Genomic DNA, 57671 nt, shown 5'->3' on the forward strand with positions numbered 1-57671 from the left:
TCGGCGGGCACAACGTCGTGCTGGCCTTCACCCGGCCCGGCTGAGAACCAACCCCGACACGCGAGGCGAACGGCACCGCACACACCTCTGGTCCGGCAGGCACAACGTCGTGCCGGCCCTCACCCGGACCACCAGAAAACCAACCCCGACACGCGGGCCGAACCGCACCACACACACCTCCGGACCGGCAGGCACAACACCGCGCCGACCCTCACCCGGTACGGGCGAGCAGTCCCATGCGCTGGGCGAGCAACGCCGCGTGCATCCGGTTCGGTTGGCCCAGCTTCGCGAGGATGTGCGACACGTGGGACTTCACCGTGGCACAGGTGAGATAGAGCTCCCGCGCGATCTCGTCGTTGCTGCGGCCGCGCGCCATTCTCACCAGCACCTGGCGTTCCCGGTCGCTGAGCAGCCCCAGCCCGCGGTCCACCTCCTCGGACGGGGGCACGATCTCGAACCGGTCCAGCAGACGCCCCGTCATCTCGGCGCAGAGGTACGCGTGACCCCTCGCCACGGCTCGTACCGCGGCGAGGAGCTCCTCGTGACTGGTGCGCTTGAGCAGCAGGCCCCGCGCGCCGTCGCTCAGCACCTGGTGCAGCTGCTCGTCGGTGCCTTCCACGACGAGCGCGATGACGCCACCGGCCGCGCACGCCCGCAGCCGCGCCAGGTCGGCGACGTCCGCGGTGAGCACCACATGCGGCCGATGTCGTTGCGCCAGCAGCAAACCATCGGCCACGCGGGCGGTCTCCCCCACCACGACCACATCTGATGCTTCCTCCAAACCGCACCGAAACCCTTTGCGCACCAACACTTCGTCATCGATCAGCAGCACGGAGGTGAGCATCAGTGCCCCATTCCCAGGCCACCGTCGATCGGGATGACGGCCCCTGTCACGTACCGCGCCGAGTCGCTGGCCAGCCACACGACCGCGGCGGCCACCTCCGACGGTTCGGCGAAGCGGCGCAACGGAATCGAGTCCCGGTACTGCTTGCCGTACTGCTCGGGCAGCACCGCCGTCATGTCCGTGTTGACGTACCCCGGGGCGATCACGTTCGCGGTCACGCCGCGGCTGCCCAGCTCGCGGGCGAGCGAGCGGGCGAGCCCGATCAGGCCGGCCTTGCTCGCGGCGTAGTTCGCCATGCCCGCGCTGCCGTACATGCCGACCACCGAGGAGATGAAGATCATTCGGCCGTTTCGCGCACGGGTCATCGCCGTGGCGGCGCGCCGCGCACACCGCCACGCACCGGTCAGGTTCGTGTCCAGCACCGAGGTGAACCTGTCCTCGGTCATCCTGGTGATGAGCGTGCTGTCGGTGATCCCGGCGTTGGCCACGAGCACGTCCACGGGCCCCAGCTCCGCCTCGACCGCGGTGAACGCCGCGTCCACCTGCTCGCCGTCGGTCACGTCGCACTTCACGCCGAAAGCGCCCTCCGGGACCTCACCGCCCCGGTGGGTCACCGCCACCTTCGCACCGTCGGAGAGGAACGCCTCGGCGATCGAGCGGCCGATCCCCCGGTTGCCTCCGGTCACCAGCACTGTGCGGGTCATCGTGTGCTCCTTGCGGATCATCGGCGTCCGGGTGATACCGCGAGTCGGCAGCCCGGACGCCCCTATGGTTGGGACTGACTTCGGGCACCGGCGCCCTTCCTGGTTCGACGTTAGGGAGATCGACGGTGTCAGCTGGTGGCCACAGCGGCCGACGTGTTGACCTTTCCGGCCATCCGCCCTGGTTCCGCCGGGGTGCGGCAGGCGTGCGGGCGATGGTCGACGTCGGCGCCGAGCACGGCGTGCACGTGTGGACGTGCTTGCAGGGCACCGGAATCTCTCCCGAGATGCTGCGCGCGGGCGCGGTGGTGGGAGGGGCGCAGGAACTGGCCGTGGCAGCGAACCTCGTCGCCGCTGTGGGGCACGCGCCCGGCGTCGGCCTCGCGGTCGGTGAACGGCTTTCGTTGCGCGCCTACGGGGTCTGGGGCTTCGCGTTGCTGACCTGTCCGACGGTGCGCAGTGCCGTCGAGTTCGGCCTGCGCTACCTGCCGCTCACCTACGCGATGACCGGGCTCAGCCTGCGGGTGTGCGCAGACGAGGCCAACCTGATCGTGGAGGACGACCCCGACTCGCCGGCAGGACTGCGGCGGTTCCTCGTCGAACGGGAGATCGCGGTCACCGTGGGCATCCTGCGCACCATCCTCGACGAGTCACCTCCCTCGATGCGCGTGGAGCTCCGGCTCTCCCCCACCTCAGTCGACTACGAACGCGCACTCGGAGCGCCGGTGACGTTCGACGCACCGCACAGCGCGATCATCACCGACAGCGCGGTGCTGGATCTCCCTCTGCCACAAGCGGATTCACTCACAACAACGGTCTGCGAGCGCGCGTGCCGTTCGCTGCTGCTCGAACACTGCTCGCCGTGCGTCGCGCAGCACGTGCGGACGATCATCGCGGAAGGTGTGACCGACTCCGGCCTGATCGCCGCGCGGCTGCACCTGTCACCTCGCACGCTGCGCCGCCATCTCGCCGTGGAGGGGACCTCACTGCGTCACCTCGTCGACGAGACCCGGCGGCTCAAGGCGATCGAACTCATGACGCTGCACAAGCTGAGCGTCGAGCAGGTGGCGCTGCGGCTCGGCTACGGGGACGCGGCGGCATTCATCCGCGCGTTCCGCAGGTGGACGGGCACCACGCCCGCCGCCTACGCAGGTGGGCACCGGGCGGTCAGCGCAGAGGTGTGAACGGGCGCAGCTCCCCCGCACCTCCTGTCACGACCAGACAAGCGGACTCGGGCACCTCGCGCCACGCGCCGTGCAGATCGCCCAGCGGCTCCGACACGACCAGCCGGGTGTCGGCCGAGAGCGAGTGCAGCATCGGGTTGTCCGGGTACTGCTCCCGCAGCGTCGTGATGTCGTTGCTGTGGAACAGGCTGCGGGACCTGCCCCGGCTGGAGTAGCGGAACGCCCAGGTCGTCTCGCCGTCCGTCGTCGCGACGGTCATCTGGATCGGGTACACCAGGCCGTGGTCCCGGCCGGCCGCCTCGACGCAGCCGACGGCGCGGGCGACGGCAGCGAGCGGATCCGTCTCCAGGCCGAAGGTCAGCGCCAGGTGGAAGAGGATCTCGGAGTCCGTCGACCCCTCGATCTCGTGGTAGAGCGAGGGATCGACCGTCATCGCGAGGTCCCGGCGCACCAGGTTGAAGTCCGTGATGAGTCCGTTGTGCATCCACAACCAGCGCCCGTGCCGGAAGGGATGACAGTTGGTCTGCTGCACAGCGGTGCCGGTGGACGCGCGAACGTGCGCGAACACCCGGCCCGCCGAGACCTGGGCCGACAGCTCCCGCAGGTTGCGGTCGTTCCAGGCGGGTTCCGTGCTGAGGAAGAGGCCTGGGGTGGCCGCGTCCGCGTACCAGCCGACGCCGAACCCGTCGCCGTTGGTGGTCTCCGCGCCCAGCCGGGAGTGCCTGCTCTGGGTGACGAGCGAGTTCGCCGGTTTGTAGAGGAGTTCCTCCAGCAGGACCGGGGAACCCGAGTACGCGAGCCATCGGCACATCAGGTGAGCTCACCCCCCGTGGAGAAGGCCAGCCTGCGCAGCCGGGTCCAGTCCACCTCCGGCTGTGACACAGCCGCCGCCCGGCGCAGGCGCGGTACCCGAACCCGCAACACCCCCGGCCGGGTCGTGCACCGCACCGGAGTCGGCATCGAGACGGTCTCGCCGTCGACGCCGACCGGCAACAGCGGCGCGTCGGCGGTGATGACGACCTCCGTCGCGGTCCGCTCGAGCAACGCACTCGACGTCCGGCCGCGCATCAGGCCCGCAGCTCCGGCGGCGTCGTGGACCGTCACGGCGAGCACTCCCAACCGGCCGCCGTCGAGCCGGGGCCGACGACCCCAGCCGGCCAGGACGCCGGTCCCGTAAGGGTTGTTGCTGACCAGCACCGCCTGCGGTCCTTCGAGCTCGGCGTCTCCTGCCCGCAGCCGCAGCTCCGGTTGCTGCTCGGTCAGCAGGCCGGGCAGCAGGTCGAGCATCGTGCCCGCCTTGTCGTCGCGGTAGGCGGGGCTTCGCACCAGCTCGGCGTACGCGCCGAACGACGCGTTGTTGACGAAGGCGCGGTCCCCGATCATGCCGAGGTCGACGCGCAGCTCGACGCCGTCGACGAGTGCGTCGAGGCAGCCGACGGGGTCGTCGCGGTCCAGACCGAGGTCGAGGGCGAAGTGGTTGCGGGTGCCCGCCGGGATCACCAGGAAGGGCACCCCGTGCTCCGCCGCGACGTCCGCCACGAGTGCCTGGGTGCCATCGCCTCCGGCCACGCCCAGCAGGTCGGCGCCGTCGCGGACGGCCTGGCGGGCGAGCTCGGCGACGTCCTGCGTGCCGTCGAGCAGGTGGATCTGCGCGCCCAGCAGCCAGGCCCGTTCCACGAGGTTGAACCGCTCGACCTTCCCGCCACCCGACCGAACGTTCATGATCAGGTGTGGCCGCACCGGAGGCGGGGTCTCGTGTTCGTCCGGGCCACTCGGCACGCCGGCGAGCGCGCGTCGTCCGGAGACCAGCGCGATCGACCACAGCACCGCGCACACCACCGCGACCCACAGCAGCCCGGCGAGCGCGTACACGACCGCCACCGTCACCGGAGCGGCGAGCACGACGAACCCGGCCAGCCATCGCACGAAGCCCCGGCGGCTGACGAACCACCAGACGGCGGCGAGGCCCGCGGCCATCCCGGCCGCGCCGACCAGCACCAGGCCGATGCCGGCGCGGAACCCCGCGACGGCCAGAAGCAGCACCACCGCCACCGCTGCCGCGAGAAGTGCGAGCCGCGCAAGCCACCGTTGTCCTGAGTCGGCCATGCCTTCGTCCCTCCGCTGGAGTTCAGGAACCTCCGCAACCTTCGTGCGCCACCGCCTCGCTCGGCCTCCCCCACGACGGATGAGCACGGCGTGAAGCTCATCCGCCGGAGGTGAAGTGGGACAGGTCGGCCGCCGACACGATCGACGTCGTGAATTCCTTGTGCGTCAACGGCTTTCGGTATCGAAAACTCGCACTCGCAGCACTGCTGGCGTCGGCGACCACCGCCTGTTCCACACCTCCGGCCATGGATCTCGCCACCTACTCGCCGCCCACCACGAGCAGCAGCAGCTCGGAATCCACGTCGCGGCGCTTCCACGTGCGGGTGCTCGAGCGCGTTCGCACCGACCGGGCTGACGCGCAGGGCCTGGAACTGGTCGGCGAAGTCCTGGTGGAGGACACCGGCCGGACCATCCGCGCGGTGGCACCCACGACCGGTGCCGTCCGCGCCCAGCAGGAGGTGCCCGCGGTGCGCGGACGCAGCGGGATCGCGCTCGCCCCGGCCGGGCTGTGGCACATCACAACGGGTCTCACGATCCTGCGTGACCCGGTCACCCTGGCGGAACGACGCAGGACGCCTGAGGCGCACGAAAGCTGGGGCCTGTGCCACGACGGCACCCGGCTCGTGCAGTCCGACGGCTCAACGCGGCTGCTGCTGCGCGACCACGAGACCGCCGCGCCGATCGGTGAGGTCCAGGTCGCCACCCGTGAGTGGTCCACCGCACGGCTCGGCGAGCTGCACTGCGTGACCGTCAGGGGCTACCCGCAGGTCTGGGCGGTCGTCACCGGCACGGACTGGCTGATCCGCGTCGACCTCGTCACCGGGATCGTCACGGCTGTCGCCGACCTCACCGCGGTCACCGTCGCCGAACAGCCGACCGGCAGGGACGACGTGATCGGCGGGATCACGGCGGTCAGCGGCGCCGGGGACGAACTGTGGCTCACCGGGCGGCACTACGGCCACCACTACCGGATCCGGCTGCAACCGCAGGTGTGACGCCCGCGGGTGCTGTGCAGGGTCCCGAGAGGTGCAGGCCCCCGAACCTCGCGAAACGTGAGACAGTTGACGTCTACGCCGCCCTGGGCTCACCCCCGCAGGCGCGCCTTCACCCCGGAGCGGACGCCGCCTCATCCAGGCGCGTTTCACCGCCCCCGGTTCGCAGATCCAAGAACAACCCCACGAGGGAGATCTCCCATCACCGTTTCCGCGCTCACGCCGACCTCGGCCGCTCCCCGCACCCTCACCGACATCTACGGCCCTGACATCGCCGTCTGCGCACGCCCCGCCCAGGAACCCGCGGTGCCGTCGAGCAAGCACCGCAACACCCGGGACGTCCTGTCCGCGCGCCCTCTCGCCGTCGCCGCCGACACCCCCGTCATCACCAGCGCCGGCGGCACCGAACCCAACCTGATCGCCGCCCTCCGCGACGGCGGCCTGCCCGTCGGCACCGACCCACGCGAGTTCCGCACCGAAGCCGAGTTCGCCCTCCGCGTCACCGAAGCCCTCAGCGACGGCCTGCGCCTGTCCATGGAATACCCGCAGCCGACCAGCCTGTATCCCGACGAACGCTCCGTGAAGAGCGCCGAGCTCGTCGGCTACCTCAACAACAAAGCCAGCATCAGCACGTTCGTCGCTCCTCGCTTCCAAGCCCGCCGCGAGATCGTCACCACCGGCGAACTCGCCCGAGCCACACCCGCCGAGAAGTCCTGGGTTCTCAAAGCCGCCACCAACGCCGCCCACGGCGCCAGCCTCGACGTCTACCTGCACCGAGCCGGGGACCTGGTGACCCTGCCCGCGTTCACCGGCGTCCTCGACGACGTCGTGGTGGAGGAATACCTCGACATCCACCACAACTGGGGCGTCCAGCTCTACGTCGCCGCCGACGGCCACGCCCGCTTGCTCGCCGTGACCGACCAGCGCATCGACGCCGACGGCGTCTACACCGGCGGCCGCTTCGGGCTCGTCGTCCCCCTGCCCGCCGACCTGCTCACCGAATGCCTGGCGATCGCCCAGCGCGCCGCCGACGTCGGCTACCGCGGCATGTGCAGCCTCGACTGCGCCCAGACCCGCGACGGCCAACTCGTCATGCTCGACCTCAACTTCCGCATCACCAGCGGATCCATCCCGCTGCTGGCGCTGCACACCATCCGCCCCGACGCCCTCGACCGCCCGTCGGAGTCCACGAAACTCACCACCGCAGCACCCATCGCCGCATTGCTGGCCGCGCTACGGCCTTCGCTGGAGCGCGGAGGGCTCCTCGTCACCGGCGGCCACGACACCCGCCGCACCGACAACCCGATCAAGCAGACCACCGTGCACCTGCTCGTCTTCGGCGACGATCCTCTCGACGTCACCACCCGCCGCGCCGCGCTGGAAGCCATGTACAACCACTGACGCGGACCATCTGCACGACAGGCGGGGCGGCCGGCCACCCCGCCTGCTGCAGATCACCGGATCAGGCGCGCCACCAGTCGGCCCTGGTCGGCTCGCGCAACGCGTTGGTACCGCAGTGCACCTCGCCCGCTCCCTTGTGGAGGAAGTCCCAGTCCTCGACCCACTTCACCTTGACCGGCGTGCCGGCCAGCGCGCGTTCGGTCGTGCTCTTGAACAGGTCCACGCCGTCGATGCGCGGTCCGTGCGGGTCGGGGGCGCCGAACACTCCCCCGCCCAGCGAGATGCCGTTCGGGATACCGGCGCTGTGTGCGACGAAGACGGTGCGTGCCGCCTTGCCCTCGCGCATGCGGGTGCTCAGGTCGTCCACCATCGGGCGGGTGACCCTGCCGGTCGCGGCGAGCCGATCGCCCTCCGCTTCCAGCTGCTGCCAGTTGAACTGCTCGAACAGCACCGGGACGCGGACGAGGTCGCGCTCGGTGAGGCCGGTCTCCCTGAGCAGCACGGCGAGCTGGGTGTCGACGTGCTTGGCCGCGGTGTCGTTCTGCTCCAGGAACTTCGGGTTCGCCAGCGCCTCGTCGATCGTGGGCTTCACCTTTTCGCTGGTGCCCTCGAACAGGACCGACTTGCCATGTCCGTCCTTTGTGGCCTGACGCATCAGGTCGAGTGCCAGCCGCGGGTCGGCGACCATCAACGTCCAGCCGCGGGAGTTGCGGGCCGGGATCACGTGCACGGTCTCGTCGGAGTGACCGACGACGAGCCAGGAGGTGTCGATGATGACCGGGTCCGCGTACTGCGAGCCGAGCAGCGTCGTGAACGACGGGTCCGGCTGGCGTTCGGCGGTGCTGCCGTACAGCGGGCGGCCGAGCTCGTGGCCGCGGTAGGGCGGCAGGCTCTCGTAGTTGCCGGTCGAGTTCAGACTGTCGTCGACGGCCTCGCTGCGCTGGTCGGTGAACTGCTGCACCACGCCGACGCCTGGTCCGCGCAACGCGCTGAACGCGACACGGCCGGCTCCGCGGAGTGCGGGCGGGTAGTACTCGCCCTGCCACTCGCCGCCCGGGAAGTAGTTGGCACTGCGCAGGAGGACGTGCATCACCTGCGGCTTGCCGTTGGGGCCCGGCATGCTGGCCGTGGTCGGCTCGAAGATGTCCTGGAACCACCGGTCGTTGTTGGCGACCGCGGTCAGCGCCGAGTCCGGCAGGTTCGCCGCCGTCATCGCGTTGCGCAGCGTCGCGAGGAAGTCGGCGTACCCCGCGCTGTACTGGGGCTCCGGCTCCGAGGTCACGACCTGGCGCGGCGCCCTGAGGTCGTTCTGCATGATCAGCGGTGCCACCCGCAGTTGCACCGAGTCCTCGCCGCCGGCCTTGAGCGTCACGGTGATCGTGCCGCTCCACGCGGCCTTGTCCCGGATGACGTCCCGGCCTTCGAGGGCCAGCTTGGCACCCTTGCGCAGTTCGGCCGCGGTGAGCGTGCCGCCCGCACCCAACGAGGTCCAGGCGCCGTTGCGCTCGACCCACAGGCGGGCGTACCGGTCCTCGCCGGTACCCAGCGAGACCTTGCCGTCCTGGTTCACGTTGCGCGGCATGGTTCGCAGTGGTGCGAAGTCCGCCGCGTCCAGTGGTCCGTTGACGACCTCGTCCTGGGAGTCGTTGCAGGCCGCGAACTTCGCGTCGGCCGCGATCGTGCGGTCCTTCAGCTCCTCCTCGGTGGGCGTGCAGCGCTTGGCGTCGTCGTCGATGTTCGGCAGGAAGATCGCGCCGCGCTGTTGCGCCCATCGCTTCTTGCCGGCCAGGTCGGCCCAGTCGACCGTGCCGTTTCTGTTGGTGTCGGCCAAAAGCACCGCACCGCCGGGCGCCGCTGAGGCCGGCGCTCCCGTGAAGATCACACTCGCCAGCGCGACCACACCGGTGGTCGCGGCAACACGTTTTCGCACAAGATCCCCCTCGTGATCAAAGTGCTGCCACGCTAGGGAGCTGCGCCGTACGGCCGCATCATCCTTCAGGTGACTACGCGTCCTCCTCAGGTTGTGGGCCAACCGGGTGACGCAACAAGTGCAGCAACCCGCCGCTCTGATAGAGCTCGCGCTCGCGTGCTCCTCAGCCCTACCAAAGGAGCATTGCCGTCTCGATAGGAACGCGACACCAAGAACATTGACTTCAGTCAACACTGAAGCTATAGCGAGGGCGTAAGCAGAGCACCTCGGCGAGTTTGCAAACAGGCTGATGCGCTCGCTCCCTTGACGGCGACCTTGAAGGCGACGAGGGTCAACGGTGTCCGCCGCCGCTTCGTTCTCCGACGAAGGAGCGGTCGTGCCGTCCTCTCGCCTCACCCGCCGCACCCTGCTGATCTCCGCGGTGGCCGCCACCTTCGCCGGTCGCGGCACCGCCTCCGCCGCACCGGCGCTGGCGCTGCGGTCCGGCAGCAGCACGCTCAACGCGGACTTCGCGTGGGCCCGCAAACGCGCGCTGGACTGGGTGCAGACCGGCAAGCCCGGCACCATCCCGTCGTACTGGGCGGGTCTGACGAACCGGCCCGCTTTCTACTCGCGCGACGTGGCGCACCAGATGCTCGGCGCGCACCTGCTCGGTCTGGACGCCGAGAACATCAGCATGCTCAAGGTCTTCGCCGCGTCGGCGACCGAGCGGCGGCGCTGGTACCCGTTGTGGGCGTTCCAGTTCGACGGCGGCATCTACCGCACGGACTACAAGAGCGACGACAACTTCGTCCGCGAGGTCCCCGCGGTGTTCGAGCTGACCGAGAAGGGAGTGCGGCAGTACCTGTGGACCGCCGACCGCGCCTACGTCGACGACTCGGTGCTGTGGAAGTACTACGGGAACTCGGTCAACGCCTTCGTCACCGCGCACGACGACAACCGCAACGGCGTCGCGGACGAGGACGGCACCGGCAAGATCTTCCAGGGCGTCGCGAGCTACAACGAGGGCGGCGAAGGCCTTCTGGAAGCCGGCGACGCGATCGGCTCGCAGTACCAAGCACTTCTGGCGTACAGCATCGCGCAACGGGCACGCGGCGACGAAGCAGGTGCGCGCGCGACCGAGGCCCGCGCGACCGCACTGCGCGCGCACTTCGAGAAGAACTGGTGGTCGGCGAGCGCGAACAGGTACATCCGCGGCTTCACGAAAGCGGGTGCGCGCACGAACTTCGGCAAGGAGAACTCCTGGTTCCTGCCGATGAAGGGCATCACCTCCCCCGGCACGCGCACCAACGCCTACCTCGACTTCGTGCACAAGTCCGTGTCGGACCTGCCGCCGTTCAACATCGAGGCCTACACCTATCTGCCGGAGACGTTCTTCCGCTGGGGCCGCGTCGATCAGGCGTGGAAGTGGTTCCGCTACGTCGCGGACAGCCGCGCCGCCTACCCCGAGGTCTCCTACACCACCATCGGCAACATCGCCGAGGGCCTGCTGGGCATCGAGCCGAACGCTCCGGCGTCGGCGCTCTCCACGTTGCCGCAGCTGCCGTCCGCGGTGCCGTGGCTGGAGCTCGACCACATCCCGCTGGGCAAGCACGATCTCGCGGTCCGGCACGACGGCACCAAGAGCAGCGCGCTGACCCACCACTCCGGACCGCGGCCGCTCGTGTGGACCGCGCAGTTCTCCGGGCGGTTCGACACCGCGCTCGTGAACGGGCAACGACAGCCCACCAAGGTCAGCGTCGTGGAGGGCCGGACGCTGTCGTCGGTGACGATCACGGTCGCGCCAGGAGCGAAGGCCACCGCATCGGTCTGACCCGACAACTCATTTGACGGAGTGAGCGCTCACTCCGCATGATGGGAGCGTGACACCAGCATCCGAGACTCGGCGACGAGCGCCGAGCATGAGCGCCGAGGACCGGCGCGCCATGATCGTGCACGCCGTGCTCCCACTCCTCATGGAGCACGGCGCGAACGTGACGAGCAGCCAGATCGCCCGCGCCGCCGGCATCGGCGAGGGCACCATCTTCCGCGCGTTCAAGGACAAGGACGAGCTGTTCGACGCGTGCACGGCCGAGGCGCTGCGGCCCGACCACGTGCTCGACGCGATCGCCGAGATCCCCGTCGACCAGCCCCTGGAGGACCGGCTCGTCGAAGCCGCCGAGGCGCTCGGCGCGCACCTCGACCGGATGGGCGCGCTGATGGGTGCGCTGCACGCGTCCGGCCGGATCAAGCACCGCGACCCCGAACAGCGCAAGGGTGGCACCTGGAAGGGCGGGCGCCGCGAGTCGATGGCCGCCATCCGCGGGGCGATGGTCGAGCTGTTCACGCCGGAGAAGGATCGGCTGCGACTGCCGCCCGAACAGCTCGCCGCCCTGTTCCTGACCTTGTTGTTCGGCGGGCGGCGGCTGGCGGCGGACGTCGACGCGCCCACCACGCGCCAGGTGGTCGACTTCTTCCTCCACGGCGCCGTGGAGGCTCGATGATCCCGGGCGGTGGGGGCGGCCTGGAGTTCGTGCTGGGCCGGCGCGGGCGTCGGCGGCGCGCCACGACGGTGCCCGAGAGCGGGCTGACCGGACCGGTCGACATTCCCGAAGCGAAGCCGGAAGACGGGCCGAAGGACCTGCGCTCCCGGCTGAAGCGCGCGAAGACGTCCGTGGCGGGCACCGTCCGCGGGCTGCCGAAGGTCGCGAGGCTGACGTGGCAGGCCAGCCCGGTCCTGACCATCGTCCTGGCGCTGATCACGGTCTTGTCGGGACTCCTGCCGACCGCGACCGCGTACATCGCGAAGCTGCTGCTCGACTCCGTCGTCGCGGCGATCCAGCACACCGGCACCACGGGCGACATCGCGAAGATCGCGTTGCTGCAGTTCGGCGTGCTCGCCGGGTCCGCGCTCAGCAGCGCGCTGACGTCGATCGCGCAGTCGTTGCTGCAGGAACGCATGACGCTGACCATCCGCCACCGGGTGATGGCGCACGCCAGCGAACTGCACCTCGCGTACTTCGAGGGCTCGACGTCGTACGACATGCTGCGTCAGGCCGCGCAGGAAGCGCCGACGCGGCCGCTGTCGATGATGAACTCAGCGCTGGGGCTCCTGCGGACGTTGATCACGTTCGGCAGCATGATCGCGCTGCTCGTCTCGATCAGCCCGCTGCTGGCGCTGGTCGCGCTGGTGGCGCCGATCCCGGCGTTCATCTCGCAGTCGAGGTACGGCTCGCGCGCGTTCTGGCTGACCTTCATGATGTCGCCGATCAAGCGGCGGATGGACTACCTGTCCTCCTTGGTCACGACGGACACCTACGCCAAGGAGACGAAGCTGTTCGGGCTCGGCCCGTACTTCGTCGACCGGTTCCGCCGGCTCGGCACCGTCTCCTACGAGCGGCAGCGGAAGCTGACGATCAACCGCAACGTCAGCTCGACCTCGTGGGGGCTGTTGAGCACGCTCGCGGGTTCGGCGATCACGTTGTACATCGCGCTGGAAGCGGTCGGCGGCCGGCTCACGCTGGGAGACCTGGCGCTGTACACGGCCGCGGCGGCGTCCGTGCAGTCGTCGGTGTCCGGGCTGTTCACGGCGTTCTCGGGGATGTACGAGAACAACCTCTACCTCGACACGCTGTACCGGTTCCTGGACACCAAGCCGGAGATCACGGCGCCGGCGTCACCGCGCCCGATGCCGTCCACAGTGGAGGGTCACATCGAGTTCGACTCGGTGACCTTCAGCTACCCCGGTGCCGAGGAACCCGCGCTGGACAACGTCAGCTTCGAGATCCGCCCCGGCGAGACGGTGGCGGTGGTCGGCCGCAACGGCGCGGGCAAGTCGACGTTGTTCAAGCTGCTCTGCCGGCTCTACGACCCGACCGCAGGCCGCATCCTGCTCGACGGCGTCGACATCCGCGAGTACGACCCCGACGCGCTGCGCACGCGGATCAGCGCGATGTTCCAGGACTACGTGACGTACCAGGGCACGGCCGCGGAGAACATCGGCCTCGGCGACCTGACGCGGCTCGAAGACCGGCCGCACATCGAGGACTCGGCCCGCCGCGCCGGCGCGGACGAGCGGATCGAGCGGCTGCCCCGGGGTTACGACAGTCCGCTCGGCCGCTGGTTCGACCAGGGTGTCAGCCTGTCGGGCGGCGAGTGGCAGAAGATCGCGCTGGCCAGGGCGTTCCAGCGGGAGGCGCCGATCCTGGTGCTCGACGAGCCGACGTCGGCGCTGGACGCGAGGGCCGAGCACGACCTGTTCTCGCGACTGCGGGAGCTGTCGGAGGGCCGGACGACGCTGTACATCTCGCACCGGTTCTCGACCGTGCGGCAGGCGGAGCGGATTCTGTTGCTGGAGCACGGGAAGGTCGCCGAGTACGGAACGCACGAGGAGCTGATGGCCGCCAAGGCCGGGTATGCCGAGCTGTTCACGCTGCAGGCGCAGGCGTACCTGGACGAGGTGCCCAGCTGAGCCTCCACCGCGCGGGCACGACGCGTGGCGAGTAGGTTCATCCGATCGTCCCCCACCGCCACGGAGCTGACCACCGCATGAGCGCACGTTTCCAGGAACTCGACTGGCGTCAGACTCCGCTGGGCGAGCTCACCCTGCGCCGGCGGCGTGATCCCCGCAGCGGCGAGGACATCCACGAGATCAAGCTCAACGACGAGTTCCTGATGTCCAGCCTGTTCACCGTCGCCGAGGTCGAACTGGCCCGCCTCGCACTCGCGGACCTGCCACGCGCACCGCTGCAGGTGGTCGTGGGCGGCCTCGGCCTCGGTTACACGGCACAAACCGTGCTGGAGCATGCGCACGTCGAGTCGCTGCTGGTCGTCGACGCACTGAACGAAGTGATCGAATGGCATCAGCAGGGACTCATCCCCGCGGGCACGGCGCTGGCGGCCGACCCGCGTTGCCGGCTGGTCCACGGCGACTTCTTCGCGATGCTCCGCTCGGGTGACGGCTTCGACCCGGCAGCCCCCGGCCGGCGGTTCGACGCCATCGTCGTCGACATCGACCACTCACCACGGCACCTGCTGCACCCCACCAACGCCGACTTCTACGAGCAGGCGGGCTTGCAGCGCCTCGCCGGGCTGCTGCGTCCTGGCGGGATCTTCGCGCTGTGGTCGAACGACCCGCCCGACGAGGAGTTCACCGCCACTCTCGCGGCGGTGTTCCCCTCCGTCCGGGCCGAGATCGTCAGCTTCCCCAACCCCTTGCAGGACAGGGACTCCACCAACACCGTGTACCTCGCGCAGCTCGGCTGAGGCCGATCAGTCGTCCGTCGCGAGCAGGTCCTGCAGTTCGCGGATCGCCTCGCCGAGCCGGTCTGCGAACGTGTACATCTCGTCCGCGACCGCGCGGGGCGTGCTCAGGTAGAGGTTGAAGCGGTCGGGCAGCAGCACGTACGCGACACCGATGCACTTCGCGCTGGTCGAGCCGAAGCCGAAGTGCTGGATGTGGACCGACGGTGCCGAGCTGGTGCTCAGGTAGTCGTCCCGCATGATCGTCCAGCCCGGCGTGTCGTACAGCGCGAGCGGTTCGGTGCCACCGCGGCGCTTCTGGATCAGCTGCAGCTCCCACAGGTGCTGCTCGGGGGCCGAACCGACCTGGCACTCCTTGGCGCGCTGGACGTGCGCGTCCGCCGCTGCCCGCAACGCGGCCCGGCGGTCGGCACGGGAGGTGGCCGGATCCTCCACAGTGGACACGAACCGCACGGCTTCCGGTGTCACCACCCGCATCGCCTCGGTGCGGCCGTTCTGGAACTGCCGGGTGCCGATCGACTCGTACGTGGCCCCCAGCAGGCCCTTCGACCTCTTGTGCGCGAGCTGGTAGGCCATCTGCACGAACGCGTCGGGCGAGATCCGCAGCTCCTTCGCGCGCTGCTTGCCGAAGTCCTCGAACGACAGCGTGACGGTCGCGGTGTCCGCTCCGTACTGGGCGAACGCCGCCGCGGCCGAGGCGCTGTCCTCGCGCAGCTCGGGGGTCAGGACGAACTCGATCGGCTCGGTCGCGGGCACGCCCTGCGACGTCGCGCCCGAGACCCGCAGGTGTTCCTCGGTCGGCGTACCGAGCATCGCGTCGGTGAACGCGAGGATCGTGGTGCCGTCCAGTTCGCAGTGTTCGACGTTGATGCCCGCACGGCCGTCGGCGAAGACGACGAACGTCACGGCCTTGTCGAACCAGCGGTTCGCGCTGTCGCCGTGCAGCAGCTGGTCACAGGCCGCCAGCGTGTCCGCGGGCGCGAAGTCCTCCAGCGCCACGCAGAACAGCGCCGTTTCGATCGTCTCCAGCGCCTCGGCGTTGTCGACGAGCAGTGCCTCACGGCTGCGCGCCCACTCCGCCCGCGCCTTGGTGGTGAGAGGCCCGGCCGAGAACTCCGCGCGGTCCGCCTTCATGATCGTCTGCAGGCCGCCGACCAGGTCTGCGAGGTCGTGCGGCACGCCGTCCTGGCCGAACACGTCCATCCGGAACGCGTTGCCGCGGAAGAAGACCACGACGTGCCGGGCGGTCGAAGGGAACGACGTGCGCGCGGTGTCCTGCTGGACGTGCGGAATCCGGGTGGCGGAGAACAGGAACTTGTTCTGCACCATGGACTGCGGTTCGCCCCGCAGCACGACCGGCGGGATGAGCTCGGCGTCGAGCCGCACCTTGTAGGCGACAGCGGCGGAGATCAGCGCCGCCGCCCGTTGCTCCTGAGTCTCGGCAACGTCCTGGAACAGGAAGAAGAAGTTCGCGTTCAACGCGATCCGGTCGCGGCGGCCGAGGTAGCGGGTCGGCCAGAAGAGGTCGAGCCAGCTGCGCACGTCCTCGCGGCCGTCGAACTCCTCCAGCGCGGCGTGCAGAGTGCGAGCTGGGCTGTCCGGAGCCAGGAACTCACTCACCGCGGCCTCGGTGGTCGCCAGCTCGGCGGCGGTCAGCAGCGGCGCGCACCACTCCAGGAACCGCGCGCAGCTCTCCTCCAGCGTGGGCAGGGGCACCCGCGGCAGCTGGCTCTCGTAGCTGAACGTCTTGCCGTCGCTCACAGTCACCTCAGATGTCGTCCCGTTTCGAAATGTGGAGCTGAGCGTAGAACCAGCCGTCGGCCTCCAGACCGCTCGGATCGACTCCCACGCCGGACAGCGTGTCGAGCACCCGCGACTGCTCCTCCGGCGAGATGAACCGCCGCTGCCGGAACACCTCGTCGAGGCGCACCGTCTCGTAGCCGAGCGCGGCGAGGCTCGCCTCGATCTCGTCGAACGGGAACATCCTCAGCACGAAGTGCGCCATCCAGGGTGCACCACTGGCGGCCACGACTCGGGTGAGCGTGTTCGCGCCGACGTAGCCGAGGCTGCCGGTCGAGATGACCAGGTCGACGTCCTCCAGTTGGCGCGCCTGGGCCGGGGTGGGATCGGACCGTTCCAGATCCGCGCGCACGGCGTCGTCGAGGAACCCGGCCTCCGTCGCGTAGGACAGGGCCGGCGCCGAGATGTCGAGGCCGACGAACCGGGCCGGGATCGCCTTTCCCCGCTCCCGGACGAGGTCCTGGTCGGCGGCCAGCACGTCGGCGTGATCGTGCTCGTCGATGCCGCAGTACCGGTCGTACAGGTCGTCCATCGTCAGGTCGCAGCGCAGCAGGGCCGCGTTGATGCCGTAGGAGCTGCCTATGTCGAGCACCGTCGGGGTGTCGACCCCCCGCAGCGCGCGGTAGTCCTCGATCAGCGTGGCGAAATACGGCTTGGCCAGCTGCGGGATCTGGTACTCGAGCGCGCGCAACGAGGAGAAGTAGGCGCGCGGATCGGGCTGGGTGTAGATGTGGTCGAGCTCGACTTTGCCGGTCGCGTCGAATCGCACGTGTCCCCCTCAGGCCAGCCGCTCGTCCACCCGTACGCCGTCTCCTTCTGCCGCAAGGTGTTCCGGCAGGACCCGGCCGAACAGCTGCCGCGTCCTGGCCACGCTGCCCACCACCCCGGGCCGCAGGCTGTAGGCGAAGATCGCCGTGTGCCGCTGCCGTTCGCCGCGCACCGTGCTCACCTGGTGCAGTGCGTAACGTCCCTTGAACAGCTGGAGATCGCCGACGCGCAGGGTGAGCCGGCGGACGAGGTGATCACCCTCGCCGGCCAGCACCGCCCGCACGTCACCGAAGTTCTCCTCGTCCGCCGACCGGATGTTCGGGCAGTACTGGAACTCGCCGCCCTCGTCGGGCTGCTGGGTCAGCATGCTGACGGTGAACTCGTTGGTGTCGAAGTGCCACGGGTGCGCGCGGCCCGGCGGGATCACGTTGAGCACCAGGCCGGACAGCGGGTCGGCCAGCTCGTGCAGCCGCGGGAGTTCGAAACAGCCGGCGACGAACCGCTGGAACACCTCGCTGGTGTAGAGCTGGTGGATGATCGCGTCCCGCGGGATGTGGTCCCGCGCCACGAAGGCGTTGCCGCGTTCCATCGTGGTGCGGCCGGGGTGGTCCGGCGGAAGCGGTGTGTCGACCGCGATGTTGTACGCGTTCACGGTCTCGACGTCGTAATACGCCTGCGGTGCGATCTGCGCGCATTCTCCGCGCAGGTCGTCGTGACGGGCGGGCCGGATGAAATCAGGCAGTACGCTGCAGCCGACGGTGTGCAGGTCGTGGTGGGTTCTCTCGACGACTTCCCGCCAGGCCGCGCTGCCCGGTTCCATCAGCGGATAATCCGTCGTGTTCACGACCTGGTCGAGTAATCCCGATTCCATCCGGTCAGTGTCACCACGTTGATCACAAACGCGTAGACCTTGTGACATTCTCCACCACAGGCATTTGGCGGTAGCGTCCGGAACCATGAGACGACTGCTCAGTGTCGCGTTGTCGTTCTTCCTGGTGTTCGCGGTTGCGAGCCCCGCGGTGGCCACCGGTGGCGACAAGCCGTTGCCCGGCTACACGATCGTCAATCCGCCACTCGCTCCAGCGCAGGTCGGCGGCAAGCCCACCAGGGTCATCCAGGGCGTGCACAGCCACGCGGGCTACATCATCGAGGTGCCGCCGCGCTGGAACGGCCGGCTCGCGCTGTGGGCGCACGGCTATCGCGGCGAGGGCAAGGCCCTCACCGTCGACGCCCCGCCGTACGGGCTCCGTCAGCGCTGGCTCGACGAGGGCTACGCCTGGGCCGCGTCCTCCTACTACAGCAACAGCTACGACGTGCGGGCCGGCGTCACGACCACGCGTGAGCTCGCGACGCTGTTCGGGCAGAAGGTGCAGCGGCCGAAGAAGGTCTTCCTCGCCGGCGTGTCCATGGGCGGGCACGTCATCGCCCGTTCGCTGGAGCAGTATCCGGGGTTCTACGCGGGCGCGTTGCCGATGTGCGGCGTGATGGGCGACCACGAGCTGTTCGACTACTTCCTGAACTACCACCTCGTCGCACAGACCCTGACCGGCATCCGCGCCTATCCGCTGCCACCGGACTACGCCACGGTCGTGGTTCCGCGCATCCAGCAGGCGCTGGCGGGCAACGGCCAGTTCCCCGCCGTCGTCACCACCCTGTCCGGGGGCGCCCGGCCCGGCGCTGGCGCGGCTTTCGCCTACTGGCAGAACTTCCTGTTCAACCTCGTCGCCACCCCGCCCGGCGACACCCTCGCCTCCAACCCGTTGCAGCTCGCCACCAACCTGACCACCCGCTACCGGCCGAACTCGCCGGTGGACGTCAACAAGACCGTGCAACGGGTCCGTCCCGCGAACCCCGTCGCGCGCCACACTCCCGCACTCACTCAGATCCCGGCCGTCCAGGGCAGGCCGAGCGCTCCTGTCGTGTCGCTGCACGGGATCGGCGACCTGTTCGTGCCGTTCTCGATGGAGCAGGACTACCGCGACGACGTGGCCCGCTCCGGCCGCACCCACCTGCTGGTGCAGCGCGCCATCCGCACGATCGACCACTGCGAGTTCTCCCCCGCCGAGGTCGGGAACGCGTGGCGCGACCTGACCGCGTGGGTGGACCGGGGCACACGGCCATCCGGTGACGACGTGCGCCGGACGGACGATCCGCGCTACGGCTGCCGTTTCTCCGACCGGAACGCCACCGGCGGCACCAGGAACCTCTTCGCCGCCTGCTGAGGACCAAGCACTCGCCGCCCCCGAGTTCGGCGTGGCACGATCTCGTGCCCGCTCGGGTGATGACAACGTTGTCGTCGCCTACACCTGGAGAGGAAGGCTCATGTTCGGCTCCCTGCACCGACACGCCAGACGCTCGATTCCCCTGATGGTCGCCGGTCTGCTGACCGCGGGCATCGTCACCGCCACACCCGCGGTCGCTGCACCGCTCAACCTGACGCAGCACGTGAACCCGTTCATCGGCACCGACAACAGCAACTCGCCCAACCCGGTTCCCGGCGGTGCGGGCGGCAGCACCTATCCCGGCGCCGTGGTCCCGTTCGGCATGGTCCAGTTCAGCCCGGACACCCCGACCGCCTCGCCGTCCGGCTACCGCTACAGCGACACGAGCATCCAGGAGTTCAGCCTCACCCACTTCAACGGCGCGGGCTGCGCCAACAACGAGGACCTCGGGATCCTGCCGATCACCGGCAACCTCGCCACGTCACCCGGCACGAACTGGACCGGCTACGCGGGCGCGTACACGAAGGCCAACGAGTCGGCCGCGCCCGGCTATTACAAGAATCGGCTCGACACCTACAACACCGGTGTCGAGCTCAGCGCCACCAAGCGCACCGGGTTCATGCGGCTGACCTACCCCAGCACCACCACGGCCAGGGTGCTGGTCAACAGCAGCCGCAGCGCCACGGGCAACCGCAACGGGTCGATCGCGATCAGCGGCAACCGGCTCACCGGGACGTTCACCGGCGGCGGCTTCTGCGGCTCGTCCAAGACCTACCAGCTCTTCTACGCCATCGAGTTCGACCGTGCGCCGACCGGGTTCGGCACGTGGCTCGCCGGCACCGTGAGCGCTGGCTCCGCGAGCACCAGCGGCGTGAACTCCGGTGGCTACCTCACGTTCGACACGTCCGCGAACCCCGTGGTGCAGCTGAAGGTCGGCGTCTCGTACGTCAGCGTCGCGGGTGCGCAGGCGAATCTCGCCGCCGAGAACCCGGGCTTCGACCTCGCCGGTGTCCGGACGGCCGCCGACACCGCGTGGAACGACGTGCTGAACAGGGTGCAGGCGACGGGTGGCTCGGCGACGGATCTGCAGAAGTTCTACACGGCGCTGTACCACGTGTTCCAGAACCCCAACATCGCCAACGACGTCAACGGCCAGTACCGCGGCGCCGACCAGACCGTGCGCACCGCGTCCCACACCGTCTACCAGAACTACTCCGGCTGGGACATCTACCGCTCGTGGGCTTCGCTGATCGCATTGCTCGCACCCGCGGAATCCAGTGACATAGCGAAGTCCATGGTGCTGCACGGCCAGCAGGGCGGGCTTCTGCCGAAGTGGTCGCACAACAGCAACGAGCACTTCGTGATGACCGGCGACCCCGGACCGATCATCGTGTCCAGCCTGTACGCGTTCGGCGTGCGCGGGTTCGACACCGCCGCCGCTCTCGCGTTGATGGACAAGAGCTCCAACGGTGGCACAACGCAGGGCCAGACGATCCGCGGCCGGCAGGCCGGGTACCTCAGCAGGCACTACGTCACCGAGGATCCGTCGGACTCGCTGGAGTACTCGGCATCCGACTTCGCCGTGGCCCAGTTCGCCAGAGCTCTGGGCGACACGGCGAAGTACACCACCTACATGACCCGTGCCCAGTGGTGGGCCAACGTGTACAACCCGGAGTCCGGCTACGTGCAGAAGCGCAACGCCGACGGCTCGTGGGCGTGGCCGGTCACCCCGGCGAACCCGAGCGGCTACACCGAGGGCAACGCGTCGCAGTACACGTGGATGGTGCCGTACAACTTCGGCAGCCTGATCAACCTGATGGGCGGCCCTCGCACCGCGATCCAGCGCCTCGACCACCACTTCACGCAGCTCAACGGCGGACTGAGCCTGCCGTACTTCTACATCGGCAACGAGCCGGAGCACGGTGTGCCGTGGGCCTACCACTACGCCGCCCACCCGCAGGGCACGAGCACGGCGGTGCGGCGGGTGATGACCGAGTCGTTCACCACGGCCGCCGGCGGACTGCCCGGCAACGACGACCTCGGCGCCACCTCCGCGTGGTACGTCTGGGCCGCGATGGGTCTGTACCCACCGACACCGGGTTCGGACGTACTCGCGTTGCACGGGCCGTTGTTCCCGTCCGTCACGGTCACCCGGCCCGGCGGCACGCTGCAGATCAACGCTTCGGGCGCGGGCGCTGCGCACGTGCAGAGCTTCAACCGCAACGGGGTCTCCTCGACGCGGTCCTGGCTGCGGTACGGGGACATCTCCGGCAGCGCGACGCTGAACTTCAGCATGGGACCGTCGCCCAGCGCCTGGGGAACCGGTGCGGCGGACGTGCCGCCTTCGTTCAACGACGGCTTCACTCCCCCGCCGGCCGCCCCTGCGCTCGGGGTGAACCTGGCACAAGGCAAGCCCGCCACAGCGTCCACACCCTGCAACGTGAACGAGGCGGCGGCCAAGGCGTTCGACGGCAGCCTGTCCGGCAAGTGGTGTTCGCTGGCCGCCGGCACGAAGTTCCTCCAGGTGGATCTCGGCTCGGCGCAGAACGTCGGGTCGTTCGTCCTGAAGCACGCCGGGCTCGGAGGTGAGAGCACGGGCCTGAACACGGGTGCCTACACCGTCCAGACATCCGTCGACGGAACGAACTGGACCACGGTCGTGAACGTGTCCTCGGTGCGGTCCAGCCGTTCCCACCACCCGATCACGCAACGGCAGGCGCGGTACGTCCGGCTGAACGTCACCACGCCGGCGAACAACGGCAACACCGCCGCGCGGATCTACGAGTTCGAGGTCTACGTCTAGCAGGTGTTCGGAGCCCGGTGCGGTGCACCGGGCTCCTCCGGTCAGATCGCCGCTTCGATCCCGGCGCGGTTGAGCGCCAGCCAGTCGTCCAGCGACTGCAGCTGCGGGTTGAGCCTGCGCACCAGATCCAGGTCGCGCACGCCGGCGAAGTAGTCAGCGGCCTCCGAGTAGAACTCGAACATGTTGGCGATCTCGACCGCACCCGGATAGCCGGCCGCGCGCGCCTCTTCGTAGGTCTGAGGGCGGTAGGTCACCTGCTCACCGAGCAGGTCGCCCAGCCGTGCGGCCAGGTCCTCTCCGGTCGCGTGCTCACCGGCGATGCTCACGGTGCGGCCGACGAACTCCACGCCGTGCCGGAAGATCCCCAGCGCGGTGCGGCCGATGTCCTCACCGGCGATCAGGGCGAGGCGGTTGTGCGCCATGGGCATGGACAGCACGAGCTTTCCGTCGGCGTCGCGGTGCGGGCCCTGCCCCATCGTCAGTGCCTCGTAGTAAAAGGTGGTCTGCAGGAACGTGGCCGGGACGCCGAGGCTCGTGAACGCGGCGTTGGCCTCCCCCTTGGCGTCGAAGTGCGGAACGGCGTACTCGTCGAGCAACGTCGGCACCGTGCGGCCGAGATGGTGGAAGTACGGGCGGGTGTCCTCGAGCGTCGACCACACCACGTGCCGGAGCTCGGTCGCTTTCGCGGCGCGGGCGGCCACGGTCGCCTGGTCGATCTCCATCCGAGCCCGGTTGCGGGCAGCCTCCTGGTCCGGGGTCAGCTGCGCCCAGAAGTTGGTCACCACGAATGCGCCGTACGCACCCTCGAACGCCTGCCGCACGCTCGCCTCGTCGTCGAGATCGGCGTGCACCACCTCCGCGCCTGCCTCGGCCAGGACCCGCGCGGGCGCCGACTCGACATCGCGGGTGAGTGCCCTGACCGTGAACCCGCTGCCGGGGTCCGCGAGGATCGCCCGCGCCAGCCCGCCGCCCTGCGCACCGGTCGCGCCGACCACGGCAATGATCTTGTTTTCGCTCATGCCCTCACGCTGGCAGTGATCGTCACGCCGCGCGTTCCCCTGCGGTGGGTACCCACCGCAGGGGATGCCAGCAATGCGGCACCCCCTGGACAATGGGCACATGGGAGAACAGCTGGCCGAGTTCCTGAGGGCCCGCCGCGCCGCACTGGACCCGGCGGACATGCCGGATCACGGAAGCCCGCGCAGAGTGCCAGGCCTGCGCCGCGACGAGGTGGCCCAGCTGGCCGGCATCAGCGTGAACTACTACACCCGCTTGGAACAGGGCGAGGACCACCAGATGTCGGACTCGGTTCTGCTGTCGCTGGGCAACGCACTTCGGCTGAGCGTGGACGAACGCGCACACCTGCTGCGCCTCGCCCGGCCGGACCAGGCGCGCCAGATCCGTCGTCCCTACGGCCCGGAGGAACTGCGCCCGTCGGTGCTGGCGCTGGTGACCGGAGCTGTGGACCAGGCCGCCGTCATCGTGGGCCGGTACTTCGACCTGCTCGGCGCGAACCGGCTTGGCTACGCGCTCTACGGATTCGCCCCAGGTCACCGGGTCAACCTCGCGAAGATGATGTTCCTCGACCCGAGCGTCCGCGACCTGTTCCCGAGCTGGCACGCCGAGGCGTTCAACACCGCCGCCTACCTCCGCATGGCCGTCGGTGACATGCCCGATGACCCCGAACTGGCCAAGCTCGTCGGCGAGCTGAGCATCAACAGCCCCGAGTTCACCACCATGTGGGCCGCCCAGCAGGTCGCCGAGTGCATGCACAGAGTGCGCCACTTCCGCCATCCGCTCGTCGGGCCGATGGAGCTCAACGAGGAGACGATGCGCGTGCCGGATGACCCCGGTCAGCGCATCATCTTCCTCGGTGCGACGGCCGGCACCGACTCGGCGGACCGCCTGCGACTGCTGGGCTCGCTGAGCAGCTAGGCCGTGTCCTGCAGGTCCGTTCGATGAGTGGAGAGCATGACGAGCAGCCCGCACAACGTCGCGATCATCGGCCGTCTGGAAGGGGAACCGCGCACGCGCGCCTAAGACGTGCCGCTGCCCGGTTCTGCCAGCGAAATGATGTGCTCGGCAGGATTGTGTTCGAAAACAGGATCTTGATGCCGTTGCCTGGCGCGTAGCGGTTCCGGTTCGTCACAACGAATTCAGCAGTCATGGCGATACCAGCGCAATGCGTGCGGTCTTCACCACAGCCGGCGCGTACTGCCGGACAACCATGACGTGCTCCGTTAGCGAGCCCGGCGACGTTCACCCGTTTGCCGGGAATCCTGCAATTCCAGGTGATGATGGATCCACCACGTTCGTAACGCAATCATTCGATCACGCGACTACGCCTGCATGCCTCGAATCTGGTGGGTCGCGCCACTGGTGCTGATTGTCGTAGCGGCAACAGGTGCTGTCGTGCTCCGCTTTCTGACCCACAGCGACGACAACGACACGATCGGCGCGACCACGACCTCATCGCCGGTCTCGGTCATCCCGCTGCCACCGGTCACCAACCAGCACACCGGCCGAACCAGTGCCGCACCCACCGAGATCGCCGTCGATCCGGCCGACTACCGGTTCGACCACGCCGAGGAGCTCTACTACTTCCGGTCGCCCTCGGGGAAGTTCTTCTGCGGCATCGTCACGGCGCCGATGTCCGCAGGCTGTCACGGACCGACGTCACCGGTCCCACCCCGGCCGGAGAGTTGCGCACCGCAGATCTCCTGGGGCGCCGGCATGTCCGTCGACAGGGACGGCACAACCGGGTTCATCTGCACCGGAGGGGTGATCTACGCGAACGGGTTTGGCGAAACCGATCCTGTTCTCCCGTACGGACATTCGCTCACCGTGCTCGGCTTCTCGTGCACGTCGGCACCCGCCGGGATCAGGTGCACGCACCTCACCACAGGACACGGCTTCCGAATCGCCACCGACTCCAACGAACAGTTCTGAGCGACAGCGAGCACGCATGACCATGAACCGGGCAGCGGAGGAAGTGGTCGGGTTGGACGACCCGGACGGCGCCGAATACGGCGCGTTCATCTCGTACAGCCACCGGCAGAGCACCCAGGTGGCGTTGGACGCCAAGCGTTTGATCGAGTCGCTGGGGAAGCGGTGGCACGTCCGGCGGGCCTGCCAGGTCTTCCTCGACCGGTCCAATCTCGCGGCAGCACCGGAACTCTGGAACGAGCTCGTGCAGGAGCTCGCGAAGTCGCGCTGGTTCGTGCTGCTCGCGTCGCCGGACGCCGCCGCGTCGAAGTGGGTCGACAAGGAGATCAGGTGGTGGCTGGAGAACCGTTCCGCGGACACCATCCTGATCGCCGTCACGGCCGGGAACATCTCGTGGGACGGCGACTCGGGTGACTGGTCCGCGGATCTCGACCGCACCACTGCTTTGCCCGGCGCGCTTCGCGGCGCGTTCGCGGCTGAACCACACTGGGTGGATCTCCGCGCACCCGCGGACGAGCCCCTGTCCGCGCTGGAACTCGAAGACAAGATCGCGACGATCGCGGCGAAGGTCCGCGGGATCGCCAAGGACCAGCTCTACGCGGAGGACCGCCGCCAGCACCGCCGCCAGGTGCGCACCTGGCAACTGGCGGCGCTGGTGCTGGTCGTGCTGACGATCGTGTCCGGTGTGTCGGCCAGAACAGCGGTGGTGGAGGGGAACAGGGCGACCAGGCAGGCAGCCCTGGCCACCGCGCGTCTCCTCGCGAACGAGGCGAACGCCCGCATCGACACCGACCTGCGGACGGCTCAACTCCTTGCCGTGGAAGCGCACCGGATCGCCCAGACACCGGAAACCACATCGGCGCTTCTCAACGCCGTGACGGCGAATCCCGCGCTGACCAGGTTTCTCGACGCGGGCTCTCCCGTCCTCTCCCTGGCGACCTCGCCGTCCGGCCGCACCTTCGCCGCCGGCACCAGGGACGGGCGGGTGGTGGTCTGGGACGGCGATGGCAGGAAACTCGCTGACGTGACCCTCGAGTCGGGTCCCGTCAGCTCGCTCTCCATCGACGGCGAGGGTGAGAACGTCGCCGCGTCGGACGGGAACTCCTTGGCGCTCGTCAAAACCCGCAGTCACGACCCCGTGCGCAAGCTCGGGACGGCCGGGCCGATCACCATGATCGCGCTGTCCCCGGATGCGAGCTACGTGGCGACGACCAACGCGAAGCAGCTCGACACAGGAGGACCCGCGCCGGCTGACGTCACCCTGTTCGACGCCGCGAACGGACACGAACTCCGCAAGCTCGCTCTGGGGCCGGTTCCCGTCCGCAGAATCGCCTTTCCCGACAAGACGACACTCACGGTCGCGGAAGTCGACGGCGCGTCCACTCACTTCGACCCGGCAACGATGCGAGAACGGTCCAAGACCCCAGCGGGCGGCGCACCGGCCAGCCGCTACATCGACGGCATGTCCGAGGACGCCCAGTACTACGGCCACGCGAAGTTCGGCGAAGCGCACGTGCGTGGCCCACGTGGCGGGGACGACCTCTCCTACGCCGGCATGCCGGTCGCGAACGCCGAAGCCGTCGCCATCAGCCGGTCCGGGAGTCACATCGCCGCCGCCAACACCGGCCAGATCACCGTGTCCGCCACCCAGCGATTCACCTACTTCGGCCCACCCCGCCACGTGCTTCGCGGCACGGGGGAAGTCGAGCACATGGCGTTCCTCGGCGACTCCGGCGATCTCGTCACCGCCAACGAGGACGTCGTGGTGATGTGGCGGCCTGACAGCAGCGGCCGCCTGGCACAGGAGATCGCGCGCACGCCCGACGACTACGAAGCGGTGACGCGACCGGCCCTCACCAAGTCGCTCGACGAGCGAACCATCGGGGTCCTCGACGAAACCGGCACCCTGAGCGTGGTGGACACCGACGCGCACGAGGTGATCCGGCAGCTCGACAGCAGAAAGATCGGCACTCCGGACGCCCTGACGCTCGCCGACGACAGATCACGGGTTCTCGCCGTGTCCATGAAGTCGGGACACCGGAACGTAGAACTCGAAACCGGTCGATCCACGCGCGCCGACGCGAACTTCGAGAGCGCCACCAGGGACCGGTTCATCTTCGCCCACCCGCTGCGGAACATGCGCGCCCTCGCCGTCAGCGCCGCCGGCACCTTCGAGGTCGTCTCGCTGGTGTCCGGACAGACCGAGAGCCGTCGCGAGCACGTCCTCGGCGACCACGACCACTCGTTCCCGCTGCCCATCACCAGCGCCTCCGTCAACCGGAGTGAGACCACAGCCGCGATCCTCAAGCAGGACGAGGTGCACCTGGTCGATCTGGCGACCGGAGCCACTCGTCGCCTCGACACGCAGCAGGCAGCCACCGCAGAGTTCGCCGGCGACGACCTGATCGTCCGTTCGCAGGACGGGAAGGCCGAGATCTGGTCGGCTGACTTCGCCACGAACCGCCGGACGACCATGACGCTGAAGCCGACCACACCGATCGCCACCTCCCGATCGCAGAGGTGGCTCGCCAACGTGACCGAGGACGGCTCGATCGCTCTCCACGACTACCAGGCCGGGACCGTCCTGGCGCGGCTGATCCTGCCCAACCCCACCGAGTCCAAGAGCGGCACCACCGGCAGCTCCACCTCCGTCCTGTTCGCGGGCCAGGGCGAAGACCTCTACTCGGCAACGCCGGGAGGGCTGGTCCTGAGATGGCGACTTTCGCCAGAACACTGGGCACTCACCGCGTGCGCGACCGCGGGTACCGCCCTGTCGGAGGCGCAGTGGCGGGCCTTGATCAGCGACGACGTCCCGGCCGACCGCCGATGCACGCGCCCCTGAACACCTTGCCGAGCAGAGGAGAACAGCGGTGACCGGCTCGGAGTCAGAGTGGCGACGGATCCCGCTGTTCATCGCCTCGACGTTCCGCGACATGGACCACGAACGTGATGTCCTCACCCGTGTGGTGATTCCGGCGGTGAACGCCGAGCTGCGCCGGCGCGGCCACGGCGCGTCGATCTACCCGGTCGACCTGCGCTGGGGCATCGAGACCGACGAGCGGCTCGACCCCGAGACGCGGCAGCGGATGATCCTCGACATCTGCGTGTCGGAGGTGCGGCGCTGCCGTCCGCTGTTCATCGGTCTGTTCGGCGCCACGTACGGCTGGATTCCGCCTGACGCGCTCAGCCGCGCGGTGATCGACGCGGCAGGCCTGCAGGATCCCGGCTTCCCGTTGTCCGTGACCGCCATCGAGTTCCTGGCCGCCGCCCAGGCAGCCGAAAGCGATGGGATCCAGCCGGTGCTGCTGGCTCGTCGCGCCGCCGCGACCGATCAGGGCGAACAGGAACGCCTGGTGCGGCTCGCCGTCCACCTCGTTGAGCGGGGCCAGTTCGTGCACCCCTACGACGTGGACACCACGTTCACCGACCTGGCGACGGAAGCGTTGCTGGATCGGCTCGACCGGATGTTCGAGGCCGAGGCTCCCGGCAACTGGCTGGACGCCGAGCTCGCCGAGCAACGATGGGCTACCGAGCGCGAAGCGCACCAGTTCGTCGGCAGAGAAGAAGAACTCGAGTTCATCAGAAGGTTCTGGACCTATCGATACGGAGTCGACAGTGAATTCGGGGACGACCCGGACAGTCCACTGTGGAAACTGCGCCAACGGCTGGGCAACACCACGCTGGGGATCGTCGGCAGTTCGGGCTGCGGAAAGTCGGCCCTGCTGGCGAAAGCGGCCACCGACATGTCCATCAGCACGCTCGTCGCCAGGGAGGACTGGGCTCCGCGGGCGTACGTGCAGGTCGGTGCGACGACGGCGAGTGAACGGCTGCCCGTCTGCGTCCTGCTGCTGCTCGCGCAGCTCGACCCGGAGGCCGCCCGTTCGGTCGCGGACCGGTACGACGCCGAAAGCCTGGAGCTGGCTCACGTTCTGGACCTCTGGCTTCAGAAGCTGGCGGCGGGCAGGCGGCTGTTCGGTCCCCTGATCGTCGTCGACGGCCTCGACCGGCTCCGCGGATCACTCACCGAGAGTCAGCCGCTCGCCTGGCTGCCCATCACGTGGGGCGATCGTGTGCGGGTCCTGGTGTCGGCGGCCGAGGACACGTTCGAGGCAACGCTGCTGAACGTGCGGCCGGCCACGAAGGTGCTGCGGCTGGGCGACTTGAACCACCGGGACGCCACCGTTCTCGTCCGCAGCCGCGTCGCCGCGCACCACCGGACGATTCCGCGGGCAGTCGCGGAGCGCTTGGTGAGCCGGTCGAAGTCCGCGCGCTGGCTGGTCGTCGCCACCGACCTCATGCTCACCTTGATGGCGTACGACTACCTGACGCTGCGCGAGGCGCAGGACAACGATCTCGATCCCGAAGTCGCGCTGCGCCTGATGCTCGAAGAGACCGGTGGACAGCTCCCACCCGAGCTCGACGGCCTCCACGAGGAGTCCTTCGCCCGGTTGATCGACCTCGTCGGCATGCAGGTCGGTGTCGTCCTCTGCCTGCTCGGCGCCTCGGTGCACGGCCTCCACGAACAGGACCTGGTCGCCGCGCTCGAAGCCGCCGGGTTCACGCCGGGCTCGGCCGACATCGCCCTGTTCCGGGCCGTGCTCGCGGTGCACGTCACGGTCAGGGACGAGGTGTGGAGGTTCGCGCATCCCAGTGCGGCGACCGGGGTCGATCTCCTGCTCGAAGCCGCGTCCGAGGAGACCGGGCAGGACGTCCGCACCGCCTACCGCAGGATCCTGGTGCGGCACCTGGCCACCAAGCCCGTGGCCGATCCGGCCAGGTGCCGGGAGCTGTTGCCGTTGCTGATGCTCATCGACGAGCACCGGCTGCTGGTCAGCGGGCTGGCTGAGCCGGCTCACTGCACCGACGAGTCGGTCGCGATCTTCAGACTGGCCCTACTCGGCTTCCTGCAGGGCGAAGCACCGCCGCGGTTGTGCGCGACGCTGATCGGGGCGGCCACCACGGACCGGCAGCGACTGACGATCATCGAGATCGTCACCGGTGTCCTCCCGCATCTGCGACGACCGGACATCGACGAGCTCGCGCCGGTGTGCCGGGCCGCGCTCGCCGCGGTGAGCCCGGAAGCGAGGAACCGATTCGGCAAGAACGCGGACGCCCTGCTGCACGTGGTGGACGCGGTCTCAGCGGACTTCTTCGCCGGTGACTTCCAGTCGCAGGCGATCATCAGCTGGTTCACCTCGGCGGTGAGCAGCGGAACCGGGTCTTTGCGCGACGCGCCGGCCGTTCCCGCCCCAGCCACCGAGACACACGCGCGCCTGGCGTTGTTCCAGGGCACGAAGACGCTCACCGAGTACGCGATCATGGTGGGTACCTCTCAGCTGTCTCCGGCCGACGACGACGCGGAGCAGGCGCATGCCCTGCTCGACCACTGGAGCTCGTTTCTCGCCGGTCTGACGGAACCGGACCTGAGCGTCCAGGCGCTCATCGAGCTGTCCATCGCCGTGGCCCGCCGAGCGGCGGGCTTCGCCTGGCCCAACGCGGGTTTCCAGCCGGCAGTCGACGACTTCGAGCGGCTGAGATCGCTCACCGACCGCATGCGCGGCGAGCCCGACCTGGTCTGCCTGCTCGGTTTGTGCGCGAGAGTCCGCGCCGCCCAGCTGCTCGACGCGATGTCCGACGAGGAGGAGATCACCGCGTCGGACACGGTCGTGATCCACGAGGCCCTGGGATTTCTCGAAGAGGCGATGTGGCAACTGGACATCCAGCACGAGCTCGCCCCGGACGCCGTCGCGGTCGAACTGACCGCGATCCAGTGCGGACTGCTCCACAGCACGTTGCTGAGTGCGTGCGACCAGCACGTGTCTGCGTGCGACTCGGGGTTCAAGGCACTGCGGAAGCCGCACGTGGTCGACCTGCTGGGCCAGGAGAGTTTCATCGACCAGGCAGTGGCGCTGCTGCGTTCCTGGTACCTGTCGTGGAGCAGAACCGATCCCACTCCCCTGCTCGAGCGACTGGCACAGGAAGTCGACCTGCATTCCGCTACACGGCAACAACATCCGGAGGTCGACGCGATCATGCTCATGGTGGCGCTGACGGCGGCCAAGCGGCTGGGAGCCGTCGAGCTCGCCACCCGGATGGTCGTCCGCGCGCTCCCCCGCTTCCAGTCCGGCGACATTCCCGTCGACGACGAGTCGCCGCTCGACGAGCTCGTTCGCGGCTTCGTCTCCGAGATCGAGGACGACCTGGTCGAGTTCGTCCTGGACGAGGACTTCCCCGACGCGGACGATCCGGACCTGGTCATCCGCATCGCCACCGGCATGTACGAGATGCGCACGGCGCTGATGGCGCACTGCCCCGGCGATCCCTCGGACGCGGTGGGAGCGCTGTTCAACGCGGCGTTGATCGCGACGATGCAGCGCCGGCCGGACCGGCTCGCGAACGTCCGCGCGCAGCGTCAAGGGCTCACCGCCGCGGCGGACGACAGGTCCCCGGCCCTGTTGTCCGCCCTCGACAAGCTTCTCCGGTCGTGACTGCTGCGACTGATACCGCTACTCCTCCACCACCATCCCGTGCTCTTCAGCGTCGCGGATGGCCTGCTCGATCGCCGGGTGGTCCAGAGGGATCAGGTCATCGTCGACCCTCTCCCGCGGCGCGCAGTCGAGGTTCGGGTCGAGCTCGTAGGTCATGCCACCGACAACGACGTCGTCGGCGAGCACTCGCACGCGAATCAGCACCGGCTCTCCCGCATGCGCGACGTCATCGGCGGTGAAGCCGCAGCCAGGCCGGAGACTCACGCTGATCTGACGCTGCGCTCCCGCTGCGAGTCCGAAGCTGGTGCACCCGTACCGGTGGCCGACCCGGATGCGCCAGCCGCGGTCCCGCAGGAACTCGGGCAGTTCTCCCTTGACGACGAACCGCTTCCTCGAGTCGTACGGGTTGTGCACGTCGAAGCGGCGCTGCACGAAACCGGCCAGCAACCCGCGGACACCGCCACCTCCCGGCACGGGTGCGACGTTGCGCTGCGCGAGGTTGTTGTCGAACGGAACGATGCGCCACTCCGCTGTCGGCCCGATCGCGCACGGGTAGAAGGTGCCCGCGTCGATGTTGCTGAGATCGCCGTCCGCGCTGACCTCCATGAACATGCACTCGTGCCCGACCGTGCGTGGCCGCCAGTGGAACGGGCCGACGACCACAGCGCCGCCCGCCGGCACACCGCCCGGCACAGGCAGTTCGATCGTGTCCATCGGCAGCCAGTCGTCCGGCCAGGACAGTCCGGCGCCGGGCTGAGCCGAGTAGCCGCGCACGCGCACGTTGGTAGCGGCGTTCATCCCTCTGTTGCTGACCCTCACGTAGGCGTAGTTCGTTTGTCCGACCACGGGTGTCTCGTGCGTGCCGGCGGTGGGGGTGAGCCGGTTCCAGATGTTCGTGCACTCCCAGTGGTTCGGTTGGAACTGGTATTCGCCCGCGCGGCCGTCGTCGATGAACACGTCGACCGCGGGTGGGGCTCCTGGAGTCACGACAGGACGCGGCGCGCCTGCAGGCTGGTACAGGCCCTGTTTCTCGAAGCTCCACCGGATCACCTTGTGGAACGCGCCGCCCCGATAGCCCTCGAAGTCGACGGTGCCGATGTCGGCGTTCATCAACGAGGTCGCGTAGATGTCGGGGGTCGGTGTCGGCGTGACCGGGTTGCTCGCGAGTGACCCGATCGCACGGATGATCAGGTAGGCGGTCTGGCGGGCGGCCAGGAGACGCTGCGCCAGATCCGCGGCGTCACCGCCGAGCGATCGGTACAGCCGGAAGTGCGTGGTGGACAGGATCTGCTCGCTGGAGTAGCTGCCGACGTCGTTGACGCCTCCCCACGCCCAGCCCGCGGTCACGTCCCGGCCGTGGTTGCGGTTGGGAATGATCCACGGGAACGTCTCGAACCTGCGCACCGCATCGGTGCGCAGTGCCGACGCGGGATCGAGCAACACTGCGGCGAGGCTGTCCCCCGCGCTGTGCGCGAAGCCGAAGTTCGGCGAGTGCACGCTGTCCCACAACAAAGCATGCCCGAACTCGTGCAGCACCACGCGAACGTCCGCCGCGATGCTCACCGCCGGGAACGGGGATCCGGCAAGTCCGAACTGGAAACCTCCGGAGCCCGTACCGGTCGTGTTGCCGGGCGCTCTGGCGTTCACGGCATCGCTGAAAGCGCTGGCGTCAACGGGAACCGGGAACGACGTGCCGTCGAAGTAGGTCGACAGGTTGAACCCCATCAGATGCATCTGCCGGAACAGCCAGTCGCAGTGGTGATAGGCGTTGACCGCCGCGAACTCCCGTCCCGGCGCGTCGTAGGCGAAGTTCGCCGGTGGGTTGGTCTGGCTCGGTGGAGGGAAGACCGGTGGCTGGATGTCCACCACGCGAACGAACACTCCGGAGAGGTTCTGCGGGTCGGCGTTCGCCAGACCCTCGAGCACCACGCTGTCCCGGAACGGGTTCAGCGCGGCGGCCGGGGCCGTCGGTACGACAGTGGCCGCGGCTCCCGCTGTCGCCGGGTCGGTGCGGAAGATCATGCCGGTCGCGCAGGCGATGAACGCCCGCAGATACAGCACCGCACCCGTTTCCGGTTCGACGAACGCACGCCAGTTCACGTCGCCGATTCCCGATACGGCCAACGTGAAGAGCACCTCGGTGACCACGTAGTGCTGTCCAGCGACGAAGGCATCCGGTACGTCGGGAAGCGCAAGCGTGGGTACCGGTTCCTGCAACGTCGTCGAATCCGGCTGCCGGGACTCGGGGTCGAACCGGTTCCCCGGGTCGTACTCGTAGACGAGGAAACGCGGAGTCGCGTTGATGGACAGCATGTCCTTGGTGAACAGGATCTGCGCGAGTGCGTCGGGGGTGATCGCTTCCGGCCGGTACGCGGCGGCCGGATCCACACTGCTGGTCGACACCGACCGGTGGACCGAGCTCTGCGACGCGGTGACGCGCATCGGCTCGGGTTGGATCGTGAGACTGAACCCAGCGCCCCACACCGGCAACTGGTCGTGTGTCTGCTGATAGGAGATGACCGTTGTGCCGATCACGACCTTCTGGTCGTCCAGCTCCAGGCGGTCGCCCCCGCCGATGTCCCGTTCGCCACCGGCGAAGTCGGATGAGCCGGGCAACATCGCACCGTCGATGTGATAGATCGGCGCAACCTCTCGCAGGTACTGCTCGGCGAGCATCTGCGGTGTGGTCGCGAACGCCGTGCCGTCGACCTCGTCGAGCGCGGAACGGTCGGTCACCGCGACGAAGGGCTGCTGGACGTGCTCGATGAACAGCACCTCGCCATCGCTGTCCCTGTCGAGGTTCGTGTTGTCGGTGAGGCGGAAAACCATTGCTCCCCTCCTGATGATGAATGCGGAAATGTCAGGCGGACACGCGTCACGCCGTGGATTCGTCAGAGCGTTTGGTGGCGGGCAGCACGGCGAGTCGTGCCGTCGGATCGCCGTACAGCGCATACGCGGCCCAGGCGATGTGCGTCGGGTTGGTGCTGTACGCGTTCTCTCGCGCGCACCGCATGGCCTCTCCGACCATGGCGCCGTTGAGCAACTCGCCGTAGAAGTCGATCGCGAACTGAGCCGCGAGATCGTCGTAGACGGGCCACAACGCGCCAACGACAGCACTGGCACCGCCGTAGAAGAACGCACTCGCCAAACCCTGGTGCTCGCGGCCCAGATAAGTCGTGCCGTGGGCGGCAGCCTCGGCCGCCCTGCTGCTGTCACAGGCGTTCAGGAAGACCATGGGAGTGCCGCGCGTGATCCGCTGGGCCTTCTGCGCCATGAAGGGTTCTTCACCCGCGAGGATCAGCCTGCTGCGCTCCGGGTGTTCCCGGACGAACTCCGCATGACCCGCGTAGTGGATGACGTGGTGACCGCCGAACAGCAACGCCTCGTTGAGCGCCTGACCGGTCGCGTCCCGATCGAGCAGCGTGGTGACCTGGATCAGTTCACGTTCCTCGGTGTTCCACCGCGCCTTGAGCTGCTCGGCGATGGCGACGACCTCCTCCTTCGCCTTCGGCAGGTTGTGGAAGGGATCTGCGTAGATCAACAGGAACTTGAGCTGATCGTTCGTGCCGACGGCGGGCGGCGCGGGGCGGCGGGGGATCGACGCGCCCACCGGCATGCGGGACAACGGCCGGCGCCTGCACAGGAAGTTCTCCCCGTCGTGCATCAGCTCCCAGGGGATCTCCATGTCGTTCGTGGAGATGATCAGGCTGCTCTTCGACTCGGCCAGCACCCGTTGGATCGCGTCAGGGACGAGCAGGCTGTACAGCAGGTCGCCGACATTGCGGAGCTGCGTCGCCATCTCGCCCTGCTCACCGGAGACGACCGGCTGCGGGTCGTCGGCGCGCGACAGCTTGCGAAGGCCGGTGTTCACCGCTTCCGTCACCTGGTCGGCGAGACGCCGGACTGCCTCCCTGTCCTGCTTGATCACCTCGCTGACACCGGGCAGGTTCACCGTCGTGGTGTCAGGCCCGTGCTGTGTGCGCAACACCGCCGTGTACTCGAGGAGGTCGTCACTCGGCACGGACCTCTTCAGCATCAACAGCTCTGTGCGGGACTTGAGGACTCGCGCGGTGTCCCGCTTGCGCTGCAGGACGGTCAACAACGGAGCCTGGTGCTTGTCGTGGTAGGTCTTCTCGATGTCGTCGAACTCCGTCTTCAACTGGGTGAGCTTGCCGAAGACCTGGTCGTACTGCTCCTGCTTGTGTGCGCGTTTGGCCTGCTTCACGAGCGACTGAAGTGCGATCACATGAGCACGGTCGTCCAGCACCGACGCGTACTCGGCGCTGGCGTCTGCGAGAGCCTCGTGGAGTTCCGCGACCCGCTTCTCCCAGCCCAGCTTTTCCGCGGTGATGCTGGTGATCAGCTCGTCCTGTTGTGCGGCGCGGGAAACGAGCTCCGGCGTGATGTCCTCGACCGCCCGCCAGACCGGTCCGTCGAGCTGATCCGCGAGATCGTCGAGCAGCTCGCCGACGACGCCCGCCGCCGCAGCGTGGCGAATGCGGTCGCGTGCCGCGGCCAGCCGCCGCTCCACCTCCGTCAGCAACGACTTCTCACCGCTGACGGCGAAGAGGGTGGTGCGGCCCAGACGTTCGACGAGGCCCGCGAACTGGGCCGCGAGCTCGCGCCGGTCCTCCAGCCGCTCGGTGAGCTGGGACAGACGGTGCGCCACGGATCTGTGGCCACGGGGATTGCGCCGCGATGAGGCACTCATGTCAGCCCCGCCAACTGCGTCTGGTGCGTGGTTTCGGCAGAGCGCAGTTCGTCCAGCTGTGCGCGGATCTGGTCGGGCATGCTCGCCTGTGACGGCCACCGCTGGACGAGTGTGTCGATGTTCTCCCGGGTGATCCGCAACCGGAGTTCGAGATAGGTCACCTGGTCCTGCAGCTCCGGGCGCAGCGGAGTCGCGGCCGCCGGTTCACGGCGTGCGGGTTCGTCCGCTCGTGGACGTGGATGGAGACGGAGCTGGACCGGAGGCGGCTGTGTCTCGGCCCGGTAGAACACCGGGAACGACCAGTCGGGCCTGCCCGGCTCCGCGACGTCGACCGCACCCCGTCCAGCGGCGACCGCCCATTCGACGTCACCGTGGTCGGCGAGCGCCGAGCAGAGGGCGGACATGAAGACGTTCCGGTTCGCCTTGTCGCTGCCGGTGCGGAAACCCAGCACAGCGGGAACCTGAGCGGCCAGTTCCGCGGCGACCAGGTCGGTGGGGAACCCGTCGACGATGAGCAGGCGCGGTGGCCGCCGGCCGGACAGGTCCTTGAACACCTCTCGCGTGTCGAGCGGCACCGACCGCGGAACGAGGTGCAGGACCTGCGAGAGCTCGTCGCTGGCAGGGATCTCCGGGACCACGTCGGCCGCAGCCCCCGTGGACGACCACAGGGCGAGATCCTCTCCGGTTCCCACGACCAGCACGCCGGGCTTGTCCGTCGGGGCCGACGTGGGCGTGACGCGACGCAGTTGGCGAACCACGGAGAACTTCGGTGTCAGCGCGAGGAAGTCGCGGTGGATCTCCCGGTCGTACAGCAGCTCCCACGGCAACGCCTGAAGCGCGGGTGTTCCGACCACCACGCGAAACCTGACACCGACCCCGAGTTGTTCAGCCGCACCGATCGCGTGGGCGTAGACCCTCGCTCCTCCGGCCGCGAACACAGCTCCGAAGAGCCTGGTGCCTATGTCGCGGGCGAAGTCGCTCTCGACGTTGCCCGAGGTCTGCTTGAACACCAACGGAGACGTCAGCGTGCCGAGCTCTGCCTCGTCGACCGGCGCGACGAAGTCGACGGTCTCCCTCATACCGTCGGTCTCGATCACAGCTTCCTGCTGGTCGACCTCGAGCCAGAGGTCGACGACGGGCGCGTTCATCACGGCTCCAGCGCCGCGGTGATGGCATCGACTCCGGCCGCTGAGGAGAAGTAGGTCAGGTGATCGCACTCGACCACCCGGATCGACGGCGGTGGAACACGGCCGGCGGGCAGGTGTTGCCCGCTCTCGTGCGTCACCGCGATGTCGTTCGGCTGGCCGAAGAACACGAGCGCGACAGCAGGGTCCACGAACAACTTCCGGAACAGGCTTCGACCGTCCTTCACCAATGCCCTGTCGCCGATGAGCACGGTGTAGTGCTGAGCGGGATCAGCCGCGGCGTACAGCCCGCGGAGGAACTCGGAGTTCGGCGCCATCTGGTCCAACGCGTTGTCGAACCGTTCGATCGCGCCGACGAGCACACCGATCGGCCAGGTCATGGCGGGCAGGGCGTTGAGGGCGGCTGCCACTGCCGCGGTCGCCCAGTCCTGAACTTTCGGCCACGGTGAACCGTTGTTCGGGGTGCCCGCCGTGACGAGACGGTTGACGAGGCCCTGGCCCCCGTTGAGCTCGATCATCGTGCGCACGACGAGTCCGCCCATCGAGTGGGCGACGACGTCGATCTCCTTCGACGTGTCCACACCAGCCTTGGTCAGCTCCGTGTGGAGGAGGGCGGCGTTCTGGTCGATCCTGGTGTGGATGTTCTCGTAGTCGAACGCGAGCACGAGGTCGTAGAGGTGGTGGATGCCGGCCGTTCCAGTCACCATGCCGGTCGTCTCGCCGATGATCCCGTGCACCAGCAGCAGAATCCGGTGCGCGTCGCGAACCTTCGCCCGCACACCTGGCAGGTCGCTGACGTAGTGGACCTCACCCGCCATGTCCACAGTGGCCGCGGCGAGCCGCGGATACTCCTGCGGCAGGCCGAGAGGACCGCCGACGAGCTTCCTGAGCATCAGCTTGATCGACTTGAACAGCCCCTTGGTGACGACGTCCTCGGCGGGCAGCTGTTCGATGACCAACGTGGTCCCGTTGCTGTCGCGTCCCTTGACGTGCCCGACCGGCAACCAGTCCTCGCCGTCGTACGCCACGACGAGTGCCGTCTCTTCTTCCCGCAGGGTGGTCGGCACCGTCAGGCTCAGGGGAGTCTGCGGCGTGACCAGTTCCGGGCGGGTCAGGTCGTGCAGTTCGATGACACTCAGGTCGTCCGCGCTTCGATCAGTCCACACGGGCAGCGGGACGGACTGCTCGTGCAGTACCCGTGGCAGGGCCGGCGTCGTCGCGTCACGGGTCGTCGCCGACTCCCGCAGCAACTGGACGTCCGCGGTCACTCCGGAAGGCGCTCGGAGCTCAGCCCCGTTGCCGAGATCGGCGGCGCCATCGCGAAGGACGCCCGGCTTCGGCGGGCGTTCGACCGTCACCACCACCGACTTGGTGACCCAGTCGGCCACGGCCTCGGCGTCATCCGGTTCACGGGAAAGCGACCGGGTGGGGATGCGTGCGAGCAAACGGTCCAGCGTGGTGGTGGTTCCGGCGACGTGACGAGTTCCCCGCACCGGTTCCTCATCGGACAACGCACTCTCGGCGAGCCGCGCCGCGTCGAACGGCTCCGTGCTCGCGACGACCTTGATGATGTCGTCGCAAACCGTGACTCCTTGTCGCCACAGAACATCCGGCACCTGCGCGCGGACGTTCCCGTTCCCGAACGCCCAGACCTCCTCCCCCGGGGCGAGCTTGGCGGCGACTTTGCCGTCGAGCAGCGACGCGATCTCGTAGTCCTCGGACAGCCCGTACATCGCGCAGTACAGCTCGCGGTTGCTGTTGTTGCGCAGCTTGATCTTCAGCTTGGGATACCGGTCGGGGTCCGAATAGGTCAGACGGATCTCCCGATCCGGTGACAGCGGGACGTTCTTCCTCGCGTCGACGATCTCGAGCTCGAGGTCCTCGCCGGAGATCGACCCGAGCGGGTTGGCCAGATCTCGCACCATCCGCCAGCGCGTGATGTGGTCCAGTTGGCGGACAACGATCTCCGCGTCATTCGCCCTCGTCGCCGGTGTGCCCGCCGCGGCGATCGGCCCCATCAGGGCGTCGTGGACGCGGTACCCGTCGGCTCCGGCCGAAACGACCAGCTCGACCTCCTCCCCGGGAAGCGCGGCCCTGGCGAACAACGACTCTTCGAGTGCTGCCGCGAAATCGGAATCCGGTAGCACAGGTGGGCGCACTCGAGTCTTCGCCAGCCCTGCCGAGAGAAGCCTGCAGAGATACAGCTCGTCGGTGTCCAGCTCTGCGGCGCCCTTGGTCGTGACGTCCACCGCGGATCTGCCGGGTTCGATTCCCGTGACGATCGCCGTGGCCATCGATCGCGAGAGGTCGGTGAGGTGTTCCTCCGGCGTGTTCCTCGCGAAAACGGCGAACAACGGAGGTTCGCCACCAGCCGTCGGTCCGATTCCGGTGAGGCTGCCCGCGTCGACCCACCACCGGCCGTCGAGATGCGACATGGTCCAATGGCCGTCGCGGATGCGACCGGCACCACCGAGGAACAGCGCGGTGGAGTCCAGGTCTCCGAAACATTCCAGCTGAGGTGTCTGGTTTCGCACGGTTTTGGCGAGCTCGTTGGTGATCGCCGCCATCAGGTCGCGATAGGACACCCGTCCGCCGTGAGCCTGCAACGCTCTTTCCAATGCCACGGAGAACGCGCCGCGTTGAAGGCCTTCGACCCGCACCTCTTTCGCCTTCTGGTCGGACGCGCAAGCCGCGAGCAACACGTGTGCGCCGCTCACCGGCAGCTGCCAGCCGCTGCGTCCGGCCTCGCGGCTGGCGACGAACTCGCCGGCAGCGCCGAGGTAGTAGTCCTCGAACGGCCGCACGCGGTGGTCGTCCGGGGCACTGCGCACGGCCAGGGCATCGGGCAGCAGGCTGCGCGTGCCGCTGCCGGAGTGGCAGCAGTCGAGAACGACGAGCAGTCGCGTTCCGCGCGCCGTCGCCTCGGCGATCAGCGCGGAGAGCTCCTTGTCGGCGAGATCCCACGAGCCAGGCGTGCGACTGTCGTGACAGACCAGCGTCTCGTTCCGGTGGTCGGGTTCGACCGCCCAGAACTCCTGCGGCGCGTCCTCGAATGCTCCGTGTCCGCTGTAGTAGAACAACGCGAGGTCGTTAGGACCGGCTTGCCCCAGATGGTTCTGAAATCCCGCGATGATCGCCGCGCGGCTCGCCTCAGCATCCGACAACGTGATCGTGTTGAGAGTCGTCGTCGCATCGACGATCTCCGGCAGGAGTTCCTCGATGCGCTGAATGTCGTTGACGCAGCCGCGCAATCGGGGAACCGGCGATTCATACGCGTCGATTCCCACCAGGAGCGAATACAGCGTACGGGCCATGGCCATACCTCTTTCGAGCCTGCCGCCGCCTGGTAAACAGGGAGTCCACCTCGCCCGAGGCATTGTTACGGTGCGCTACACATCTCCGCCCGAATGGAGTAAGAGCAGGCCCGATAAGGCCCGCCTAGGCGCCAGGAGTCGCTTCTTGGACACTTGCAGTTACAAGTTCCAGCGTTCGAACACAAGAGCCGCTCCGGTCAGCCATCGCTCACAGCGCAGCACCCAGCCGGCCCGGCACGCTTAGTCCATTGTGGACTAATTCAAACTGTCATGTTCTTGTCCAGTGCAGAATCGCGGGACAGACCTAGCATGTTCCCGTGTGACGACATCCGACGAGCCACCTGGCACCGGGGAGGTCGCGTCGCTGGAAGCTGCTGTTCGTAGGCACATCGCGGCGTTGGAGGCGTCTCCTCTCGTCAACGGCAAGGCGCGCCCGCTCCTCGAGGACGTCGCCCACCGCTGCCTCGACCTCCCCCTTCCCGACGCGCTCAGGCAAGTGGCGAGGGTCCATCTGCTCGACGAAGCGACCCAGGGCGCCTCGCTCCACCGGTTGCTGATGGACAGCAAGGTGGTCGACGAGCGCGGGAGCCGGCTCGTCCCCGACGGCGTCCGGGACTACCTGGCCGCGTGTCACAGGGTTCGGCAGCGTCCGGACGGCCCGACCCTGCTGCACCCACTCCGCAAGTTCCTGCGTCCCGAGAACGACTGGCCGTGGCAGGACAGCGGGACAGAGCTCTTCCAGGTGGCGCTGTGGTGGGACAAGGCGGAGAGCGCCATGCGCAAGAGACTCACCGTGCTGCTGAGCCCCAAACACCGCGATCCCAACGTGCACTTCGTCGCCGAGCTGCTGCACCGCGGCCTGATCAGTGCGGACGACCTGCGCGACAGGACCGTCGAGATCCTGCGCGAACACCTCGCCCAGGAAGACAGAGAAGCCGGCAGGTGGCGGGCGACGGTCTGCACGCTGGACCTGCTCGCGCCCGAGCAGACCGCGGACGCGCTGGAGGAACTCGCCCAGTCGCGGTCCCGCACGGCTTCCTCACTCCGCCGGTTCGACGCCGTCGGCGAGCTGACCGACCGCGATCCTGTGCGCGGCGAGCGCGCCCTCCGCCTGCTGGCTGAATCACTGAGCGGTGACCGCCGCGAACGGCTGGAAGTCGCCAGGATGATCCGCCTGCGGGACACCGACCTCGGCGACCGTGCGTTCCGCTGTCTCGCGAATGCCCAGGACATGGGTGATCTGCGCGTGGAGGCAGCCGTGCTCATGGGCGACCTGGTGCTTTGCGCGGAGCTGACCGGCGGCGAGCGGGCCATCTCCGACCCGGCACGGCTGAGGCTGCTGACCTGGCTCGCCGACGCCGACGAGGCAGCGGCCGTCGCGGCAGCCGAGCGGTTCGCGGACACCGCAACCCTCGAGACCACGCTGGTGGTGATCGCCAAGGCGGTTCGGAACCTGGCCCCGGATGTCGCGCTGCGCATCGCGGACGGGGCCGCGTGGCCGGTGCGGCGCACCATCTCCGAGCCGGTGCGGCTGGTCGCGGTGCACCTGATCGGCGAACTCGTGCCGGCCCGTCGTTTCCCGGAGTTCGAGCGGTTCTACCGCGAGGCGAAGGACGAAGCGACACGACTCAAGGCCGCCAGCCACATCGTCGAACTGGGCGGACCCGTCATCACGCTCGCCGACTTCGCCGCGGACCCGAAGGCGAGCCGCGAGCGCAGGCTGCTGGCGGCCAGACGGGTTGCCAAGGTCGACAGGAACCGCGGTGGCCGGCTCCTCGTCGGCATTGCGAAAGGCTACAAGCCAACGGACCTCGAGCAACTCTCCGTGCTGCGAGAAGCCCACGCTCTCGCACCTTCCCCAGCCGCCAACGCACTCGAGGACATCGCCAGGGACGGGCGAAGACCTGTGTCGTTCCGCCTGCGGACGGTCGAACTCGGCATCTTCGACAAGACCAAGGCCCTCGGACTCCTCGAGCACATCGCGACCACCACGCGGGAGAAGGAGGGCGCTCGCACGGCAGCGCGCAAGGTCCTCGGGATGGACCAGGACGCCGGCGAGAAGCTGATGGCTCGGCTTGCGAACAAGTTCACCTCGGACCCCGCCTTCAGGTTGAGCCTGGCACGGGAAGCAGGCGCACGAGGGAAGACCGTGCTGTACCAGCTGGGGCTGCACACATCCGCGATCGAACTGCGGCTGGAGGCCGGCACCGCACTCCTCGACGTCGACCGCAAGCTCGCCGCCGAGGTGTTCAACAAGATCGTCAAGACGCGGCGGGGCGGTGAGATCCGCATCAGGGCGGCCTGCGAACTTCCTGACAAGCAGGCGCTCGAGGCGTTGCACCACATCGCCGGCGACCAGGACCACGAGGACGTCCTCTTCGCGGCGGGCGTCAGGGCGATGGAGATCAACGCGCAGCGGGGGAAGCAGATTCTGCGTGATCTGGCCGAGAGCCGCCGCGTCTCCCCGCGCACCCGCGAGAAGATCCGCAAGGTCCTGGCTCGCTGAGGTCGCGCCGGCGCTGTCAGATCGACTGTCCGAACCGGAAGAAACCGGTCGGATCGTAAGCCAGCTTGACTTCGCGCAGCCGTCCGAGATTGGTGCCGTAGTAGGCGTGCTCCCAGTCGGCCAGGTCCGGATCGGGGTAGTTCGGGTAGACGTGCCCGCTGCCGTGAGGGTGCACCAGAGACCAGCTCGACGTGGCCCACCGGCTCGCGGCCAGGCGTTGCGAGTCGGTGGCACGGCGCCCGGTCAGCACCGCGTGCCGGATCATGAAACGAGCATCGCGGTGCACGAAGGCGGTGGTGTGCCTGGGGATTCGGCCGATCGCGCCGCGCCAGGGCACGAACTCCAGCTCACGGTGCTGGCCCTCGACCCGCGCGTGCACGAGGCCTGCCACCAAAGCGGCGATGGTGTCGCGGGGTAGCGGGTGGTCGAAGAACTCGGACTTGGTCACCCGCTGGCCAGGGCGCTCGCCCGGCGGTGGTGGGTCGAACGGGACGTCGGCGGCGGGCTCGCCGGCGTAGGTGTGGTGGCAGGCGGCGGCTCGCCCGGTCAGCGGCGTCAGCGAGGTCTCCGCACCGGCGACCCTGTCAACGAAACCGACGAGCTCCGACACCGAATCGCCCCCGACCACGACGCCGAAGAGCGTCACCGAAGGCGCTTCGTCGAGCGAGTCCGGCACCGTCAGCGCGACCTCGGCGTTGATCTCGTCCGCGGCGTCGGGTGCCCACTGCTGCCACGCCTCGATCACGGCTGCCGCCTGGCGGTACGGCCAGCGGACGCAGAACGAGACCAGCGCGGGAGCCGGGCGGGTGCGCAGCACGAGAGAGGTGACTGCACCGAAGTTTCCGCCGCCGGCGCCCCGCAACGCCCAGAACAGGTCCGGTTCGTGGTCGGCGTCGACCCGAACCGTTCTGCCGTCGGCCAGCACGACCTCGGCGGCCAGCAGGTGGTCGGCGCCGAGTCCGTAGAGCCTGCTGAGCACACCGTATCCGCCACCGACCACCGCGCCGGTCACCCCGACCGTGGGGCACCAGCCGCACGGCACCAACCGGTCGTGTGAGGCCAGGTGCCGAGCCAGACCGCCGACCAGAACACCAGGCCCGATCGTCACGGTCACGGCACCCACGTCGATCGAGGCGAGATCGCCGAGATCGATCAGCAGGCCGCGCGTCGACGAGTGGCCGGCGAAGCTGTGGCCGCCACCGCGCAACGCGAAGGGCATCCCGCGGGACCGCGCGAACGTGATCGCTTCCGCCACGTCGGCCGGGTCGGCGCAGCGCACGATCGCCTCGGGCAGCACCTCGTCGAGCCCGCGAACGAACGACAGCCGAGCCGATGAGTACTGAGGATCGCCTGGCAGCACAAGCCGGCCGTGCAGGCCGTGGGCGAGCCCCTTCACGTTGCCGCGCCGGTGTACATCTCGACCTGCAGCCCGTACAGCTGTGCGTAGCGGCCGCCCGCGGCGAGCAGGTCGGTGTGCGTGCCCCGTTCGACCAGACTTCCCTCGTGCAGCAGGTAGATCTGGTCGGCGTTGCGCACGCTGGCCAGGCGATGCGTGATCAGCACGACCGTGCGGTTGCCGGCGAGCTGCCGCAACGACTCGAAGACCGCGTACTCGGCCTTGGCGTCCAGTGGCGCGGTGGGCTCGTCCCAGATGACCAGCGGCGCGTCCCGGAACAGGCCACGTGCGACGGCCAGCCGCTGCCACTGGCCGCCGGACAGTTCGTGGCCGTCCCGGAAGTACTTGGACAGCAACGTCTCCCAGCCGTGCGGCAACCCCTCGACCACCTCCGTGGCACGCGCCGCGGCGGCGGCCTCCAGCAACGCCGCGTCGCCCGGGTCGGTGCGGTCGTGGCGGCCCACCCGGACGTTGGTCCTGGCGTCGTGCGGCCATCGGACCGGGTCCTGCAACACCATCACGACCTGGTCGGCGACACCGGCCGGGTCAAGAACAGAGATGTCGTGGCCGTCCCAGCACACCTGTCCGCGGGAAGGCCGGTACAGCCCGGCGATGATCTTCGCCAGGGTGGTCTTGCCTGAGCCGTTCTCCCCCACCAGCGCGATGATCTGTCCTTTGTGGATGGACAGGTCGACGCCCCGCAACGCGTCGACGGACGCACCTGGATAGCGGAAACCGACTTCGTGCAACGTGATACGCGAAGGAGCCGGTGGTGCCGGGACAGCGGACACCGGACGTCGACGCTCCCGTGCCGTGCTGAGGAACGACTGGTAGTCGCTGACGTAGAGGCTCTGTTCGAACAGCTCGTTCGTCGCGCGCACGAGCTGAGCGAGCGCCGCCGACGACGTCCGGATCGCGATCACCGCCGTGCCGGCGACCGCCAGGGGAATCCACCCGGCGTACAACAACAATCCCAGCGCGACGAACGTCCCGGCCGTGGCCACCCCGGCGCACGCCCTGCCGACGATCCCGGTCCTGGCCTGGGCGAGCCCGACCGCGACCTCGTGATCCCGCAGCACATCCGCGAGCTGCCGGTACTCGTCGAGCACGAACGCCTCGGCCTGACAGGCCCTGATCTCGGCCGCGGGTTCGCGTTCGGTCGCCAGGTCCGAGATCATCCGCAACCTGCGGTTCAACGTCACCAGTCGGGTCATGCCCTCGTAGCCCAGCCGCGCGGAGCGGAAGACGGCCCAGCCCTCCGGCAACAGGCAGATCAGCAACACCGGCAGCAGCACCGGATGCAACACCCCGATGATGCCGGCGGCTCCTGCCACGGCGAAGATCGCGCCGAGCAACGCGATCACGTTGCTGGTCGCCTGTTCGAGGTAGAACAGGCCACGATCACGAGCCCGGTGCATCCGGTCGTAGAACCGGTCGTCGTCGAACGCGACCAGCTCCGCGTGCAGGCCGGCGTCGAACAACCGCTCCTCGGCCACCCGGCGCACGCCGGGCACCACGCGCGCGGTGGCGAGCGAGACGCCCGCGTCCATCGCACCGCGAGCCAGGTAGGCCGCGATCACGAGGACCAGCGCCGGCACGGCCCCCATCACCCGCTCTGCCGTCGGCCCCGCGGTCAGCAGTTCCTCCAGTACGCCGGTGGTCGCCAGCAACCCGAACGCCCCGGTCACGCCGGACGCCACCTGCAACACGGCGATCACTGCGGCAGACCGCGGCGCCGCCAGCCGGATCACTTCCACGACCGGCCTGCACGCCGCGGGGAACCGGCGGACGAGCTGCCAGAACGAGAGCGGCCGACCGGTGTCGTCGAGACGCCAGTACGGCGACGCCAACGCCTCGGTCATCGCCGCATCAGTCCAGGATCGGGCAGCAGGACGCTGGGCAGCGTGCAGTCCGGATGCATCCTCAACAGCTGGTAGGCCACCCCGCCGAGCCCTGGCAGCAGACCGGGCGAGAACGCCTCCCTGGCCATACCGCTCACCGGGCCGAACTCCTCCAGGCTGCTGAGCACATGAGCGTCCAGCGTCGCCCTGTCCACGGGTCCCACCCCGGCGGCCTGCGCGGCGTCGATGACCTCCCACGCGCCGAGATCTCCGTGGCAGAGCGTGTGGTTCCAGCCCAGTCCCGACTCCCAGCACGCCGCGGCCGCGCGCCGCAGCACGTCGTGCTGCCCGAGGTCGGCGGCGGCGATGCCGATCCCGCCCGCGCCGTGACACCACGCCGACGCGGCCATGCCCGGCGAACGCAGGTCCCGCCAGCCTCCCAGAGCCGGGTCGTAGAGCGATTCCTCGTACGCGAAGGCGGAATCCGCGCCACGACGGTACGAGGCTTCACCGGTGGCCGCGGCGAGCCGCGCGAGCGTCCAGCCGATTCCGGTTGCACCGTGGGCGAATCCCCCGATCCCCTCGGGGAACGAGGCGGTCGGCCAGCACCCGCCGGGAGTGGCCGCGCAGAGCAGCCGTTCGCCGATCTGGCTCGCGAGCGACGTCCACCGGCGTTCTTCGGTCGCTTCGGCCAGCCGCAGGAGGGGAACCACCGCGCCCGCCATCCCGTGCAGCAGGTCGTACGACTCGTCGGCACGCACTCCGTCGACGACCTGCCCGGCCAGCGCACCGGCCCGTTCGAGTCCGTCGGTCACCCCGAAGCGGTGCAGCAGCAGCCATCCCCAGATCTGCGAGCCGAGCCCGACGTAGCCGCCCGGCGGCTCCGGGCGCATGGCGGACGTCGTGGCGCGCTCCCGTGCCAGCTGGTCCTCCCCGAGCCTCGTGGTGTGCACCACGGCTGTCAGCAGGGAGTCGATGCCGTCGACCTCGTCAGCGCGGCCGTCGTTCATCTCGATCCGGTACGCGGCAAGGAGAACCGCGATGCCCGCGAGGCCGCCGTACAGGTCGGGGCCCAACGGTGTGACCGCCCATCCGGTGGGGTTGAGCACCGGCGCGATCCAGGTGGCGGACCCGTCGTCGGCCCGCAGCGCGTGGTCGCGGACGGCTCTCACGATGTCCGCCGCCTGCGCGCGCCGACGGCGGTCGAGGCCATCAGTGTCCACTGTGGACGCGAGCAGGCGGCGGTCGTCCGGCAGCCAGCCTTCGTTCAGGTAGGCGCTCACCAGCGCGGCCTCCGCGACCTGCCGGTCGAGCGCCAGGTCGTTGCGCCGCCACCGGTGCAGCGCGTCGGCGACGAGATCCAGCGGCTTCCCCCAGGTGGTGCCGCCGGGGCCCGTCAGCACGCCATCTCGCGGCGTCGTGGCGAAGAACGGCACGTCACCGTCGAGCAGGTCCGCGATCTCCGCGTCGATCACCTCCGGGTCGCCGGGTGCGCCAGGCGCTGTCTCCGCCTGCTTGGCCAGCACCTGAGCGGCTCGCAGCCGTGCGGCCCGCTCGTCGTGCAACGAGGTGGGGTGCCAGAGCATCCGGCCCAGCTCGGCATACGCTTCGGTGGCACGGGTGACGACCCGCACCGGGCAGTCGGCGAACCCGGCCAGCAACGGTTCCAGCCCACCCTCGCGGTCCATCTCCAGCAACCGCTCGGTCAGTTCGGTGAAGCCGTCGTAGATCCGCTGCCAGTGCCTGCCGAGCATCGGATCCGCGCTGGGGTGGTTGGCGGCCAAGGCGATCGGGGCCTGCACCAGCTCGACCCTGGCGAGGTCGGTACCGCCGTCGACCACCATCGGGACGGGTGCCGACGGTTGCTGGCCGGGCAGCGAGCCGATCGCGGAGGAGTCGACGCCGCGCCAGCCCAGTGCCAGGCCTCGGCCGGGGAGCAGGCCGGTCCGCAGCACGGTGCCGCCGACGAGACTGACGGCGCGGTCGACGGCGAGCCCGTGGCCGGACGGCCTGCCGAGCTCGTGGACCGGGGTGAACAGGGTCTCGCAGTCCACGACGACGGGCACCGGGCCCGCCGCGATCAGGTTCTCCGCGTGCAGGTCGCTGCCGCCGAGCAGGCGCATGACCGCGAGCCAGTGGCCCATCCCCCGGTAGAAGGCGCGCAGCTCGCCGTCACCGGAGCAGTACCGGTGCCCGACGTGCGCGGTCCACCCGTAGCCGTCCCGATCCAGCACGTCGGGGACGCGGATTCGGGTGGCGGAGGGTTCGTCGGGCAGCAGTGCGTGCAGCAATCGGCCGAGCACCGCGTCGACCGCGACCGAACGCGGCTTGTAGACGACGCGGCCGGCCGTGCAGCTCAGGATGGCCACCGTCTGCCCGCCGCGGTGGCTGTCACCCGCGCCGAACTCGACGGCGGTGAGCACGCCGGGTTCTGTGCCAAGCAGTTCGGCGAGAGCTGCACGGTCCGCGCTGAACCGTTGTGCCAGCTGGACGGCCGCGGCGCAGCGGTTGCCGATCACCGCCGACAACCGCTGCCCCAACCGCGGATAGTGCTCGTCCAGCGCATCCCAGTACCGGCCGTCGGTGGTTCCGGCCAGCCACTGCGCGAACCGGGCCGCCGGATCCGCTGCGGTGAGCGCACCGGTGATCCTGGCGGCGTTCAGTTCGAGCACGAGCACGCGGCAGACCTTGCGGTACACGGTGTCCCGCAACGTCGCAGCGGTTGCCCGGTGCACGACGTCCCGCTCCTGGTCGTCCAGCCCCCGCACCGCCTTGAGCTCGGCGACGAGGCCGGCCAACGCGGGCTCGATCAGGGGGTCGAGCGCGGGGCCGAACTCGCCGGCCAGGTCGTCGGGGGAACCGGCCGGACGCGGTTCACTGTTCAGCAGCATGGACGCCGTGCTCCTCAGTGGACTACCGACTCAGCAGCACTGCCGGCCTTGCGAGTAGGTGCACACCGTTCCGCACTTGCCCGAGTGGCCGGTCATGGTGAGCTCGTGCTCGGCGTACTCACCGCTGGGGAACAGCGGTCCGGCCGGGCCGTCCTCGCCCGCACGCCAGCCGGCGACGATGTCGGCAGCGCGTTCCTTCATGAGAGTGGGCATCCTGCACTCCTTCACAAATAGTTCGGTTGACGCCGAATGCCGTCAGCATCCGTACGGCCGTTGCAGATCGGTTGCAGAACTTCCCCGGAGGATCGCGAGGTGCAGGTCTCGGGTCAGCGGAGCCGGGTCGATCCCCAGTTCGTCGGTCAGTTCGGTGCGCAACCGCTGGTAGGCGAGCACAGCGCGCGCAGGTTCACCTGCCGCCACGTACGCCTCCATGAGCGCGCGGTAGGCCGCTTCGTCCAGCGGGTCCGCCGCGATCGCGGTCTCCGCGACCGTGCGCGCCCGTTCGGGATCACCGGTCCGCAGCGCACCTTCCGCCGCCACGTGCCACGCGCGGCGCAGCAGTTCGGCGTGCCAGCGGCGGGCCTGCTCGACCCATTCCCCCGCCGGCTGGTCCGTCAGCACCGGTGCCCCACCGATCAACCCCAGCGCCTGGTCCGCGGCAAGGCGGCCGTCGCCCGGTTCGCCCGCCCGCAGCGCCCGCTCCGCCTCGATGATCAGCAGCTCCGCGTCGTGGACGTCGACTCCCACGGCCTCACCCAGCCGGTAGCCCGAGCCCGCGCCGACGATCACCTCCTGGCCGAACCCGGCGCGCAGACGGCTCACCAGCGTGGCCACCCCGGCCACCGGGCTGCGCGGCGGACGATCACCCCACAGCGCGTCGGCGACGACGTTCACCGTCACCAGCTGCCCGCACCGCAACCCCAGCACCGCCAGCAACGTGCGGGCCTTGCGGCTGCCGATCTCGGCCGCGACGCGCGTCTCGCCCGCCCGGCACATCCCCGTCTCCCCGACCAGTCGCAGACACCAGCCGGCCGCGGGTCTGCGCCGGGTCAGGTGCCGCGCGGTACCAGATGCATGCACAGCCCCCGCCTTCCAGAACCGTTCAGGGCAGGCTGGCGGGCACCGGTTCGGAAATTGTTCGGGATCGATTGCATGCGCAGGACACCGCCGGTGCGGTGCCAACAGCGAAACAGGTGCTCAAGATCGCTTGAGCACCTGTTTCGGGTTTCGCTACCAGCGTCAGGCGCTGCCCTTGACCCCCGGCGAGCAGATCGGGGCGTTGGTGCCCTTCACCAGGCAGACGCGGATGGCGACCGGGGTGTTCTCCGTGAGGTTGCCGCTCTTCCAGCCGCTGCAGTACGGCGACGAGTGGCCGCGGGTGTTGATGTAGCGGTCGGTGTCCCAGCTGGAGCCCGGGTTGACGTCCAGCTGGGTCTCGATGCCCCAGCCGTCCGCGGCCCAGTCGCAGGCCTGGATCGAGTCGCCGGGGATGTCACCGGACGGGTCGGCCCTGAACGTGCCGGTGCCCAGCAGGTTCCCGGCGTTGTCGTAGAGGTCGTACACGATGCCCTGCGACTGGATGCTGACCTCGACTCTCGGCTGGTCCGGGGTGGCCGCGTTGGCCTGGCCGCCCACGAGCAGGAGGCCCAGCGTGGAGACGAGGCCCGCGAGTGCCGCGAAGGTGCGCTTCATCCGTTTCCTTCCCTCGAATGGGTTGTGCGTTGCCATTCGAGGGGTCACGGAGTTGTCCAGCAGCAGGTCAGTGCCCTGGACAATCAACGGCGGCCAACGGGAAGCAGCGGAAGGCCGGCGGGACAGAGCCCCGCCGGCCGTGGGCACTCAGCAGTACTGAGCTTCCTTGCCGATGGCCTCGTACGGGCAGTCGGCACGGTCGAGCAGCTGCAGCACCGCTTCCTTGTTGCGGGACGTCTGCGCCGGGATCACCTCGTCGGGCGGGTAGAAACCTCCCCCGCCGCCGGACGACCCCGGATACATCTCGAACGTGTACGAGAACACGCCCTGCGAGCCCCACAGCCAGTCGCGGATCGAGCCGTCCGTGATGTAGAGATCGCTGGCCTGCTGGGGCGTGTACCCGTTGGTGCCGGCCATGGACTGCCCGATCGTGGCGAAGGTGTCGCGCTGGTCCTTCGTCATGCCGGGCGCGATGTCGTCGTAGGTCCAGCCGAACGGCCACATCACGAGCTCGCTGTAGCTGTGGAAGTCGATCGACGCCTTGATCTGCTGCTTCCCTCCGACGACGCGGCTGCGCACGAAGTCGGCGACGACCTTCACCTCCGGCGCCGACTCGGCTCGCGCACCGCGGTACGTGTCGCTGCTCGGGCTGCCCGACGAACCGCCGCAGCAGCCCCACTTGAACGACCAGTTGCGGTTGAGGTCCGTGCCGATCGCCGAGGAGCCGGTGTTGGGCTGCCGGTTCTTGCGCCAGCTCCGGTAGCTGCCGGTCGCGATGTCGTACTCGCCGCCATCAGGGTTGACGTCGGGCACGATCCAGATCTCGCGCGAGTCGACCAGCGCCTTCACCCGCGGCTCGGTCTGCTCGGTGAACAGCTTCACCAGGTACAGCGCCATCTCGACGGTCAGGTGCTCCCGCGCGTGCTGGTGGGCGGTGAACAACACCTCCGGCTCGTTCTCGTCGACGGCCACGTTGTCGCTGATCTTGAGCGCGATGATCTCGCGGTTCTGGTACGAGCGGCCGATGACCCGTTTGCTGATCACCGCGGGATAGCGGGCGACCGCCGCGTTGATCTCGGCGGTCATCTCCGCGTAGTTGTGATAGTTCGCGTCCTTCGTCGGGAAGTCGAACGGTCCGACCGACGCGCCGTCTTCGGTGCGTCCGGGGACCTCCTCCACGCCGAACCCTTGTGCTCTCATGGCACGGACTTCGGCCTTGGTCGCGGTGACCACGACTGTTCCGTGCTCCTCGATCTCGTCGATGGCCGCACCGATCCGTGCGATCTGGCTGCGCTGCTCGACCGTGCGCACGCCGCTCACGGCGTAGGCAGCCGTGCCGGTCTCGACCGGTGCCGCGACCGACGGGGTGGCGAACGTCGCCAGGGCGATGGTGAAGACCAGGACTCTTCGTTTACCCATGCCTCAGCACGGTCCCAGGATCGGCACGCCGCAGGCAGAGCCGATCGGGGGGACACAAACGGTCTAAACCTCGCGGTGGCAGGATCCTGGACGCCACCGCCACCGCCGAGGGGGACCAGTGCCCGACCTGCACGAGCTCTACCGCGATCTGCACCAGTACCCGGAACTGTCGCTGCAGGAGTTCCGCACGGCAGGCGTGCTCGCCGATGCTCTGCGCCCACTGGGTTATGAGGTCACCACCGGTGTCGGCGGCACCGGCGTGGTCGGCGTGCTGCGCAACGGTGACGGCCCGGTCGTGATGCTGCGGGCGGACATCGACGCGCTGCCGGTGGAGGAAGCGACCGGCCTGCCGTACGCCTCGACCGCCCGTGCGACCAATGCCGACGGCGTCGAGGTCCCGGTCGCGCACGCTTGTGGGCACGACATGCACGCCACGTGCCTGATCGGAGCAGCCGAACGGCTGGCACGGACGCGCGAGGAGTGGTCGGGGACGCTGCTGCTGGTGTTCCAGCCGGCGGAGGAACTGGGCCGCGGCGCGCGGGACATGGTCGAGGACGGCCTTTTCGAGAGGTTCGGCAAGCCGGACGTCGTGCTGGCCCAGCACGTCGGCCCGCTGCCCGCCGGCATGATCGCGCACGGCAGCGGGCCGTTGATGGCGGCCTCCGACTCCGTCAAGGTCACGTTGTTCGGGCGCGGCGGACACGGGTCGGCGCCCGAGATCGCGGTCGACCCGGTGCTGATGGCCGCGCACGTCGTCGTGCGACTGCAAGGGATCGTTGCGCGCGAGATCTCACCCAGCGAACGTGCTGTCGTCACGGTCGGACGGTTGCAGGCCGGCACCAAGGAGAACGTGATTCCGGAGACCGCCGAGCTCGGGATCAACATCCGGTCGTTCAGCGAGCACATCCGCGGCACCGTCCGCGCCGCCGTCGAACGCATCGTGCGAGCGGAGGCCGCCGCGTCCGGGGCGCCGCGCGAGCCCGAGTTCGACTGGCACGACGGGATGCCCGTGCTGGTGTCCGATCCGGACGCGACCGAGAAGACCGTCGCCGCGTTCGCCGGGCACTTCGGCCGGGAGCGCCTGATTCCGGGCGCGGTGGTCAACGCCAGCGAGGACGTGGGCCACTACGGCACGGCCGCCGGAGTCCCCACGGTGTTCTGGTTCTTCGGCGGCATCGACTTCTCCGCGTGGGAGCCCGGCCGCGCGGTGGCGATGAACCACTCCCCCGAGTTCGCCCCGGACATCGAGCCGACGCTGACCATCGGGGTCGACGCGCTGGTGGTCGCCGCGCGGGCGTGGCTCACGAGCTAGCGGCCGGCCCCAGCGGTTCGAGCCGGGCCGGTACGTGCTTGTGCCAGGGCGTGCCGGCCCACTCGTCACGGTCTTCGGCGGCGGTGAGCTCGTTGGGCGCGACGCCCGTGCGCTCGTTCACCGTGAGCCCGAGGCCGTTGGGCAGCGAGATGTGACCGGAGCGCATGGTGTCCGTGGCGTCCACGGACACCTCCGCGCTGCCGCGCCGGGTCGTGAGCTTGACCCGGTCGCCTGTCGTGACACCGAGCCGTGTCGCGTCGGTGACGCTCATGCGCAGGCGGCCGTCCGGGTCGCGCCGTCGCCAGGTGGGGTCGCGCATGATCGTGTTGGCGGTGAAGGCGCGGCGTTCTCCCGCGGACAGCACGAACGGCCAGTCCGGATCCTGTTGCGGGACAGGCCTTTCGCCCAATGCGGCTACAGCGGCGAGCAGGTCCGGCACGGCGAGGTTGATCCGGTCACCGGGCAGGCGTCCCCACGACGCGTCGTATTCGTCGTCGGTGATGTGGACGCCGTGCGGGCCGTTGACGATCGCCTCGAAGAGCCGCTCCCCCGCCACGAGCCCGGTGCCGTAGCCCGCTTTCTCGACTCCGGCCGGGTTCTTGCGGGCGCACTCGTGAGCCGCCATCCACAGCACGGCAGCTGCTGAGGCGTCGTGCGGCAGCGTCGGGCCGAGCGTGCGGTACAGCAGGACGGACGCGAGCCGCCGCTTCACCGGATCTGCGACAACGCCGAGGAACGCCTGCGCGAACTCGGCTCGGCCGGCAGCCGCGGCCGCGCGCAGGGGTGCGTAGTCGGCCTCCGTCAGCGCGCCGGACGCCTCGACCAGCCGGGCGTGGATCTCCGGTTCGGGCAGCACACCTTCCGGTGCGGACACAACGGGGTGCCGCAGGTGGAAGATGTTGCGCGGGAAGTCGAAGTTGAAGAACGTCGCCTCGAACTTCTCGAACTGCGTCGGCGCGGGCAGCACGTAGTCCGCCAGGCGCGCGGTCTCGGTCATCGCGACGTCGATGACGACCACGAGCTCCAGCGCGCCGAGTGCCTCCCGCATCCGGGCCGAGTCGGCCAGGGAGTGCGCGGGGTTCGCGCTCTCGACCAGCATCGCCCGGTAGCGGGCCGGGTGGTCGGTGAGGATCTCCTCGGCGATCACGTTGCACGGCACCAGGCCGCTGATGATCCGGGCGCCCGCGACCGGGCTGCGCGGACCGTCGGCGTGCCCGCGGTCGCGGCCGATCGGCACCAGGCTGGAGGGCACGTACTGGGCGCCACGCTTGCCGAAGTTGCCGGTGAGCAGCCAGACCAGCTTCTCGACGTAGCTCACGAGCGTGGAGTCGCGGTTCATCTGGACGCCGAGGTCCTCGAACACGGCCACGGAGTCCGCGGCGGCGATCCGGGCGGCGACCGCTCGCACCAGCGCTTCCTCGACGTCGGCGATGGCGCAGTAGTCGCCGACCGGAATCTGTTGCAGGACAGCGGTGACGGCGTCGAGGCCGTTCGCGTGCTCGGCGAGCCAGTCGGCGGCGATCAGGTTCTCCTGCACGAGCACGGCGGCCAGCGCGGTCAGCAGGTAGAGGTCGGTGCCGGGCCGGACCTGGAGGTGGAAGTCGGCCAGCTCCGCGGTCTCGGTGCGGACGGGGTCGATCACGATCATCGACCGGGCGGGGTCCTTGGCGATGTCCTTGAGGACCGAGCGGGCACGCGGGAAACCATGTGACTGATAGGGGTTCTTGCCGACGAACAGCGCGACCTCGCAGTGCTCGAAGTCCGCGCGGGTCATGTTGCCGAGCATGCGGGCGCTGACCCAGAACTCGCCGGTCTTCTCCTGCGCGAGCGCGGACGAGCGGTAGCGGGCGCCGAAGGCCGCGAGGGTGGCGGGCGAGTACGCGCCGCCGAGGTGGTTGCCCTGGCCGCCGCCACCGTAGTAGAAGATCGTCTCGCCGCCGAAGGTGTCGCGGACCTCGCCCAGGCGCGCCGCGATCTCGTTGATCGCGGTGTCCCAGTCGATCTCCTCGAAGGTGCCGTCGGGCCGCCGGCGCAGCGGGTGCGTGATCCGGCCCGTGTCGCCGTTCTGGTGCAGGTCCAGGCGCAGCGCCTTGTTGCACGTGTAGCCGGCTGAGGCGGGGTGGAGCTTGTCACCGCGGATCTTGTCGAACGACCGGCCGTCCTCACCGACCAGGATCTCGATCCCGCAGTTGCACTCGCAGAGGATGCAGGCGCTGGGTTTCCACATGGGCCAGGCTCCTAGTCTCGTCGCTCCAGCAGGGGCGCGATCTCGACGAGCACGTCGTCGAGCGGGCCCAGGTCACGGTGCGCGCGGCAGAGGACGATCGCGCCCTCGATCGCGGACACGACCAACGTCGCCAGCCGCTGCGCGCGCGGTGCCGCGAAACCACTGGCGGACAACGCTTCCGCGAGACTGACCTGCCACCGGGTGAAGATCTCCCGCACCAGCTCACCGGCGTCCGGGACGATGTCGCGGCTGTCCATCGCCATCGCGGCGACGGGACAGCCGGCCCGGTAGTCGGTCTTGGTCAGCGCCCGCTTCCAGAACGCGACGAGCCGCTCCACCATCTGCCGGACGTCCCCCTCGGCCGCCGACTCGCGGACCATGGCGGCGATGTAGTCACCGGCCTGGCGGACCGCGCCCAGGACCATCTCGTTCCGGCCGCCGGGGAAGTGGTGGTAGACGGAACCCCGCGGCGCACCGCTGTGCGCCAGCACGGCGTCGACCGTCACGCCGGCCGCACCGCGTTCCCGCAGCAACAGCACCGCGCTGTCCAGCATCCGCTGCTTGGTACCCCGCCTGCCCTGGTCGCTCATCGTGATTCAGGAGTATGGCAGAGACCATAGTTCCGTGTCACCGTTCGATACATCGGTGTATCCGATACATTCGTGTATCGAACGGAGGTGCGCGCATGGTGACCAAGCGGCGGATCGAGACGCGGCAACGGCTGCTGGAGGCCGCACTCGCCGTGTTCGCCGAGGAGGGCTTCGGCAGATCCACCGTCGAGCAGGTCTGCGCGCGTGCCGGGTACTCGCGGGGCGCGTTCTACTCGAACTTCGAGACGTTGGACGAGCTCTTCCTCGCCATGTGGGAGCAGCGGTCGGCGGAGATGATCTCGCGCATGCGGGAGGCGTTCGAAGACTTCGAGCAGGACGCCGCCAATGACGTCGAGGGTGTCGTCACGCACCTGCTGCGGGCCGTCCCGATGGACGAGGAGTGGATCCGCGTGAGCTCGGAGTTCACCGCCCACGCGCTGCGCAGCCCCGGTTTGCGGCAGGTGATCGTCGAACGCGAACGAGCGATCGCGGCGTCGACCCAGCCGTTCCTGCTGGCTGCTCTGGCCCGGATCGGACGGACCGTGCCGGACCCCGCCGCGCTCGGCCAGGCACTGGTCGCGGTGCACGACGGGACCGCGCTGCAGTGCCTGAGCGAACCCGGCAACCCCGAACCCCGGCGGCGGCGCGCCGCCCTGTTCACCCGTGTCATCACCGCGTACAGCATCGAGAACAAGGAGCAGGCATGACCTTCGAAGCCGATGTGATCGTGGTCGGCGCCGGGCTCGCGGGCCTGGTTGCGACGTACGAGCTCAGCAAGGCGGGGCGCCGCGTGCTGGTCGTCGAGCAGGAGAACCGCGCGAACCTCGGCGGCCAGGCGTTCTGGTCGCTCGGCGGGCTCTTCCTGGTCGACAGCCCCGAACAGCGCCGCAACGGCATCAAGGACTCCTACGAGCTCGCCCTGCAGGACTGGCTGGGCTCGGCCGGGTTCGACCGCGACGACGAGGACCACTGGGCACGGCAGTGGGCGCAGGCCTACGTGCGGTTCGCCCACACCGAGAAGCGGCAGTACCTGCACGATCTGGGACTGCGGTTCACGCCGGTGGTCGGGTGGGCCGAGCGCGGCGGTGGGCTGGCCGACGGTCACGGCAACTCGGTGCCGCGCTTCCACCTGACCTGGGGCACCGGGCCCGAGGTGCTGCGGGTGTTCGCCGAGCCGGTGCTGGATGCCGAACGCCGCGGG

Annotated in this window: 39 protein-coding genes (1 of these 39 running past the window's edge); 17 read left to right on the plus strand and 22 right to left on the minus strand. The window is 69.1% G+C overall.

The window, feature by feature from the left end:
* Positions 1 to 211: 211 nt before the first annotated feature.
* Positions 212 to 844, minus strand: a complete 633-nt coding sequence (locus tag LFM09_RS42640) for a LuxR C-terminal-related transcriptional regulator (RefSeq protein WP_414102322.1) — start codon at positions 842 to 844, stop codon at positions 212 to 214.
* Positions 844 to 1548 (minus strand): 3-oxoacyl-ACP reductase FabG, encoded by a 705-nt coding sequence (gene fabG / locus LFM09_RS42645; RefSeq protein ID WP_414102323.1) that lies wholly within the window; start codon positions 1546 to 1548, stop codon positions 844 to 846. Before fabG ends, LFM09_RS42640 begins: the two co-directional genes overlap by 1 nt.
* Before the next feature lie 212 nt (positions 1549 to 1760).
* Here fabG and LFM09_RS42650 point away from each other — a divergent pair, with 212 nt between their 5' ends.
* Positions 1761 to 2729, plus strand: coding sequence for an AraC family transcriptional regulator (locus LFM09_RS42650; RefSeq protein WP_414102379.1), 969 nt, complete (start codon positions 1761 to 1763; stop codon positions 2727 to 2729).
* On the opposite strand, the gene LFM09_RS42655 is transcribed toward LFM09_RS42650, so the two are convergent.
* Positions 2713 to 3540: a class II glutamine amidotransferase gene (locus LFM09_RS42655; protein ID WP_414102324.1), complete on the minus strand. Its 828-nt coding sequence runs from the start codon at positions 3538 to 3540 to the stop codon at positions 2713 to 2715. The two genes, LFM09_RS42650 and LFM09_RS42655, sit on opposite strands and share 17 nt — an antisense overlap.
* Positions 3540 to 4835 (minus strand): diacylglycerol/lipid kinase family protein, encoded by a 1296-nt coding sequence (locus LFM09_RS42660; RefSeq protein ID WP_414102325.1) that lies wholly within the window; start codon positions 4833 to 4835, stop codon positions 3540 to 3542. The genes LFM09_RS42655 and LFM09_RS42660 overlap by 1 nt, the downstream gene beginning before the upstream one ends.
* Positions 4836 to 4945: 110 nt before the next feature.
* Between LFM09_RS42660 and LFM09_RS42665 the strand changes: the two genes are divergently transcribed.
* Positions 4946 to 5830: a glutaminyl-peptide cyclotransferase gene (locus tag LFM09_RS42665; protein WP_414102326.1), complete on the plus strand. Its 885-nt coding sequence runs from the start codon at positions 4946 to 4948 to the stop codon at positions 5828 to 5830.
* Between the two features lie 303 nt (positions 5831 to 6133).
* Positions 6134 to 7228 carry a hypothetical protein gene (locus tag LFM09_RS42670; protein ID WP_414102327.1) on the plus strand — a complete coding sequence of 365 codons (1095 nt, stop codon included), beginning with the start codon at positions 6134 to 6136 and terminating at the stop codon, positions 7226 to 7228.
* A 61-nt stretch (positions 7229 to 7289) separates the two neighbouring features.
* Here LFM09_RS42670 and LFM09_RS42675 read toward each other — a convergent pair whose 3' ends face one another.
* Positions 7290 to 9158 carry a protein-arginine deiminase family protein gene (locus LFM09_RS42675; protein ID WP_414102328.1) on the minus strand — a complete coding sequence of 623 codons (1869 nt, stop codon included), beginning with the start codon at positions 9156 to 9158 and terminating at the stop codon, positions 7290 to 7292.
* Between the two features lie 337 nt (positions 9159 to 9495).
* On the opposite strand from LFM09_RS42675, the gene LFM09_RS42680 reads away from it, so the two are divergent.
* The 4 genes from LFM09_RS42680 (at position 9496) to LFM09_RS42695 (ending at position 14402) form a co-directional block, all read left to right on the plus strand.
* Positions 9496 to 10971, plus strand: coding sequence for a hypothetical protein (locus LFM09_RS42680; protein ID WP_414102329.1), 1476 nt, complete (start codon positions 9496 to 9498; stop codon positions 10969 to 10971).
* 88 nt (positions 10972 to 11059) lie between these two features.
* Positions 11060 to 11641 carry a TetR/AcrR family transcriptional regulator gene (locus LFM09_RS42685; RefSeq protein ID WP_414102330.1) on the plus strand — a complete coding sequence of 194 codons (582 nt, stop codon included), beginning with the start codon at positions 11060 to 11062 and terminating at the stop codon, positions 11639 to 11641.
* Positions 11642 to 11661: 20 nt separating this feature from the next.
* Positions 11662 to 13608 (plus strand): ABC transporter ATP-binding protein, encoded by a 1947-nt coding sequence (locus LFM09_RS42690; RefSeq protein ID WP_414102380.1) that lies wholly within the window; start codon positions 11662 to 11664, stop codon positions 13606 to 13608.
* Positions 13609 to 13685: 77 nt separating this feature from the next.
* Positions 13686 to 14402, plus strand: a complete 717-nt coding sequence (locus LFM09_RS42695; RefSeq protein WP_414102331.1) for a spermidine synthase — start codon at positions 13686 to 13688, stop codon at positions 14400 to 14402.
* A gap of 6 nt (positions 14403 to 14408) precedes the next feature.
* Here LFM09_RS42695 and LFM09_RS42700 read toward each other — a convergent pair whose 3' ends face one another.
* From LFM09_RS42700 to LFM09_RS42710, 3 genes are read right to left on the minus strand one after another with little or no spacing between them, the layout of a single operon-like run.
* Positions 14409 to 16160 (minus strand): choline/carnitine O-acyltransferase, encoded by a 1752-nt coding sequence (locus tag LFM09_RS42700; RefSeq protein WP_414102381.1) that lies wholly within the window; start codon positions 16158 to 16160, stop codon positions 14409 to 14411.
* A 7-nt stretch (positions 16161 to 16167) separates the two neighbouring features.
* On the minus strand, positions 16168 to 16968 hold the full coding sequence (locus LFM09_RS42705; RefSeq protein WP_414102332.1) for a class I SAM-dependent methyltransferase: 801 nt from the start codon (positions 16966 to 16968) through the stop codon (positions 16168 to 16170).
* 9 nt (positions 16969 to 16977) lie between these two features.
* Positions 16978 to 17838 (minus strand): arpA protein, encoded by an 861-nt coding sequence (locus LFM09_RS42710; protein WP_414102333.1) that lies wholly within the window; start codon positions 17836 to 17838, stop codon positions 16978 to 16980.
* Between the two features lie 85 nt (positions 17839 to 17923).
* Between LFM09_RS42710 and LFM09_RS42715 the strand changes: the two genes are divergently transcribed.
* Together LFM09_RS42715 and LFM09_RS42720 are read left to right on the plus strand one after the other, a co-directional pair.
* Entirely contained in the window at positions 17924 to 19189 is a 1266-nt protein-coding gene (locus LFM09_RS42715) for a hypothetical protein (RefSeq protein ID WP_414102334.1), read from the plus strand.
* A gap of 100 nt (positions 19190 to 19289) precedes the next feature.
* Positions 19290 to 21992, plus strand: coding sequence for a GH92 family glycosyl hydrolase (locus tag LFM09_RS42720; protein WP_414102335.1), 2703 nt, complete (start codon positions 19290 to 19292; stop codon positions 21990 to 21992).
* Positions 21993 to 22033: 41 nt separating this feature from the next.
* Here LFM09_RS42720 and LFM09_RS42725 read toward each other — a convergent pair whose 3' ends face one another.
* A complete protein-coding gene (locus LFM09_RS42725; RefSeq protein WP_414102336.1) occupies positions 22034 to 23011 on the minus strand; it encodes an NmrA/HSCARG family protein in 978 nt (325 codons plus the stop codon).
* Positions 23012 to 23111: 100 nt separating this feature from the next.
* On the opposite strand from LFM09_RS42725, the gene LFM09_RS42730 reads away from it, so the two are divergent.
* From LFM09_RS42730 to LFM09_RS42745, 4 genes are all read left to right on the plus strand, one after another.
* Positions 23112 to 23927, plus strand: coding sequence for a helix-turn-helix transcriptional regulator (locus LFM09_RS42730; RefSeq protein WP_414102337.1), 816 nt, complete (start codon positions 23112 to 23114; stop codon positions 23925 to 23927).
* A gap of 477 nt (positions 23928 to 24404) precedes the next feature.
* Positions 24405 to 24941 (plus strand): DUF6636 domain-containing protein, encoded by a 537-nt coding sequence (locus LFM09_RS42735; RefSeq protein WP_414102338.1) that lies wholly within the window; start codon positions 24405 to 24407, stop codon positions 24939 to 24941.
* Positions 24942 to 24957: 16 nt separating this feature from the next.
* Positions 24958 to 27780, plus strand: coding sequence for a TIR domain-containing protein (locus LFM09_RS42740; RefSeq protein WP_414102339.1), 2823 nt, complete (start codon positions 24958 to 24960; stop codon positions 27778 to 27780).
* A gap of 28 nt (positions 27781 to 27808) precedes the next feature.
* Positions 27809 to 31426 carry a DUF4062 domain-containing protein gene (locus LFM09_RS42745; protein WP_414102340.1) on the plus strand — a complete coding sequence of 1206 codons (3618 nt, stop codon included), beginning with the start codon at positions 27809 to 27811 and terminating at the stop codon, positions 31424 to 31426.
* An 18-nt stretch (positions 31427 to 31444) separates the two neighbouring features.
* Here LFM09_RS42745 and LFM09_RS42750 read toward each other — a convergent pair whose 3' ends face one another.
* From LFM09_RS42750 to LFM09_RS42765, 4 genes are read right to left on the minus strand one after another with little or no spacing between them, the layout of a single operon-like run.
* A complete protein-coding gene (locus tag LFM09_RS42750; RefSeq protein WP_414102341.1) occupies positions 31445 to 34255 on the minus strand; it encodes a hypothetical protein in 2811 nt (936 codons plus the stop codon).
* Between the two features lie 46 nt (positions 34256 to 34301).
* A complete protein-coding gene (locus LFM09_RS42755; protein ID WP_414102342.1) occupies positions 34302 to 36095 on the minus strand; it encodes a CHAT domain-containing protein in 1794 nt (597 codons plus the stop codon).
* A gap of 38 nt (positions 36096 to 36133) precedes the next feature.
* A complete protein-coding gene (locus tag LFM09_RS42760; protein ID WP_414102343.1) occupies positions 36134 to 37285 on the minus strand; it encodes a hypothetical protein in 1152 nt (383 codons plus the stop codon).
* Positions 37285 to 40596, minus strand: a complete 3312-nt coding sequence (locus LFM09_RS42765) for a caspase family protein (protein WP_414102344.1) — start codon at positions 40594 to 40596, stop codon at positions 37285 to 37287. Before LFM09_RS42765 ends, LFM09_RS42760 begins: the two co-directional genes overlap by 1 nt.
* A gap of 319 nt (positions 40597 to 40915) precedes the next feature.
* Here LFM09_RS42765 and LFM09_RS42770 point away from each other — a divergent pair, with 319 nt between their 5' ends.
* A complete protein-coding gene (locus LFM09_RS42770; protein ID WP_414102345.1) occupies positions 40916 to 43102 on the plus strand; it encodes a hypothetical protein in 2187 nt (728 codons plus the stop codon).
* Between the two features lie 16 nt (positions 43103 to 43118).
* Here the strand turns inward: LFM09_RS42770 and LFM09_RS42775 are convergent, their stop codons facing one another.
* The 7 genes from LFM09_RS42775 to LFM09_RS42805 all read right to left on the minus strand — a co-directional run bounded on the left by LFM09_RS42775 (position 43119) and on the right by LFM09_RS42805 (position 52341).
* Positions 43119 to 44498, minus strand: coding sequence for an FAD-binding oxidoreductase (locus tag LFM09_RS42775; protein WP_414102346.1), 1380 nt, complete (start codon positions 44496 to 44498; stop codon positions 43119 to 43121).
* A complete protein-coding gene (locus LFM09_RS42780; protein WP_414102347.1) occupies positions 44495 to 46360 on the minus strand; it encodes an ABC transporter ATP-binding protein in 1866 nt (621 codons plus the stop codon). Before LFM09_RS42780 ends, LFM09_RS42775 begins: the two co-directional genes overlap by 4 nt.
* Positions 46357 to 49230: a type 2 lanthipeptide synthetase LanM family protein gene (locus LFM09_RS42785; RefSeq protein ID WP_414102348.1), complete on the minus strand. Its 2874-nt coding sequence runs from the start codon at positions 49228 to 49230 to the stop codon at positions 46357 to 46359. The genes LFM09_RS42780 and LFM09_RS42785 overlap by 4 nt, the downstream gene beginning before the upstream one ends.
* A 30-nt stretch (positions 49231 to 49260) precedes the next feature.
* On the minus strand, positions 49261 to 49443 hold the full coding sequence (locus tag LFM09_RS42790; RefSeq protein ID WP_414102349.1) for a DUF6229 family protein: 183 nt from the start codon (positions 49441 to 49443) through the stop codon (positions 49261 to 49263).
* Between the two features lie 42 nt (positions 49444 to 49485).
* Positions 49486 to 50310 carry an AfsR/SARP family transcriptional regulator gene (locus LFM09_RS42795; RefSeq protein ID WP_414102350.1) on the minus strand — a complete coding sequence of 275 codons (825 nt, stop codon included), beginning with the start codon at positions 50308 to 50310 and terminating at the stop codon, positions 49486 to 49488.
* A gap of 159 nt (positions 50311 to 50469) precedes the next feature.
* Complete coding sequence (locus tag LFM09_RS42800) at positions 50470 to 50922, minus strand: hypothetical protein (protein ID WP_414102351.1); 453 nt, start codon at positions 50920 to 50922, stop codon at positions 50470 to 50472.
* 147 nt (positions 50923 to 51069) lie between these two features.
* A complete protein-coding gene (locus tag LFM09_RS42805; protein WP_414102352.1) occupies positions 51070 to 52341 on the minus strand; it encodes a M14 family metallopeptidase in 1272 nt (423 codons plus the stop codon).
* A gap of 118 nt (positions 52342 to 52459) precedes the next feature.
* Between LFM09_RS42805 and LFM09_RS42810 the strand changes: the two genes are divergently transcribed.
* Entirely contained in the window at positions 52460 to 53653 is a 1194-nt protein-coding gene (locus LFM09_RS42810; protein WP_414102353.1) for an amidohydrolase, read from the plus strand.
* On the opposite strand, the gene LFM09_RS42815 is transcribed toward LFM09_RS42810, so the two are convergent.
* Positions 53643 to 55880: a molybdopterin-dependent oxidoreductase gene (locus LFM09_RS42815; protein WP_414102354.1), complete on the minus strand. Its 2238-nt coding sequence runs from the start codon at positions 55878 to 55880 to the stop codon at positions 53643 to 53645. The two genes, LFM09_RS42810 and LFM09_RS42815, sit on opposite strands and share 11 nt — an antisense overlap.
* An 11-nt stretch (positions 55881 to 55891) precedes the next feature.
* On the minus strand, positions 55892 to 56470 hold the full coding sequence (locus LFM09_RS42820) for a TetR/AcrR family transcriptional regulator (RefSeq protein WP_414102355.1): 579 nt from the start codon (positions 56468 to 56470) through the stop codon (positions 55892 to 55894).
* A gap of 95 nt (positions 56471 to 56565) precedes the next feature.
* Here LFM09_RS42820 and LFM09_RS42825 point away from each other — a divergent pair, with 95 nt between their 5' ends.
* Entirely contained in the window at positions 56566 to 57177 is a 612-nt protein-coding gene (locus LFM09_RS42825; protein ID WP_414102356.1) for a TetR/AcrR family transcriptional regulator, read from the plus strand.
* A protein-coding gene (locus tag LFM09_RS42830; protein WP_414102357.1) for an FAD-binding dehydrogenase crosses the window boundary here: on the plus strand, positions 57174 to 57671 show its start. Its footprint extends 1167 nt past the window's final position; only the first 498 of its 1665 coding nucleotides appear in the window; the start codon lies at positions 57174 to 57176; its stop codon lies off the right edge, out of view. The genes LFM09_RS42825 and LFM09_RS42830 overlap by 4 nt, the downstream gene beginning before the upstream one ends.

Source organism: Lentzea alba (assembly GCF_047445655.1).
GTDB classification, from domain to species: Bacteria; Actinomycetota; Actinomycetes; order Mycobacteriales; family Pseudonocardiaceae; genus Lentzea; species Lentzea alba_A.

What these genes read in the sequence shown, in the direction of transcription:
- LFM09_RS42640 (WP_414102322.1), bottom strand. Translation starts at nt 844, where the DNA reads ATGCTCACCTCCGTGCTGCTGATCGATGACGAAGTGTTGGTGCGCAAA.
- fabG (WP_414102323.1), bottom strand. Translation starts at nt 1,548, where the DNA reads ATGACCCGCACAGTGCTGGTGACCGGAGGCAACCGGGGGATCGGCCGC.
- LFM09_RS42650 (WP_414102379.1), top strand. Translation starts at nt 1,761, where the DNA reads ATGGTCGACGTCGGCGCCGAGCACGGCGTGCACGTGTGGACGTGCTTG.
- LFM09_RS42655 (WP_414102324.1), bottom strand. Translation starts at nt 3,540, where the DNA reads ATGTGCCGATGGCTCGCGTACTCGGGTTCCCCGGTCCTGCTGGAGGAA.
- LFM09_RS42660 (WP_414102325.1), bottom strand. Translation starts at nt 4,835, where the DNA reads ATGGCCGACTCAGGACAACGGTGGCTTGCGCGGCTCGCACTTCTCGCG.
- LFM09_RS42685 (WP_414102330.1), top strand. Translation starts at nt 11,060, where the DNA reads ATGAGCGCCGAGGACCGGCGCGCCATGATCGTGCACGCCGTGCTCCCA.
- LFM09_RS42695 (WP_414102331.1), top strand. Translation starts at nt 13,686, where the DNA reads ATGAGCGCACGTTTCCAGGAACTCGACTGGCGTCAGACTCCGCTGGGC.
- LFM09_RS42710 (WP_414102333.1), bottom strand. Translation starts at nt 17,838, where the DNA reads ATGGAATCGGGATTACTCGACCAGGTCGTGAACACGACGGATTATCCG.
- LFM09_RS42715 (WP_414102334.1), top strand. Translation starts at nt 17,924, where the DNA reads ATGAGACGACTGCTCAGTGTCGCGTTGTCGTTCTTCCTGGTGTTCGCG.
- LFM09_RS42720 (WP_414102335.1), top strand. Translation starts at nt 19,290, where the DNA reads ATGTTCGGCTCCCTGCACCGACACGCCAGACGCTCGATTCCCCTGATG.
- LFM09_RS42725 (WP_414102336.1), bottom strand. Translation starts at nt 23,011, where the DNA reads ATGAGCGAAAACAAGATCATTGCCGTGGTCGGCGCGACCGGTGCGCAG.
- LFM09_RS42730 (WP_414102337.1), top strand. Translation starts at nt 23,112, where the DNA reads ATGGGAGAACAGCTGGCCGAGTTCCTGAGGGCCCGCCGCGCCGCACTG.
- LFM09_RS42740 (WP_414102339.1), top strand. Translation starts at nt 24,958, where the DNA reads ATGACCATGAACCGGGCAGCGGAGGAAGTGGTCGGGTTGGACGACCCG.
- LFM09_RS42750 (WP_414102341.1), bottom strand. Translation starts at nt 34,255, where the DNA reads ATGGTTTTCCGCCTCACCGACAACACGAACCTCGACAGGGACAGCGAT.
- LFM09_RS42760 (WP_414102343.1), bottom strand. Translation starts at nt 37,285, where the DNA reads ATGAACGCGCCCGTCGTCGACCTCTGGCTCGAGGTCGACCAGCAGGAA.
- LFM09_RS42765 (WP_414102344.1), bottom strand. Translation starts at nt 40,596, where the DNA reads ATGGCCCGTACGCTGTATTCGCTCCTGGTGGGAATCGACGCGTATGAA.
- LFM09_RS42780 (WP_414102347.1), bottom strand. Translation starts at nt 46,360, where the DNA reads ATGACCGAGGCGTTGGCGTCGCCGTACTGGCGTCTCGACGACACCGGT.
- LFM09_RS42785 (WP_414102348.1), bottom strand. Translation starts at nt 49,230, where the DNA reads ATGCTGCTGAACAGTGAACCGCGTCCGGCCGGTTCCCCCGACGACCTG.
- LFM09_RS42790 (WP_414102349.1), bottom strand. Translation starts at nt 49,443, where the DNA reads ATGCCCACTCTCATGAAGGAACGCGCTGCCGACATCGTCGCCGGCTGG.
- LFM09_RS42800 (WP_414102351.1), bottom strand. Translation starts at nt 50,922, where the DNA reads ATGAAGCGCACCTTCGCGGCACTCGCGGGCCTCGTCTCCACGCTGGGC.
- LFM09_RS42805 (WP_414102352.1), bottom strand. Translation starts at nt 52,341, where the DNA reads ATGGGTAAACGAAGAGTCCTGGTCTTCACCATCGCCCTGGCGACGTTC.
- LFM09_RS42815 (WP_414102354.1), bottom strand. Translation starts at nt 55,880, where the DNA reads ATGTGGAAACCCAGCGCCTGCATCCTCTGCGAGTGCAACTGCGGGATC.
- LFM09_RS42820 (WP_414102355.1), bottom strand. Translation starts at nt 56,470, where the DNA reads ATGAGCGACCAGGGCAGGCGGGGTACCAAGCAGCGGATGCTGGACAGC.
- LFM09_RS42825 (WP_414102356.1), top strand. Translation starts at nt 56,566, where the DNA reads ATGGTGACCAAGCGGCGGATCGAGACGCGGCAACGGCTGCTGGAGGCC.